This is a genomic window from Thauera sp. SWB20 (assembly GCF_000831325.1).
Taxonomy (GTDB): Bacteria; Pseudomonadota; Gammaproteobacteria; order Burkholderiales; family Rhodocyclaceae; genus Thauera; species Thauera aminoaromatica.
In genome coordinates this window covers 1-54421 of record NZ_JTDM01000021.1, presented here as the reverse complement: position 1 = coordinate 54421, position 54421 = coordinate 1, and the positions used below count along the sequence as shown (strand labels likewise).

Genomic DNA, 54421 nt, shown 5'->3' with positions numbered 1-54421 from the left:
GCCACCGCGGTGCGGCCGTTGGAGAGGAAATCGTCGACGATGACGACGCGGTCGGTGGGCACGATGTAGCGCTGCGACAGCACGAGCTTGGTCTCGCCGCCCTTGGTGGGCGAGGGGATCACGCGCGCGATCGCGGGGGATTCGACCTCGGGCGCGTACTTCTTCGCATACACCAGCGGCACGTCGAGGGCCTGGGCGACCACCAGTCCGGGGGCGATGCCGCTGGCCTCGGCGGTAAGCACCACGCTGGGTTCGAAGCGTGCCAGGCGCTTCGCGAGCTCCTGGCCCATCTCGGTGATGAAGCTGGGTTCGATGCGGTGGTTGAGGAAGTGGTCGATCTTGAGGATCTGGTCGCCGATGACGGTGGCTTCGGCTTCGATACGGCGCACGAGCGGGCCGTAGGGGCGGATGAGGTCGGGATCGGGAAGCATGCGCGGGTCCGTAAACGGGAACGCCCCCGGGCCGGGGGCAGGACGGGCGGATTCTAGCCGAAGGCAGCGTGCTTGACCTCCAAGCCTCGCGCCCGATCGTGACCGCGGCTTCGATCCGGTGGCGGCGCCGGGCGGCCGCTCGCGGCCCGTCGCCGGCTCGCGCTCCCGCGGCGAGGGGCTTGGGTGCACGGCACGCGTGCTCGGGCCAGGTCGACGGCGCGTGCGGCTCGGCCCGCGGCCTTTCGGGCTAGAATCGCCCCCGTTCCCGATCTGCGAAAACCATGAACGACGAAGACTACATGCGCGCTGCGCTCGAGCAGGCGCGCGCGGCCGGGGCCGCGGACGAGGTGCCGGTGGGCGCGGTGGTGGTGTGCGGGGGCGAGATCGTCGGCCGCGGCTTCAACCAACCGATCGGGCGCCACGACCCTACCGCGCACGCCGAGATCATGGCGCTGCGCGACGCCGCGGCGCACCTCGGCAACTACCGCCTGCCCGGCTGCGAGCTCTACGTCACCCTGGAGCCCTGCGCGATGTGCTCGGGTGCGATCATGCACGCCCGCATCGCGCGCGTGGTGTTCGGTGCGCGCGACCCCAAGACCGGTGTCGCCGGCAGCGTGCTCGATCTCTTCGCCGAGCCGCGCCTCAACCATCACGCCACCATCGAGGGCGGACTGCTCGCCGACGAGTGCGGGCGCATGTTGTCGAGCTTCTTCGCCGCCCGCCGCGGGCGCACGCTGGTGGCCTGAATGCACCTCCGCGTGGACCTCGGTCGGCAGTGCCTGGAGCTCTTCGGCGCCGACGGCGCCTGCATCCGCCGCTACGCGGTGTCGACCGGCGAACGCGGTGCGGGCGAGCGCAGCGGCAGCCTGTGCACGCCGCGCGGCCGCCACCGTATCCGTGCGCGCATCGGCGCGGGCGCACCGGCGGGTGCGGTGTTCCGCGGGCGCAGGCCGACCGGCGAGGTGTGGACGGCGGAGTTCGCGGCCGCCCACCCGGGGCGCGACTGGATCCTGTCGCGCATCCTGTGGCTGTGCGGCGAGGAGCCTGGGCGCAACCGCGGTGGCGAGGTCGACACCATGCGGCGCTACATCTACCTGCACGGCACCGGCGACGACCAGCCCATGGGCGTTGCGCGCTCGCACGGCTGCGTGCGCATGCGCAACCACGACATCATCGAGCTGTTCGAGCTCGTGCCGGCGGGCACGGTGGTGGAGATCGTCGAATGAAGGGCGTGCGGATCGAGGTGGTGGGCTGGGACGAGGCCGAGGCGCGGGTGATGCCGGTGCGTACCGGGGTCTTCGTGGTGGAGCAGGGCGTGCCCGAGGAGATCGAGCGTGACGCCTTCGACGCGGTGTGCCGGCACGCGATCGCGCACGATGCCGAGGGACGGGTGATCGCCACCGGGCGCCTGCTGCCCGACGGTCACATCGGCCGCATGGCGGTGCTGCGTGAGGCGCGCGGCGCCGGGGTGGGCGGTGCGGTGCTGCAGGCGCTGATCGCCGAGGCGGCGCGGCGCGGGCTGAACGAAGTCGCGCTCAATGCGCAGACCCACGCGCTCGACTTCTACCTGCGCCACGGCTTCGAGCCGGTGGGCGAGGTCTTCATGGAAGCGGGCATTCCCCACCGCGCGATGCGGCGGCCGGTGTAGCGGCCGCGCACGCGAGCGCATTGCGCGCGGCGTTCAGGTCGTGCCGGCGCCGAACGCGTGCTCGACCCGGCTGCGCAGTTCCCCATCGGCGTCCCAGGTCCATTCGACGAGGCGGGTACGGCCCTTGCGATCGCGCAGCACCACGCTGCTGCAGCGCGTGCCGTAGCCGGGTGCGCGGATGAAGGCGGGCGACAGCCAGCGCTCCCACTCCAGGCTTACGCCGGTCGCGGGCAGGTGCGGGTCGGGCGCGGGCGCGGGGTCGCGCAGCAGGCCGAGGAGGCCGGCGACGAGCGCATCCTCCGTCGCCGCGGCCGGGCCTGACGTCGGCAGCGCCTCGAGCTTGCCGGCGAGTGCTGCGCGCGTCTTCACCAGCTTGGGCCAGGGGCTGTCGAGCAAGTGGTTGGACAGGCCGTAGTATCCCGGCTCCAGCATGCGCAGCCCGCCGGTGGTGCTCTCGAGCACGCCGAGCCGGTCGGCGTCGCCCACCAGCAGGTTGAAGGCGGCGTAGTTGCCCGCGCTCGCCTGCACGGCCTGCAGCGTGGCGGGCGCCGGGCGGACATCCTCGAGCGCCTCGCGCACCAGGGCGCCGCGCGAGGGCGCGCCGGCGATGTGGCGGCTGGGGTCGCGGTAGTTGGTCAACGCGGCGAAGCGGCCGCCGCGCGTAAGGCCCATCCAGGTGCCGCCGGCCTCGAGGTCGCGGCCGGCGAGCAGCTCGGGTGCGTCCACCCACCAATGCGCGGGCGCGGCGGGGCGCGCAAGATATTCGTCGCGGTTGGCCGCGACCACCAGCGGATAGTCGGGATGCGCCTGCCAGGCGAAGACGATCAGGCACATGGCTACGCGCCTCGGCGAGTACGACCAGGCCCCCGGGCCCGGTCGCGGTGCCCGTCAGGCGAGCGCATACGGCAGGTCGAGCAGGTCTGCGCGCGGCCCGTCGGGCGCGCCGACACGGATCTCGCCGGCTTCCGCGCTGCTCGACTGGATCACCGCGAGCGCCTCGACGCCACCGTCGGCGGTCGGTGCGACGTTGACCAGCTTGCCGGCGGACTGCTCGCCGAAGTCGGGCGCATAGACGTCGGTGCCGGGCGCGGCCGTGCTGCCGGCGGGCAGGGCGAGGCGGTAGGTGCGCTTCTTGAGCTTGCCGAGGTACTGGGTGCGCGCGACGATCTCCTGGCCCGGATAGCAGCCCTTGTGGAAGTCCACCCCGCCGATGAGCTCGTAGTTGAGCATCTGGGCGACGAACTCTTCCTGGGTGGGCGCGGTGACCAGCGCCAGGCCGGCGCGGATCATGCCGAGCTGCCAGGCCGCGGTGCCGGCACGCAGCGCGCCGGCGGCGACGAGCGCGTCGAACAGCGCCGGGGCGGCGTCGGTGGCGACGGCGAGCACCAGGCGCTGCGCGCCGAGGCGGATGCAGCGCACGCCCGCGGCCGATACCGCCTGGCGCATGTCCTCGGCGGGCAGCGCGGCGCCTGCCGCCTGCGCGATCGCCACGGCCTGCGGACCGGCGAGGCCGATCAGCGCGACCTCGGCGCTGGCGTCGGCGAGCTTGACCTTGCTGCGCAGCACGTACATCGAGAACTTCTTCAGGAACGCGGGCAGGATGTCTGCCGAGAGCGCGAGCGCATGGCCGCCCTCCTCGGTCCACACCAGGAAGCTGGCGATCATCCGCCCCTTGGGCGAATTGAAGCTGTTCCACGCCGCGGTGTCGGCTTCCATGTGCTTGACGTCGTTCGACACCAGGTTGTGCAGGAAGGCGGCGGAGTCCGGGCCCTGCGAGCGGATCGTGCCCAGGTGCAGCAGCGGCACCGCGATGGTGGCGGTCTCGGTCGCGCGCGCTTCGTCGGCGGGCGAGGCGAAGGCGATGGAGCGGGCGGTTTCGTCGAGCGTGGCGCCCATGCGGGCGAGGTGTTCGGTCCAGGCAGTCATGGTCTCGGTTCGGGCAGTCTCGGAAGGGATTCGGGGGCGCGCCGCAGGAGGGGGAGGGCACGTGCTGCGGTATTATAGGCGCCCTCCCCGTGGCGGTCGCCCCTCGCGCCGACAGGGATTTAGCCGGCTCCTCCCCCTCCGATGAAGCGTTTTCTCCCCCGCCTGCTCCTGCTGCTCGCCGTGCTTGCCATCCTTGCCGCGATGATCGCGGCGACGGGCTGGTGGTATGCGCACCGGCCGCTCGCGCTCGCCGCCGAGCGGGTGGATTTCACCGTGGCGCGCGGCATGGGCATGCGCCAGGCCGCCGCAGCCATCGAGCGCGCCGGCGTGGGCGTGGATGCGCGCCTGCTCGCGCTGCTCGCGCGTCTGACGAAGCGCGACGCCCGCATCAAGGCCGGCAGCTACGAGGTGCACGCCGGCATCACGCCCTGGCAGCTCATCCTCAAGCTCTCCGACGGCGACGTCACGCAGGGCGAGCTGTTGCTGGTCGAGGGCTGGACCTTCCGCCAGGTGCGCCAGGCGCTGGAGTCCCATCCCGATCTGGAAGCCGACACCGCCGGGCTGGGCGAGGCGGAGATCCTCGCGCGCATCGGCGCGAGCGCGCAGAACGCCGAGGGCCTCTTCTTCCCCGATACCTATCTGTTCGACAAGCGCTCGGGCGCGCTCGCCGTGCTGCGACGCGCGCACGAGGCCATGCAGGCCCGCCTCGACAAGGCCTGGGCCGAGCGCGACCCGGCCACGCCGCTGGCCTCGCCCTACGAGGCGCTGATCCTTGCCTCGATCGTCGAGAAGGAGACCGGCCGCCCCGAGGACCGTGCCCTGGTCGCCTCGGTGTTCGCCAACCGGCTGCGCATCGGCATGCGTCTGCAGACCGACCCCACGGTGATCTACGGCCTCGGCCCCGAGTTCGACGGCCGCCTGCGCCGGGCGCATCTCGATGCCGACCACCCGTGGAACACCTACACCCGTGCCGGCCTGCCGCCGACGCCGATCGCGATGCCGGGCGAGGCCGCGCTGCGCGCTGCGCTCAAACCCGAGAAGAGCGACTTCCTTTATTTCGTCGCGCGCGGCGACGGCAGCAGCGAGTTTTCGCGCGACCTCGCGGCGCACAATCGCGCCGTCGATAAATACATCCGCAACGGAGGTGGGGGATGAGCCGGATGCCGCCGCGCCTGCCCGAAACCGACATGATCGAGAACGCACCCTCCGCCGTGCCCGCGAGCGCAGCCGCGCCCGCCCGCGGCCGCTTCATCACCTTCGAAGGCATCGACGGTGCCGGCAAGAGCAGCCAGATCGCCGCCGTGGTGGCGTTGCTGCAGGCCGCAGGCCGCGACGTCGACCAGACGCGCGAGCCCGGCGGCACGGCGCTCGGAGAACGCCTGCGCGAGCTGCTGCTGCATGAGCCGATGCACCTCGAGACCGAGGCCATGCTGATGTTCGCCGCGCGCCGCGAGCACCTCGCCGCGCGCATCGAGCCCGCGCTCGCCGCCGGGCGCTGGGTGGTGTGCGACCGCTTCTCCGACGCCACCTTCGCCTATCAGGTGGGGGGGCGCGGGCTCGACCGCGCCAAGTTCGACGCGCTCGAGGCCTGGGTGCATCCCGGCCTGCAGCCCGACCTCACCCTGGTGTTCGACCTCGATCCGGCGCTCGCCGCCGCGCGCGTCGCCTCCACCGGGGTCGACCCCGACCGCTTCGAGCGCGAGCAGCGCGACTTCTTCGAGCGCGTGCGCGCCGCCTACCTCGAACGCGCCCGCCTGGCGCCGCTGCGCATTTGCGTGATCGATGCCGCGCGCTCGCCGGAGGCGATCCGCGCCGACATCGAGCGCGTCGTGCGCGAGCGCTTCTTCTCATGATCCACCCCTGGCTGCAATCGACGTGGACGCGGCTCGTCGAGCTGGGCGAACGCCTGCCGCACGCGCTGCTCTTCGTCGGCCCCGCAGGCCTGGGCAAGCGCGCGCTCGCCGAGGCGCTGGCGGCGCGCCTGCTGTGCGACGCCCCCGGCGCCGACGGCCACGCCTGCGGGCAATGCGAGCCCTGCCTGTGGCGGCTCTCGGGCAACCACCCCGACCTCCACAGAGTCGTGCCCGAGGCCGAGACCGCCGCGGCGGAGGGCGAGGGCGACGGCGAGGCGCCCGGCAAGGCGGCCTCCACGCAGATCCGCATCGACCAGATCCGCGCGCTGCAGGGCGCGCTCGCCGTCACCGGCCACCATGGTTCGCGCCGCGTCGTGCTGCTCGATCCGGCCGAGGCGATGAACGGCGTCACCGCCAACGCGCTGCTCAAGCTGCTTGAGGAGCCACCAGAGGGCTGCATCTTCGTGCTCGTGTCCTCCGCGCCGCGCATCCTGCTGCCCACCATCCGCAGCCGCTGCCAGCAGTGGCATTTCAGCCGTCCCGACGCAGCTGCGCTGGCGCGCTGGGGCGCGCATGCCGCCGCCGATGCGCGTGCGCTGCTGGCGCTGGGCGGCGGCATGCCGCTCGCCGCCGAGCGCCTCGCGCAGGGTGGCGGCGCGGCGATGCACGCGCGCTTCGTGCGCGATATCGCCGGCCTGCAAGGCGCCGACGCGCTGCGCCTGGCCGGGCAGTGGGAGGCCTGGCTGCGCTCGAAGGATGCGCTCGCCGCCGGCTTCGGCCTGCCCGAGCTCACCGACTGGATGCAGCGCTGGGTGAGCGACCTCGCCGCGCTGCGCCTGGGTGGCCGGGTGCGCTTCTTCCCCGCGCAGGAGGGCGTGCTCGCCGCGCTGGCCAGCCGCATGAGCGTGGCCGCGGCGAGCGCCTGCTACAATGAAGTCGCCCAGATCCGCAAGGTGTCGCGCCATCCGCTGAGCCTGCGGCTGGTGCTGGAGGACATGCTGATGCGCTACGCCCGTGCCGTCGCCGGAGCCCGAGGATGACCCAAGCCGTTCGACCAGCGGTCAGCCGCCCGAGCGTGCTGTCGCTCAACATCAGCTCCAAGTCGGCGCTCTACGCGGCCTACATGCCCTTCCTGGCCAACGGCGGGATCTTCGTGCCCACGCCCAAGAGCTACAAGCTGGGCGACGAGGTCTTCATGCTGCTGCAGCTCATGGACGACGCCACCCGCCATCCGGTCGCGGGCACCGTGGTGTGGATCACGCCGGACGGCGCGCAGGGCGGCAAGACCCAGGGCATCGGCGTGCAGTTCTCGCCCGACGAGTCCAGTCGGGTGCTGCGCGACCGCATCGAGAAGGTGCTCGCCGGCCATCTCGGCTCGAGCCGGCCCACGCACACGCTCTGAGCGCGCCGGCAAGGGCAGGGCCCGCTTCGCGTCGCGCGCTGCCGAGTTCAACAACGCCGACTTCATCAAACCATTCCAGGACCCGGATGTTCGTCGATTCACACTGTCATCTCGATTTTCCCGGCCTCGCCGAGCGCGAGGACGAGATCCTCGCCACCATGGCGGCCAACGGCGTCGGCACCGCGCTGTGCATCGGCGTACGGCTGGAGGAATTCCCGCGTGTGCGTGAGCTCGCCGAGCGCCACGCCCACCTGTGGGCCTCGGTCGGCGTGCATCCGGACAATGCCGATTGCGAGGAGCCGGACGTCGCCCGCCTCGTCGCGCTCGCGGACCACCCGCGCGTGGTGGCGATCGGCGAGACCGGGCTGGACTACCACTGGCACAAGGACGCGCCCGAGTGGCAGCGTGAGCGCTTTCGGGTGCACATCCGCGCGGCGCGTGCGACGGGCAAGCCGCTGGTCGTCCACACCCGCAACGCCGCCGCGGACACCCTGCGCCTGATGCGCGAGGAGGGGGCCGGCGAGGCCGGCGGAGTGATGCACTGCTTCACCGAGAGCTGGGAGGTGGCCGAGGCCGCGCTCGAGCTCGGCTTCTACATCTCGTTTTCCGGCATCGTGAGCTTCCGCAACGCGAAGGAGCTCAAGGAGGTCGCCCGCCGCGTGCCGCTCGAGCGCCTGCTGATCGAGACCGATTCCCCCTATCTCGCCCCGGTGCCGCACCGCGGCAAGACCAACGAGCCCGGCTGGGTCGTGCATGTCGCCGAGGAGATCGCCCGCCTGCGCGAGCTCCCGCTGGCGCAGGTCGAGCAAGCCACCACCGACAACTTCTTCCGTCTCTTCCGCCATGCACAAAGACCTGCCTGATCTCCGCACGCCCTCCCGCACTCCGGTACATGGGCTGCGCCGCCTCGTTCTCGCCGCGGCCTTCGTCGCCGGCGGCCTGGCTTCGCATGCCGCGCTCGCCGCCACCCTCGACGACGCGCTCTCCGCCGCCAGCATGGGCGACGCGAAGGAACTCGTCAGCCTGATCCAGCGCGGCCTCGACCCCGATACCGTCGACGCGCAGGGCAACACCTTGCTCATCCTCGCCGCGCGCGAGGGCCACACCGCGGCCGTGGAGGCGCTGGCGAAGAACCGCGCCCGCCTCGACTACCGCAACCCGGCGGGCGACTCCGCGCTGATGCTGGCCGTGCTGCGCGGCCACGAGGACGCCGCACGCGCGCTCATCAAGGCCGGCGCCGTGGTTGCGCACGACGGCTGGGCGCCGCTGCACTACGCCGCCTTCGAGGGCCGCGACGAGCTGATCGCGGACATCCTCGCCGCCGGCGCCGACGTCAATGCACCCGCGCCCAACAAGGCCACGCCGCTGATGCTGGCGGCGCGCAACGGCCACATCGACGTGGTCCGCCGCCTGCTCGCGCTGCCACAGACCGATCTCAACGCGCTCAACGACGCCGGCCTTTCGGCCGACGCCTGGGCGCTGCAGAACAACAACACCGACATCGCCGAACTGATCCAGGCCGAGCGCAAGCGCCGCGGCATCCGTCCGCCGGCGATGAAGATCACGATCGAATGATTCCCCATCCGGGCGGCCGTCGCGCCGCCTGCGGTCCAATCCATCAGGAAACGAAATGAGCAGCCTGCCCAGGTGCCCCGCCTGCAATTCCGAATACACCTACGAGGACGGCGACAACTTCGTCTGCCCCGAATGCGCCCACGAATGGCCGAAGCTCGCAGCAGCCGAGGCCACCGAGGCGCACAAGGTGTGGAAGGACGCCAACGGAAACGTGCTTCAGGACGGCGACAGCGTCACCGTGATCAAGGACCTCAAGGTCAAGGGCTCGTCCCTGGTCGTCAAGGTCGGCACCAAGGTGAAGAACATCCGCCTGGTCGAGGGCGACCACGACATCGACTGCAAGATCGACGGCATTGGCGCGATGAAGCTGAAGTCGGAGTTCGTGAAGAAGAATTGAGCGGTCGTCAGGAAACGCTCCGCAACCGCGCCGGTTCTGTAGGAGCGACGCAAGTCGCGATCGCACGGCACGGTGGTGAGGGGCGTGGGCGAGCGCGGAGACGTCGCAATCGCGACTTGCGTCGCTCCTACTGCGCTTGCCCGGGTGCGCATCACCGAGCCGCTCGAGATGCTCCGCGGCGCACCCCGGGGCACGGTCGGCAAGCACGCCGGTTTTGTAGGAGCGACGCGAGTCGCGATCGCACGGCGCGGCTGCGATGGGCGTGGGTGAGAGGCGTGGGTGAGGGCGGAGACGCTGCAATCGCGATTTGCGTCGCTCCTGCAGCGCGCCACGGACACAACGCGCATGCGCCCATGCCCTCAGACCGCGCTCAGTCGCGGAACTTCGGCGGCTGCTTGGTCAGGCCGGCGCGGATCGCCGCCTGCAGGTCCTCCGACAGCAGCATCGCGGCGTTCCAGGTGGCGACGCGGTCGAGACCGTCGGCGACGCTGTGGTCGCGGGCGTGGTTGAGCATGTCCTTGGTGCCGCGGATCGCCAGCGGCGACTTGGCGGCGATGGCTTGCGCGAGCTGCATCACCCCCTCCATCAGGGCCTCGGGCGTGTCGAAGACCCGATTCACCAGGCCGATCCGCCCGGCCTCCGCGCCGTCCACCCGGCGCCCGGTGTAGGCGAGCTCGCGCACCATGCCTTCGCCGATCAGGCGTGGCAGGCGCTGCAGGCTGCCGACGTCGGCGACCATGCCGAGGTCGACCTCCTTGACCGAGAAATACGTCCCCGCCGCGCAGTAGCGCATGTCGGCGCAGGCCACCAGGTCCACGCCGCCGCCCACGCAGGCGCCGTGGATGGCGGCGAGCACCGGCTTGCGGCAGCGCTCCAGGCTGGTGAGCGTGTCCTGCAGGTCGAGGATCAGGTTGCGCAGGTTCTCGCGCGTGCGCGCCTCGCAGGCGTCCTTCACCATGGGCAGGATGCCCATCATCATCTGCAGGTCGATGCCGGCGCAGAAGTTGGCGCCGGCGCCGTGCAGCACCGCCACGCGCACCGCGGGCGTGCGATCCACCCACTGCATCGCGGCGCGCAGGTCCTGCCACATCTGCAGGTTCATCGCGTTGGCCTTGTCGGGGCGGTTCAGCGTCACCAGCGCGACCTGGCCATCGAGGCCGATGCGCAGGGTGTCGAACTGCGGCAGGGGGATGCCGGCGCTGCCGGGAGAGGCGGGGAGCTGGCCGGCGAGCAGTGCAGGGGCGGATGCCGCCTTCTCGATCCTGGCCGCCAGCTCGATGCCCTGCTTGATCGCGCGCTTGGCGTCGAGCTCGGCGGCCACGTCCGCGCCGCCGATCAGATGCACCCGCATGCCGGCCTCGACCAGCGCGGCCTGCAGCTCGCGCTGCGGCTCCTGGCCGGTGCACAGGATCACGTTGTCGACCGCCAGCACCTCGTCCTTGCCGCCGATGCTCACGTGCAGGCCGGCGTCATCGATGCGGCGGTAGGTGACGCCCGCGATCATCCGCACGCCGCGGTTCTTCAGCGCGGTGCGGTGGATCCAGCCGGTGGTCTTGCCCAGGCCCTCTCCGACCTTGCTCGCCTTGCGCTGCAGCAGCACGATCTCGCGCGGCGCGGTTTCGAGCTGGGGGCGGGTGAGCCCGCCGCGGTTCGCATAGCGCGCGTCGATGCCCCATTCGGCGTAGAACTTCGCCGGCGCGAGGCTGGGGCTGATCCCCTCGTGGCTCAGGTACTCCGCGACGTCGAAGCCGATGCCGCCCGCGCCCAGGATGGCGACGCGACGGCCGACGGGCTTGCTGTCCCGCAGCACGTCGAGGTAGCCGAGCACCTTGGGATGATCCACGCCCTCGATCTCCGGCACGCGCGGCACGATGCCGGTGGCGAGCACGACCTCGTCGAACTTCCCGGCCAGCTCGGCGGCCGAGACGCGGGTGTTCAGCTTCAGCGCGACCCCGGTCTGTTCGATGCGGCGCCCGAAGTAGCGCAGGGTCTCGGCGAATTCCTCCTTGCCCGGGATCTGCATCGCGATGTTGAACTGTCCGCCGATGCGCGCGCCGGCCTCGAACAGCGTGACCCTGTGGCCACGCTCGGCGGCGGTCGTCGCGAAGGCCAGACCTGCCGGGCCGGCGCCGACCACCGCGATCGTGCGCGGCGTGGTGGTGGGTTCGATCACGAGTTCGGTCTCGTGACAGGCGCGCGGATTGACCAGGCACGAGGTGATCTTGCCGGCGAAGGTGTGGTCCAGGCAGGCCTGGTTGCAGGCGATGCAGGTGTTGATGTCGGCGCCGCGGCCCTCTGCGGCCTTGTTCACGAAATCGGGGTCGGCGAGGAAGGGCCGCGCCATCGACACCATGTCGGCCTTGCCCTCGGCGAGGATGGCCTCGGCGATCTCGGGCGTATTGATGCGGTTGGTGGCGATCAGCGGGATGCCGACGTGGTCCTTCAGCTTTTGCGTCACCCACGCGAAGCCGGCGCGCGGCACGCAGGTGGCGATGGTGGGGATGCGCGCCTCGTGCCAGCCGATGCCGCTGTTGATCAGCGTGGCGCCGGCGGCCTCGATGGCCTGCGCGAGCTGCACCACCTCCTCGAAGGTCGAGCCGTTCTCGACCAGGTCGAGCATCGACAGCCGGAAGACGATGATGAACTCGCGCCCGAGCCGTTCGCGCGTGCGGCGCACGATCTCGGTGGCGAAGCGGATGCGCTTCTCGTAAGCGCCGCCCCATTCGTCGGTGCGCTTGTTGGTGTGGGCGACGATGAACTCGTTGATCAGGTAGCCCTCGGAGCCCATGATCTCGACCCCGTCGTAGCCGCCGGCGCGGGCGAGCTCGGCGCAGCGCACGAAGTCCTCGATCGTGCGCTCGACATCGGCGGTGGACAGCTCCCGCGGTGCGAAGGGCGCGATCGGGGCCTGGATCGGGCTGGGCGCGACCAGTTCCGGGTGATAGGCGTAGCGCCCGAAGTGCAGGATCTGCATCGCGATCTTGCCGCCCTCGCGATGCACCGCGTCGGTGATCACGCGGTGGTGCGTGGCTTCTTCCTGCGTGGTCAGCGTGGCGCCGCCGCTCCACGGCCGGCCCTCGGCATTGGGCGCGATGCCGCCGGTGACGATGAGCCCGACGCCGCCGCGCACGCGCTCGGCGTAAAACGCCGCCATGCGCTCGAAGCCGCCTTCGGCCTCTTCCAGGCCGACGTGCATCGAGCCCATCAGGAAGCGGTTGGGCAGGGTGGTGAAGCCGAGGTCCAGGGGGCGGAATAGGTTCGGGTAGGTGGGCATCGTGTCGCTCGCAAATCGTCTTGGGGCCGGGGTCTTGGGCCCGGGGTCTCGAGTCCGGATTTTGGGTGGTGCCGGGTGATTCTGAGTGCGTTTGTCCGGGGCTGGCCGCATGGCCGGACGAGGACGCGAGGGAGGCCGACGCGCGTGCCAGAGGGGAGGGAGGAGCGCGCGCTGGCAAGCAGTCCTCATCCGACTATGCAACCAGTTGTAGAACTGTAGAAGATCGACGCCAACTATGCAACGCGTTGCACGATCGCGCGGCGCACGGCTAGACTCCGACCATGTCGCTCGCCCACGCCCTGCTCACCTCGCTGCTCGAACAACCCTCGTCCGGCTACGACCTGGCGCGGCGCTTCGACAAGTCCATCGGCCACTTCTGGCAGGCCACGCACCAGCAGATCTACCGTGAGCTCGGCCGCATGGAAAAGGCCGGGTGGATCCGCTCCGAGCCCGACCCCGACGCTGGCCGCACGCGCAAGCGCAGCTACGCCGTGCTGCCCGCCGGGCGTGAGGAGCTGATGCGCTGGGTGGCGGAGGCTGCGCCGCTGGCCGAGCTGCGTGATGAGTTCATGGTCCGCCTGCGCGCGGACGCCGTCATCGGGCCGCTCGACATGGTGCCCGAACTCCGGCGCCGCCGCGCGCTGCACGCCGACAAGCTGCGCGCCTACCGCGCCATCGAGGCGCGCGACTTCTCCCCCGAGGCCGAGCCCACGCGCAAGCGCCGCATTCACCACCTGATCCTTAAGGCCGGCATCCAGTACGAGCAGGGCTGGATCGCCTGGCACGACGAGGCGCTCGCGCTGCTCGGCGAGGAAGGCGCCGCGGCGCCCGCAGCCAGCACGCTATCCGCCCCTCCCGGCGCGCCCGAGGCGCGCTGACCGTCACCGCAATCACGCCCCCGGAGCGCTCATGATCCACGGCAAATCCCTCGAGGCCTGGTGCGCCAGCCATCCCCTCATCCGCGACCTGGTCGCCTTGCGCGAGACGAGCTGGTTCAACCCCGGCATCGCGCCGGCAGCGACGGCGCTCGCCGATGTCGGCCTGGGCGCAGACGACGTCGCCGACGCCAGCGCGCGCCTGCAGCGCTTCGCGCCCTACATCGCCAAGGTGTTTCCCGAGACCGCGGCCGCAGGCGGGATCATCGAGTCGGACATCGTGCCGCTGCCGAAGCTGCAACGTCGCCTGCTCGAAGAGGCGGGGAAGACAGGCGAGGCGCAACTGCCCGCAGCCGGCGCGCTGTGGCTCAAGACCGACAACGCGCTGCCGATCTCCGGCTCGATCAAGGCCCGCGGCGGCATCCACGAGGTGCTGTGGCACGCCGAGCGGCTGGCGTTGCAGGCCGGGCTGATCCGCGAAGGTGACGACTACGCCGCGCTCGCCAGCGATTCGGCGCACGCGTTCTTCGGGCGTCACCGCATCGCGGTCGGCTCCACCGGCAACCTCGGCCTGTCGATCGGCATCATGAGCGCCAAGCTGGGCTTCCAGGCCACGGTGCACATGTCGGCCGACGCGCGGCAGTGGAAGAAGGACCGCCTGCGCGCGAGCGGCGTCACGGTGGTCGAACACGCCTCGGACTACAGCGTGGCGGTGGAGCAGGGCCGGCGCGAGGCGGCCTCCGACCCGGCCTGCCATTTCGTCGATGACGAGAACTCGCCCCAGCTCTTCCTCGGCTACGCGGTCGCGGCCGAGCGCCTGGCCGGGCAACTGCAGCGTGCCGGCGTGCGTGTCGATGCGGAGCATCCGCTGTTCGTGTATCTGCCCTGCGGCGTCGGGGGTGGGCCGGGCGGCGTGGCCTTCGGGCTCAAACGCGTGTTCGGTGATGCGGTGCATTGCATCTTTGCCGAGCCGACGCATTCGCCCTGCATGTTGTTGGGTGTGTACACCGGGCTGCACGACCAGGTCAGCGTGCAGGACTTCGGCATCGACAATGTCACCGCGGCCGACGGCCTGGCGGTGGGCCGTCCGTCCGGCTTCGTCGGCAAGGCCATGCAGCGCCTCATCGACGGCTACTACACGGTGAGCGACGAGGCGCTGTTCCGGCTGCTGGCGCTCGCCCACGACGACGAAGGATTGCGCCTGGAGCCTTCGGCGCTCGCGGGCGTGCCGGGGATGGTGTGCGTGCTGCGCGATGCGGCCTATCTCGATCGCATCGGGGTCACCCCGGCGCGGTTCGCCCGGGCCACGCATCTGGTGTGGGGCACGGGCGGCAGCATGGTGCCGGATAGCGAGTTTGCCGCCCATGTCGACAAAGGTCGCGCGCTGCAGCGCCCGTCGTCCTGACGGGCGCCGCGCTGGTCACGCGCTTCTGTAGCGCTCGAGCCAGTGCGCGTAGGGCGCGGGCAGCACCCAGGTCGGGCGCTCCACGTTCAGCGCGCGCGCCGCCTGCATCGGCCAGTGCGGGTTGGCCAGATGGGCGCGCCCGACCATCACCAGGTCGAGCTGGCCGTCGCGCACGGTGGCGTCGGCGGTGGCGGGGTTGTCGATGCCCCAGGCCGAGGCCACCGGCAGTCCCGCTTCGCGACGCACGCGTTCGGCGATCGGCGCGAGGAAGGCCGGTGCCCAGGGGATGTTTGCGCTCGGCGTCGAGAAGCCCACGCTCACGCTCAGCAGGTCGAGGCCCTCGCGCTTGAACTGGCGGGTGAGCTCGATCGATTCGGCCAGCGTCTCTTCGTCGCGGCCGTCGTATTCGAGGACGCCGAAGCGCGCGGTCAGCGGCAGGTGTTCCGGCCACACCTTGCGCACCGCCTGCAGGGTCTCGAGCAGGAAGCGGCTGCGGTTCTCAAAGCTGCCGCCGTAAGCGTCGTCGCGCTGGTTGGCATGCACCGAGTAGAAGCTCTGGGCGAGATAGCCGTGGGCGAAGTGCAGCTCCAGCCACTCGAAGCCGGCCTCGAGCGCACGCCGGGCGGCAGCGACGAAGTCCTCGCGCACGCGGGCGATGTCGTCCACCGTCATCGCGCGCGGTACCTTGGGCAGGTTTGCGCCGAAGGCGGTCGCCGAGGGCGAGATCGTTGCCCAGCCGCGCGCATCATTGGCGGCGATGTGGTCGTCGCCGTCCCACGGCCGGTTGGCGCTGGCCTTGCGGCCGGCGTGGCCGATCTGGATGCCGGGCACGGCGCCCGCGGCCTTGATCGAGGCGGCGATCGGCGCCAGCGCGGCGGCTTGCGCGTTGTTCCACAAGCCGGTGCAGTTGGGCGAGATGCGGCCTTCGGGCGACACCGCGGTGGCTTCGACGATGACCAGGCCGGCGCCGCCGCGCGCGATCGCGGGGTAATGCACGCTGTGCCAGTCATTGACCACGCCGTCGGTGGCCATGTACTGGCACATCGGCGGCACGGCGATGCGGTTGCGCAGGGTGACGTCCTTGAGCTTGAAGGGCTGGAAGAGGGCTGACATGGGATTGGTCCTTTGGGGGGATTGGGAAAGAGGGGATCGATCAATGTGCGGCGACCGCGGGCGGACGCGACAGGGTTGAAGTTGAGGCAGGGCTTGAGGCGATTCGACCAACCGGAACGCTGTCATCCGCCGCGTGGGTGCTTATTCGGCCAGCAGTCGCAGGCTTGCCGACCAGGCCTGCTCGAGCGGTTCGGCGTTGCGGTGGAGCTTGGCGAGCAGGTTCGCGCCCAGCCACAGCGCGTAGAGGGTGCGCGCCGTCGGCAAGGGTTCGACCGCTGCGAGCGAGCCGTCCTCGACCGCGTCCGCAATGCACTGCCCAAGCCGCGCAATCACATGCTCGGTGCCGTCGCGCAGGGTCAGCCGCATCGCCTCGGACAGGTCCGACACCTCGGCGCTGAGCTTGACCACCAGGCATTTCTGCTCGCAGCAATCGTCCGCCTGGGTCGTGCGCCACTGCTCGAAATAGCGCAGCAAGCGATCCCGCCCGGACAGCCCCGGCGCCTGCAGCAGCGTGTCGAGCTGGGCGAGGTAGTCGGTGAAGTAGTCCTCGAGCAGCGCCTGGCCGAAGAGCTCCTTCGACTTGAAGTAGTGATAGAACGAGCCCTTCGGCACTTCGGATGCCTGCAGCAGCTCGGCAAGACCGACGCTGGAAAAGCCCTTGGCCGCGATGATGTGCTTGCCGGTGCACAGGATGTGCTGGCGGGTGTCGGTGTGGCGGGTGGTCATGGGGGAGGCAGTGTACGCACGAATAGACCGGTCGTCTAGAAGCGCATCAGAATTCCGCCGTGCATCGCACTGCTGGTCATCGGCGCCATAATCGCGCCATGCCCGAAACGCTCTTCCTCTTCGACCACCCCGAGTCGGTCGCCGCCTGGTCCGCCATCGATGATCGCGTCATGGGCGGCATCTCACGCAGCGCGCTGCGCTTCGATCCGGCCGGCCATGCCGTGTTCGGTGGGCAGGTCTCGCCGGACAACAACGGTGGCTTCGCCTCGGTGCGCGCGCCGGTTTCACCGCCGCCGGGCGCGGACATCGACGCGATCGAACTCGTCGTGCGCGGCGACGGCCACCGCTACAAGCTCAACCTGCGCACCGACCGCGGCTTTGACGGCGTCAATTACCAGGCCCCCTTCGAGCCACCCGCCGGGCAGTGGGCCACGCTGCGGCTGACGATCGATGCTTTCCAGCCGAGCTGGCGCGGTCGTGCGGTACCCGACGCACCACCCTTGCGCGGCGCGCGCATCGAACAGGTCGGGCTGATGATCGCCGACCGCCAGTTCGGTGCCTTCGTGCTTGCAATTGGCGCGATTCGTGCGAGGAGGGCAGGCGAGGGCGGTGACGCCCCTCGATGAGTCGGCGCCGCGCCACGCCCGATGGCGCGCGATCGCTCCAGCAGGCGCCGGCCTCTCAAGAAAATGTTTCACAAGCCCTTGTTTTCTTTGCGAACGCCTTTCACCGCTGGCGGGGGATGGGATGCTCAGATCGCCCGGCGCACCGTCTCCAGCGTCTGCGCCCCATACGGCGACAGCAGCCAGCCGAGCGCCGCGCAGTTGAGCACCACGGTGATCCAGTAGGTGGTCTGGAACGAAGCCTTCGAGGACTTGTGGCGGAACAGCCGCTGCGCCGCCAGCGCCCCCGGCCAGCCACCGAGCAGCGAGAACAGGTGCAGCGTGCGCTCCTGCACCCGCCAGGCGTTGCGCACCGCGGCCGACTTGTCGTGCCCATAAGCGAGAAAGGCGATCACGCTCGCGACGACATAGAGCCCGAGCACCGCCACCGGCAGCCTGCCGTAAAACGCCATCGCGGCGACGAACACCAGAAAGCCAGCGGCAAACACAGTCGGCAGCGCGCTGCGCTGGGAAGAAGCGGGCGCCACCGCCCGCTCGCCGACGAAGGCAACGCCTTTCGCCTGCGCACGTCCCTTGTTGTCGGTGTTGCACTCGTAGGTCACCAGCTCGTTCCCCTGCGGCCGGCGTTGTCGGTTGGAGAACTCGCTGACATGCAGGAAGACGCGCTCGCCGCCGCCGTTGGGCGTGATGAAGCCGAAGCCTTTGTCGTCGTTCCAGGTGGTGATTCGTCCTTGATGGCGCATGGGGGCGGAGGATGGGTAAGGGGCGGGGAAGGGGAATCCACGACGAGTGTCGTGAGCGGTGCGGAGGATAAACCAGGCGGTGACGGGCCGTCTGCTTGGGGCGGTGCTCCGTGCTTATGCCGGGCGGGCTATGGTTTTTTACCGGTTGCCTATGACGGTTCGTCGGCCAGTTCCTGCATTCGATTCTGCTCGGCTGCATGCGGAGGGGATGACCGCTTGCCCGAATTCCCAATTCACCCTACCGACCCAATCCAGTCTGTCGAGGAGTTGAGAAGCAGTCGCTGCCGACGGCGGCGACCGATGAAGATGCCCTGCGTTTCGGTGCCAGTCAGCGTCTTGCGGCCCGCGCGGACGAGCCTTTATCGGTGGGGATGCACCACAGATTCCACCCACCTGAAGTTTCACTTGGCACCCCCGCTGGCCTTCGACACGTAGAGCGCCAGCGCCGCAATCTCTGCTTCGGTGAGCTTGTCCTTGTACGAGGGCATCTGGCCCAGCCCGTTGCGCAGCGCCTTCGCCACGCGCGCAGCGTCGGGCTTCAACTCGTCGAGGACCGGGCCGACGGCGCCCTCGGCACCTGCGGCCTGCAAGGTGTGGCACACGGCGCACGACGGGACGACGCCCTGCAGGAAGAGCTTCTTCCCCAGGGCGAGTTGCGCGCTTTCGTCGGCCGCCAGCGCGGGCAGAGCGGGCAGTGCCAGGCCTGCGACGAGCACCGACGCGACTTTCAAGGCATGCACCACGAAGTGCTGGTGGATGGTGTTGCGCATGTTCAGGCCACCGTCACTTTCACGGCGTGGTCGGCCCAGCTCGTGTTGTTGTAGCCGCCGGCGTTTTCCATCCGCTGTTCGGGCTGCACGTTGCCGGCCGTGTCGGTGGCGCGGCTGGCCAGCGTGTGGCTGCCAGCGGGCAGCTTCGCGGCCAGCACGAACTGTCGCCAGGCATAGCGGCCCAGGTCGGGCCCGGTGAGCCGCGCGTCGTTCCAGGTCTTGCCGCCGTCCAGCGACACCTCGACGCGCTTGATGCCGTTCAGCCCGCCGAAGGCCACGCCTTGCACCTGCACCAGGCCGGCCTTGACGCTGGATGCATCAGGCGCCGGCGAGTTGATCCACGACTTGACCGACATCTCCTGCACCGACGGCTGGCTCGGGTCGCCCTTGCCGCCCGGCGGCGAGATGCGGTAGCCGTGCGACATGATCTTCGCCTCGGTTTCCTTGGCCGTGAAGGCCAGGCGCTTGATGTACTTGATGTTGTTCACGCCGGTGTAGCCGGGCACGATCAGGCGCAGCGGCCCGCCGTGGGCCAGCGAGATCGGCACGCCGTTCATCTCCCAGGCCAGCAGCGCGTCGGCCATCGCGGCGGCCGGCACCGAGCGCTCGACGATGATGCTCAGCGGGTCCAGGCCTTCGGGCAGCTTCTCGCCGCCGGTGCCGGTCAGGTAACCGGCGCCCGGCACGACGCCGCCCAGCGCTTCGGCCACCACGCGCACCGGAACGCCGGTCCACATCACGCAACCCGCCGCGCCCACCTGCCAGGGTGTGCCACTGGGCTTGCTGGGGAAGTAGCCGCGACCATTGCCCGAGCACTGCAGCACCATCGCGGTCGTCTCCACGCCCATCGTCTTCAGCTCGCGCAGCGTCAGCGTGCGCGGCGCCTTCACGCCTTCGATGGCCACCTGCCAGGCGTCGCGGTCGGCGACGATGGACGCGTCGGGCGCCGGCAGGTTGTTGCGGATGTAGAGCTGCTCGCCCGGCGTGATGACCCCGCTGCCGAAGGCTGCGCGCTTGGTCTCGATGGTGGTGCTGCTGTGCACGATGACGCTGGCCGGGTCTTTCCACGCCACGTAGGCGGGCAGCGGCTTGGGCGTGGCGCTGGCCACTGGGGTTTCGCCAGCCGCGGCGGCACCGCGCGTGAAAGTGGCCAGGCCGGCCGCGGCCAGGGCGCTGGCGCTGCCGGCCAGCATCTGGCGCCGCGGCAGCGAGTTCAAGGTCTTGTTCATCGGGTCTCCTTGGGGGTCGGTGTGGAATTCGGTGGGGACATGTCGGTGGCTGGACCGAACTGGCTTTGCGCCACGGCCAGGGCCTGCTTCTTCTGCGCCACCAGCACCAGCGGCTTGCCGTCGCGCGAGGTGATGACTTTCCAGTGCACGTTGCCCCACCAGCCGCTGCCCTCCGTCAGTGCCACCGCCTTGTCGAAGGCGAACACGGTGACCATGCCGCCCTTCTCGAAGAAGGTGGTGAGGTGGTAGACGAGGTGGCCGTCGATGTCGCAAGGCCGCATCAGCTGCGGGAAGCCGGGCACCACCTGTTGGCCGGCCAGCCCCAGGTGCTGCAGCAAGGGCGCGCTGGCCATGAAGGTGCCGCGCAGCGTGCGCTCGAAGTATTCGTGTTCGATGGCGCCGCGCACGAGTTCTGGCGGGCGCATGGCCAGCACGGCGCCGGTGCCGCTGCCTGCCAGCAGCAGGCCCAGCACGGCGCGCTGGAAGCTGCGCCGCGCCATTAGCGGCTGCGCCTTGCGGTACAAGTGCGGCGGGGCGTCGATGGGCTCGAAGGCCAGCGCCAGTTCGGCGCGCGTGCGCAAGTCGAACGCGCTGTCGGGCAACTCGGGCGGCCGGAGTTCGCGCTTCATGACGGGGTCTTCCGCAAGGGCGTGACCTGGGCGCCGCCGGGTGCCCGCACTGGCACGCCCATCACCTGCTTCAGCGCGTCGCGCGCGCGAGCCAGGCGCGACAGCACGGTGCCGGGCGCAATCTCCAGCGCCTCGGCCATCTGCGCGGTGGGCATGTCGTCGAAATAGAACAGCACCAGCACCTCGCGGTGGATGGGCGCCAGCCGCGCGAGCGCCTTGACCACGTCCAGCTTGTCGTCCAGCCCGGCGTCGGGGGCGGCCTGCTCGGGCTGCTCGTCGTCGTCCAGCGACTGCATGCCCGGCGCGGCCTGGCGGAAGGCGGCGCGCCGCATGATCTGGAACAGCCAGGCCCGCGCCAAGGCCGCATCGCGCAACTGCTCGCGGTGCTTCCAGGCGTTGGCAAAACAGTCCTGCACCACGTCTTCGGCGATGGCACGCGAGCCTGTCAGCGCCCAGGCGCTGCGCAGCAGGAAGCGGTAATGGTCCCGCACCCATTGGTTGTAGCGGGACTCGGCAGACTGGAACAGCATGGTGATCAAGAGCGGACAGCGCTGCGGTTCATTCCATCGCCATCGTCAGTGCTTACCCTCAGGCTGGGCATCACGGCCCGCGCGTGCCACCCAGCGATGGAAATTCGGCTGCCGAACCCGCGCTAGAGCGCTGCTGCAAGGCCGCCAGCCGCCGCGTCATGCTCTCGATCTCGATGGTCTGGCCGGCGATGATCTCCTCCGCCAGTTGCCGCGTGGCCGGGTCGCGGCCGTGCTGCAGCACCAGCCGCGCCATGTCGACGGCGCCGGCGTGGTGCGGAATCATCATCGCCAGGAAGTCGATGTCGGCCTGGCCCACGAAGCCCGGGCCGTGCATGTCTTGCATCATGCGGGCCATCGAAGCGTCCATCTCGCGCTCGAAGGCACTGACTCCATGTTGGGCGTGTCCGCCCCTCATGCCCTTCATGCCCTTCATGCAGTCTGCCCCTTGGCACCCACGCGCACGTAGACCAGGTTGATGCTCTTCTTGTTGCGCAGCGCTCCGGAAGGCAGGGTCAGGTTGCCCAGCGGAATCTGCGCGATGAAGACCGGCTTCAGCGGGTCGCTGACGTCGAAGGCGCTGCACACTGTCTGGCCGGCGTTGGGCGTGCCGGGCAGTTCGTCCTGCTCGTGGGCGATGTAGAGCAGCGTGTTTTCGGGGTTGGTCCACAGCCCGTGGGCTTCGCGGCCGTGGCTGAAGAAGCTGCCCACCACCTTGCGCTGCCCGCCGGCGGCGCTGCGGTCGATGATGGCGATGGGGCTGGAGGCCACGCCGCCGGGGCCGCCGTCGTCGATGCGCGCCAGGCTGGCGTAAACCACGCTGCCGCGCGCGTTGCTGACGAACTCGACGTGGTTGGGCCGCGCGCCCATGCCCAGCGGCACGCTGTCAATGAGGTCGAAACCGCCCCGCGTCGAGCGAGAAGACAGCGCATCGGCCAGCTTGTGCGAGAACCACACCTCGGCGCCGTCGGGCGTGGTCTTCATGAAGGGCGTGAAGCCGGGCTTGTCCTGCGCACTGATGTCCAGTGTCGTCACGCGCTGCGGCTGGCTGTGGCCATCGGCGCCCGGGTTGACACGGAACACGTCGACCTGCGACACCTTCTGGCTGGCCACGAAGGCCAGCGTGCCTTCGCGGTTGAACCATACCTGGGCCGGGCCGTTGATCGTCGGCAGGAACTGGCGGATGGCCGTCGAACCTGTGTTGTCGGTGCCCTTCAACTGACGCAGGGCGAGTTCGACGTTGACGATGGCGATGCGGTCTTCCCCGCGCAGCGTCACCCAAAGCTCCTTGCCGTTGCGCGTGAAGGTGGGCTCGTGCGGTTCTCGGCCCAGCAGCAGGCCGCTGCTCAGGCGTTCGGGGTTGGTGGTGGGGCCGGCAGCCGGGTTCGGCGTGTTGCCGATGACGCGGCGCTGCTCGGCGTCGATGAGGTAGATGTTGCTCGAGCCGCGCCCGCTGGTGGCCAGCAGGCGGCCGTCGGGAGACGGCACCGCGCCGTGGGCGTCGATGCAGCCGTGGTACAGCGGCTTGTGGATCATCGCCGCGTGCGTGGGCGCCACGCCGGCGGTGACGTAGCGGAACGGCGGCCGCGGGTCTTCGTCGAAGCTGGTCAGGTTGATCGTGCTCTCGACGGTGTTGGTCTTGGGATCGATGACGACGAGCGTGTTGGAGTCTTCGTTGGTGATGAAGACGCGGTCGCGCGGGTCGATGCCGGGGCCAGGCGCTGTCGTGCTGGTGCTTGTGCTGGCGGCCGGTGCCTGGGCTTGTGCTGCGGGCAGCGCGCTGGCTGCCGCGGCGGCCAGCGAGTATTTGAGGATGTCGCGACGTTGGGTGGTCATGGGTGCTTTCTTTGTTCAGTGCAAAGGTGGACTGGGGCCCGTGACGCGCGACCTTGCACCCAACGAAGGGCTGTGTCGGTGCGTCAGGCGCTCGCAGCAAAGAGCGCGCTTCAGGCCAATTCATTCCATGGCGGTGCAAACCGCCTGCGCTGCGGGACTTGCCGTGGCCTTCAGCGCGGTGCGCCCAGCTGTTGGTAGACCTCGGCCGACACCCGCGCCAGCACGCTGCGGTCGGCGTCGGACGACAGCGCATAGCCGAAGGGCCCGTCGACCCAATAGAACACGTTGACGGCGCCTTCCTGCGCGAAGCGGAAGGCGGTGTCAGCGTTCTTCGCACCCGGTTTCGCATCCGGTTTCGCGGCCCCGCCCGAGCCCGCGGCGCTGCCGACGTCGGCCACGTCATTGGACACGTACAGCGTCAGCTTGCTGCCCTGCTGGTTGCGGTACATGAACTGAGCCACCGGCCCCTGGCCACCTGGCAGCAGGCGCCCACCTTCCAGCGTGTAGCCCTGCGCCTGCAGGTGCGGCGGTTTCATCGGCGCGCCCATGCGCTTGGACAGCCAGGCCACGAGCTGGTCTTCGTGCGCGGCGTCCACTTCCACGGGCCGGCGCACATCGGGGCTGTAGACCGCGTGCGCGACGGCGGCACGCTGCGCGAAGCCACCCGCAGACACCAAAGTCAAACCACCTGGGGCCGGTTGCACAGCCGCCATGCGGGCGGCATCGTCACCGGCTGTTCCAGGTCCGACGCCGCGCAGCCCCCAGCCCGTGGCGCCGCTGATGACGGCGATAGCCAGCCCGGCGGCCAAGCGCTGCAGGTACCAAGGCGTCGGCGATACGGCGCGCGGGCGCGCCGACTTCAGCAGGCGTTGCGGCGGCTGCTCGTCCAGCACGGGGTCGAACAGGGCGTGCAGCTCGCGCTTCTGCGCACGGTAGGCCTCGACGCGCTGCGCATCGTCGGGGCGCGCGGCCAGGTAGGCGGCGATCTCGGCCTCACGCTCTGCGGGCAGACGGCCATCGACAAACGCATGCAGCTCGGCCTCGGTGACCGGGGGGGTGGGCGGGAGGGTGGGCGGCGATGGGCGATCGGTACTCATAGGGTGCTTCGCAATGCATTCATTTGACGACCTTCAGCCGCACGGGTTCGGCACGACCTTCCATCAGGCCGCGCAGGCGCTCACGGCCGCGCGACAAGCGCGACATCACCGTGCCGATGGGAATGCCCAGGGCCTGCGCCACGTCGGCATAGGCCATGTCTTCCAGCGCCACCAGCAGCAGCACTTCCTTCTGCTCGACGGGCAGCAGGTCCAGCGCGGCCTGCAGGTCCAGCACCGCCAACCTGTCGCCTTGCGTCGGCATCACCGGCACCTCGGGGGTGTCATCGTCCATGGTCACGGTGTGCAGCCTGGGCCGGCGCACGCCATCGACGTGCAGGTTGTGCATGATGCTGAAGAGCCAGGCGCGCATGTCCGCCACGCTGCCCCACAGGCCCGACTTGGCCCAGGCCCGCTCCAGCGTGTCCTGCACCAGGTCGTCGGCGTCGTCACGGTTGTTCACCAGCGCCCGGGAATAGCGGCGCAAACGCGGCACCCAGCTCAGCAGTTGATGGTCGTCGTTCATCAAGATGTTGACGATGGGGTGAGCCCGCGCGAAGCTGGGTGTGCAGGCGGGTGTACAGGCGTCATTCCTTGATGATGTGCCAGACCTGTTTGAAGTTGTCGCCGCTGCGGTCGCCGGCCTTCTGGTCGGCCTTGTAGGTGTACACCGGCTTGCCCTTGTAGGCCCACTGGCGTGACCCATCGTCGCGAGTGACGATGCTGTAGGCACCCGTGGTCTGGTCGGTGGCGGTGGCCATCATCGGCGGCCACAGCGCGGCGCAGCCGCCGTTGCAGGCGCTCTTGCCGCTGTTCGCCACGTCCTGGTCGAAGGTGTAGAGGGTCATGCCGCCGGGTGTGACGAGTGCGCCGCCAGACAACATGGCGGGCGCCTTGGCAGGCGGCTCGACCATGTTGGCACAGCCGGCAGTGACCAGAAACGTTGCCGCAGATGCGGCGATGGCGAGGGTTTTGAACATGGGAAGCTCCGTGGAGGTGGTGGCGGATTGGGCAGCGTGGGTGAGATGTTGCTCACATCGGGGCAGACGGCACGCTCAGGCCTTTTATTCCGCAGGCGTGAAAAAAAGATGGGGTGTTGGTTGTGCAGGGTGGCGGGCTGCCCCTGCCCTGTGCGTCGAGCGCGGCTCCATGGTCGGAGCCGCGCGGCCTCGTTCTCAGGGTTCGGGCGTCAGGTTTTGGCCGTTCTCGACTGGGCTGATGCCCACGACGTGGCTGACGCTGCGGGTGCGATTGGCGTTGTCGGTGACCCGGGCGGTGATCGTGACCGAACGCTTGCCCGCGGGCATCAGGAGCGATCCGCCCACCACCCAATCGGCCGTCGTCACGACATAGCCGTCAGCGTCCAGCTCGCTGCCGGCAACGTTGAAGATCGGCGCCAGGTTCGAGCCCGCCGGCACCACGTTGCCGTTGGGCTGGCGCAAGGGCACGTCGAAGGTCACGTTCAGACCCGGGAAATTGCGGTTCGTGCCGTTGCTGGGATGCGTGATCGGGTTCTGGATCTGGCTGCCATCCAGGATGGTTCCCAACACCGAGCGGGCCGCCGTGCCTTGGCCGTTTTCGCTGACGCCGATGCCGTGACGCGAGCGGTCCAGCGCCGCCACTTGAATGAAGAACAGCGATGCATTCGCAGGCGGCGTCGGATTGCCGGTTTGCGGCCCGGGTGACACACGCGACGGCACGCGGGGCGCGATCATCGTCACCTCCGGTCCGTCCGCGTCGTCGATGCCGTCATCGAACACATCGATCGGAAGGGGCGTCAGTGCCTGCCCCGATGTGATACCGCCGCGCAGCACCGCCATCGAGACCCTGTCGAAGCCGATGCGACCGGCGGTGTCGACCACGGCGGTGGTGATGTTGAAGCGGCTCGTGTCGAGCGGCAGCGATTCAAGCACGTGCCAGCCCAGCCACAGCGTCACGCCCGCGCCGGGCGTGTCGTCGGTGCCCAGGATGTTGAAGAGGTTCGCCAGGTTGGTGTTCTTCGGGATCACGCCACCGTCGGGCTTGACGAGGTCGGTGTCGAGGAAGACATAGAGGCCCGGAATGTTCGGGTTGACCTGGCCGAGAAGCGCGGTGTTTCTGATGTTGAGCGATTCTTTCGCGGCGATCGGTGTCGCGTCGCGCGTGACGACCTCGATGTTCAACACGAAGCCGGTGCCATTCACGCTGCCTGCGCCAATGCGGCCTTCGCCCGGCACGATCTGCGAATCCGCCAGCGGCGAGACGATGCGTGCGATCGGTGCGAGGTCGCCGCGTGCGCCCATGCCGTCCCGTATCTTGATGATGTTCGGATACGTCAGCGATTCAGCGCCGTCTGCAGCGTGGCCGGGCAGTGAAGCAAGGCCTGCCGCGGCCGCGAGGGCAGCATGCATCAGCACGGCCGAAAGTTTGGAAAGCGGGTGTCGCATGGGGAGCTCCTGGGTGGATGGGTGAGCAGTGCGTCAACCACTTCAATCAGGTCGACGCACGGGCGCTTGCGGGTATTCCGTTGTCAACTGCGGGGAATGAACCCGAACGACGCAGGTGCGCACCGCCCCCGGTCTGGCCCGGTGCGGCGCGGCGCTGGTGGATCAGTAGGTCGCGGTCTTGCCGGCGGTTTCGGCCGTGGCTGCCAGGGCGACGTTCAACTTGGGGTCGATCTGCCACGTTTCGCTGACGATCTTGCCTTCGCGGTAGGTCAGCACGTAGCGCACCTTGATGGGCATCTTGCCTTCGAAGACGACGTTGGCGGAGACCGTCGAGCCCTTGGGGTTGGCCGATTCTTCGATGGAGCCGATGGTGAGCTTCAGCGGGCCGACGGCCTTGCCGAACTTTTCCCAGGTGCCGCGGATGGCGTCGGTGGTGGCGTAGGTGCCGTCCAGCGGGCCGCCGACCCAGTTCAGCTGGGCCTGGTCGGCGTAGGCGCGCATCACGATCTGGGTGTCGCCCGAAGCGATGGCCTGGAAGTGCGTGCGGGCGTCGTCGGAAGGGGCGGCGAAGGCGCTGCCAGCGGCAAGCGTCAGGGCAGTGGCAGCAAAGGCGAATGTCTTGAACATGGAGGGCTCCGTTGAAGGCTTGATGTGAAGTGAGGGGTGGTCGGTGGTGGATGAAGGGTCCATGAGGTCCCGACACAAGGGCAGACGGCGCCGGCAGGCGGTCTATTCCGGCCCACGCAAAAACTTTTTCTGTCACGCCATCGGCAGTTGACCCGCCCGACACGCTCCACCAATTGCTCCGATGAAGCGAACCCTGACCTTCCTGCTGCTGGCCAGCTTGTTCACCGCCGCGACCGGTGCGCTGGCGCAAGGCATCACCGACCCCATTGGCGACCTACTGCCCACGTACATCGGTCCGCAGAACGGCGACGTGGATGTGGCGAGCGCGTTCGCCGGCTACGACCCGGCCAGCGACACCTTCAGCTTCTCGGGCACCTTTGCCGACGCCCTCGGCACCACGGCGGGCGCCTTCTAGTTGCGGGGCCTGGACCGCGGTGTCGGCACCGAAGGTTTCGTGAGCGGCAGCCCATCGGTCGGCCAGCGCATGAAGTTCGACGCCGCCGTGTTCCTGTGGCCCGACGGCATGGCTCGCGTGATCACCTTCGTGGGGTTGGTAGGCACGGGCGTCGAACTCGGGGCTGGTACTGCCACTATTGCCGGCGGCTGCGCGCCTCAGGGCGCCAGCCGCTGACCGTCTTGCGCGAACACCACCCCGCCGGCGTAGTGCGCGGTGATCGACGCCTTCACAGCGTCACGCTGCGCGTCGAGCGCGGGCGACAAGTGGCTCAGCAGCAGCTGGCCGGCGCGCACCGCATCGGCCACTTCGCCGATTGCCTTGGGCGGCGTGTGCAACGTGTACAGCACGTCGGGGGAGCCGGGTGGGTCGAGCACCACGCTGTTGAAGACCAGCAGGCTGGTGCCTTGGGCGATTCGCCGCAGACCCGCCAGCCCGCTGGCGTCGATGTCGCCGCTGAAGGTGATGCTCTTGCCGGCGTGGTCGATGCGGTAGACGACGGCCGGCGCGTCGCGGTGGTGGCCGGCCACGGCGCTGATGCGCAGGCCGCCTTCATCAAACAAGGTGCGCACCTCGGGCAGCGCCGCCGCCGTGGCGGGTGCGTCGATGTCGGTCACTTGAAAGCGCAGCGGCGTTGAGAAGTCCTTCAGGTAGCCGAAGGCGCCCTGCTTGCCGAACAAGAGGTCAATGAAGCGGCTGGTGGCCGGGAAGTCGGCATCGTCGGCATCGAGCGCACGCCGCCCGGCCGGCCCGAAGATCTTGAAATCGACCGGCCCGCGGTTGGACACCGCACGGGCCTTAAAGAGGCCTGGCAGTCCACCGGCATGGTCCACATGAAGGTGCGTCAGCAGCACGATGTCGGCCCGACCCAGCGCCAGCTTGGCTTCACCCAGGCGCACGAAAGATCCCGGGCCGGCGTCGACGAAAACACGCGCCACGCCATCCACCAACACCACGAAGGCCGAGCCCGCGCGGCCGGTGGCACCCGGGCCGCCCGAGCCCAGCACCACGAGTTCCAGCGCCGGCGGGGCGGCCGTCTGGGCCTGAGCTGCGAACGCGGCGGGCAGCGTGCACATGGCCAGACAAAGTGCCGCCAAGCGGCGCCGGCAGGGGTTGGCCAGAGTTTTCATTCGATCCTTTGTGCGGGCGGGGCGACAACGGGGCGAACCGGAAGCGGCAAGCCCCCGGCTCGGTCGTGCGGTGCGCCGGTTCTCTGACAGTTCCCGGTTTTCAGTACGCCGCCACCGCCTGCGCAGCGGCCACCGTGGCGACGATTCGCTGCCCGGCACGCTCGACCTTGGAGATGCTCAGGTCCTCGTTCAGCACGTAGGCCGTCTTGGCGTCGCGCGTGAACACGATGGCCTGGCGCGGCTGCTTGAAGCCGGCGATGGTGGCCACCACCTTCAGCGTGGCCACGTCGATCACCGACACCGTGTTATCGGCCAGATTGCCCGAGTAGATGAAGCGGCCGTCCGGCGTGAGCGCAGCGCCGTAGGGGTCGCGGCCCACCGGCACGGTACTGGTGACGCGGCGCGCGGCGATGTCCACCACCGCGATGTCGTTGCTGCCGCTGTTGGCCGCAAACAGGGTCTTGCCGTCGGCGGTGACCGAGATGGCGCGGATCTTGTTGAAGCCCGCGATCTCGCCCTCGATCTTGTCGGTCTGCGTGTCGACGATGGTGACCTTATCGCCCAGGAAGTTGGTGACGTAGAGCTTTGCGCCGTCCGGGCTCAGGCGCACGCCCTGGCGCGGCTGCGCAAAGCCGGTGATCACGGCCTTGGCCTGCCCGCTGGCGGTGTCCAGTCGCGTCACGGTGCTGCTGGCCTGGTTGTTGACGTACAGCGCGCTGCCGTCCTTGCTGAGCGCGGTGCCGAAGGCGCCGGGGCCGGCCGCCAGCGTCGACGCGGTGGCCAGCGGCTTGAGCGTGGTGGTGTCCAGGCGCGTCACCGTGCCCAGGCTGCTGTCGGAGACATAGAAGCTCTTGCCGTCGGGCGCGAAGACGATGTTGCGCGGCGTGACGTAGCCGCGCAGCACACCGCGCACGGCGCCGGTGACCAGGTCGTAGACGATGACATCGGGCCGTTCGCTGTAGGACACGACGGCCGTGGCCTCGTCGGGGCTCAGGGCCAGCGAGTTGTTGCGGATCTGGCCGTCGAAGGTGACGCGGGCCGGGGTTGCTTCGGCGGCGCCTGCGGGCAGGGTGGCCGTCACGAGGACGAAGGTGCTGCACAAGGCCAGCGCGGTGGTGCGGAAGAAGGTATTCATGGGATGTCTTTCGGAGAGTGTTGAGAAAAGAGGGAAAGGCTTGCTGTCGTGGACGAGGAGAGCCCGTGGTTTATTCCGTCGGGCCGTGAATTCGAGGCTTCAGCCGAGCAGGGCCGGTACCCAGCGGTTGATCAAGGCACCGCCGACGATGAGCCAGCCGAACAGGATCAGCGCCAGCAACAGCGGCTTGGCACCGGCCTTGCGGATGGCGCCGATGTGCGTGGACAGGCCGAGTGCGGCCATGGCCATGGCCAGCAGCGCGGTGTCGATCTCGGTGGTCACCGCCACCACCGAGGCCGGCAGCCACTGCAGCGAATTGAACAACACCACCGCGACGAAGCCGAAGGCGAACCAGGGCACGGCGAGCTTGCCTGGGGCCTGGCCCGTGGCGGCGGAAGTGTGGGCGTGGCGTTTGTCGTCACGTGCCAGCCAGGCCGACAACATCACCAGGAACGGCGCCAGCATCATCACCCGCACCATCTTCGCGATGACGGCCGAGTTGGCCGCGTCCGGGCCCACCGAACGCGCCGCGGCCACCACCTGGGCTACCTCGTGGATGGTCGAGCCGGCGTAGACGCCGAAGCCGTTGGCGCCACCCGGAATCAGCGCCCAGTGCTGGTTCAGCTCGAACAGCGCCGGGTACAGAAAGATCGCCAGCGTGCCGAACACCACCACCGTGGCCACCGCCACCGTGACCTGCTCGGCTCGCGCCTTGACCACCGGTTCGGCAGCCATCACCGCGGCGGCGCCGCAGATGGAGCTGCCGGCGCCGATCAGCATCGCCGTCTTGCGGTCCAGGCCCAACCAGCGCGTGCCGATGAAGCAGGCCAGCGCGAAGGTCGAGCCCAGCACCAGCGCGTCGATGGCGACGCCGGCGATGCCGACGTGGCCGATGTCCTGCACCGTCAGCCGCAGGCCGTACAGCACGACCCCCAGGCGCAGCAGGTTCTGCTTGGACACGTTGACGCCGGCACCGCTGGCCGCGGCCAGGCGCGGCACCAGCGGATAGACCGTGTTGCCCACCAGCATGCCCAACACGATGGCCAGCGTCAGCGCACTGAAGCCGTGGTCCTGCAGCCAGCCGATGTGGCCCAGCGCGATGCCGGTCGCGGCCAGGGCGCCGCTCAAGGCGAGGCCGGGCAGCAGGGCTGCCAACTGCAAGCGCAACCGCGCTGCCCGGTGGCCGGCTGACGGGCCAGGGCTGGCTTGTGAGGTCGACCGCGCGTGCATCACGCCAGCACCCAGATCAAGGCGATGCCGGCGCACAGCAGCACGGCCGCCATCGGCACTGCGACCGGCATCCAGCGCAGCACCTGCGGGTCGATGCTGCTGTCGGCGGCCAAGGTGGTCGAGACGGCATGGGCCACGTCGCGGGTCGGCCCCATGAAGCCCGCCACTGGCCGCCGGGCAGCAACCCATTGAAGGGCATGCAGTGCCTGTGGGGCCAGCGGGCCGGGTGCTGCGGGGCGTGGGGTTGTTCGTTCAAGGGTCAGCATGTCGGGCTCCAGATGCCGGTGGTGGCGCGGCGGGCCGCCGCCCCGTGATCGAGCGGCCAGGCAAATTTAGAGCTTGGCAATCAACCCGTCCAACGGGTTGTATGACTAAGATGTACCTGCGAAATCGATAACAACGGCAATCACCGTGGACGTGCTTCGACTCACCCTGCGTCAGCTGCAGATTTTTGTCGCCGTGGCGCGCAGCGGCAGCACCACGGCGGCCAGCGCTGAGATAGCGCTGTCGCAATCGGCCACCAGTTCGGCCGTCAACGAGCTGGAACGCCTGCTGTCGCTGCGCCTGTTCGACCGCGCCGGCAAACGCCTGCTGTTGAACGACAACGGCCGCGCGCTGTTGCCGCGGGCTTTGGCTTTGCTCGACGGCGCCGCAGGCATCGAGCAGATGTCGCGCGACGGCAGCGCGCAGGCGCAGTCGCTGCGCATCGGCGCCAGCACGACGATTGGCAACTACGTGTTGCCCAAGCTGCTCGCTGGCTTCATGGGGGCACAGCAGCCCGGCAGCGCCGCCGCCTGGCGGTCGAAGGTCGTTATCGGGAACACCGCCGCCATCTGCGATGCCGTGACCGCTTTCGAACTCGACGTGGGGCTGATCGAGGGGCCCAGCCACCAGCCGGAGCTGGTGGTCACCCCCTGGCTGCAAGACGAGATGGTGGTCGTGGCTGCGCCCGACAGTGCGCTGGCCCGGTCGAGTACGGCAGGCGAGCGCATTCCCCTGCGCACGCTGCGTGAGGCGGTCTGGCTGGTTCGCGAAACGGGCTCTGGCACGCGCGAGGCCACCGACCAGAGCTTGCTGCCCCACCTGCGTTCTTACCGGCGCAGCATCGAGCTAGGCAGTTCGGAAGCCATCCAGCGTGCCGCTCAGGAAGGGTTGGGGGTGGCTTGCCTGTCCGCCTGGGTAGTGAACGATGCGCTGGAAGCTGGACGTCTGTGCCGCGTCTCCACGACATTGCCGCGGCAGCTTCGGCAATGTCATCTGGTTGTGCATCGTGAGAAGCAGTCGACGCCCGCGTTGCTGGCGTTCATCGCCCAGGCAGATGCGACCGCTGGGGCTGCCCGCTAACGTCCCGGCCCCGCTTCGCATGTCGAAGGTTCAGCCCTCGGCGACACGCGATTACCCTTCAGCTAGCTAGGCGCCGACGCCCGCTCCGCCCACCTGCCCATTGATCGAAGCTTTGATGCAATGAGCTGGTCTGGGTAATCGACGTCCGCTTCCGGACGCACCACCCAACGGCTGCTTGTGGCCGATTGTGCCCTCTCGGCATCGCCACCGTAAGCGGCCGCCCGCTGGTCATAGACGCTCGGCGGGCGGCTACTCCAGCGTCAGATCTCGATCTGCTCAGAGATCTCCAGCGCGTCATCCACCTCAATGCCCAAGTACCGCACTGTCGACTCGAGCTTGGAATGCCCCAGCAGGAGCTGAACAGCCCGCAGGTTCTTCGTGCGCTTGTAGATCAATGTCGCCTTCGTGCGCCGCATCGAGTGCGTACCGTAGGCGGACGGATCGAGGCCGGCCACCACCACCCAGTGCTCGACGATCCGCGCGTACTGCCGGGTGGAGACGTGCGGGGAGTCGTGCAGCCGGCTCGGAAAGAGGAAGTCTTCCGACCTCAGCCGGGCCTTCGCGATCCAGGCGGCCACGGCCGTGCGCGTCGGCTCGGTCAGTTCGAACTGCACGGGCCGCTGAGTCTTCCGCTGCAAGACCATGGCGCGTGAGAGCACCTGGTTTCCATGCGTCACGTCACGCACCCGCAGGCTGACGAGGTCACAGCCTCTGAGCTTGCTGTCGATCGCGAGGTTGAACATGGCGAGGTCGCGCACTGCGTGCGCGTTTTGCAGATGGATACGGATGGCCCAGATGTCTTTGGGCTTGAGCGGCGCCTTCTGGCCAACCAGCTTTCCCTTGTTCCATGCTTCCCGATGTTCGCGGGTTTCCATGATCGGCTCCTTGCTGTTGATCGGAGCCTGATTCTTGAACTCGTGGCGTTCGGTTGCCATCGGGGAAGATGCCCACCGCGTACCACTCGGCCCGAGGGCTGGTGATCTTGACCAGCTGCGGCCAGATGAGCGCCTGCGCTACATCGGCGGATTGCAACGCATGGCGCTGACCGCGCGTCCTCAGTGGCTTGGCCAGTTCCAGATCGCGGGTACATCCCGGGCGTGGTGGAGGACGCGCGCAACGGTGATCCCATCGTCCTCGACGAAATAAAACAGGATGTAGGGCGTCGACGTCGGCCAACTGCGCAGGCCGACCGCCAGTTCGTCCCGAGCCCGGCCCATTTTCGGCTGCAGGAGTAACGTTCGCGACTCGGCTTGGATCTGATCGAGCAAGCGGTCGGCGGCCTCGACGCTGTCCTCGGCGATGAACAGCCAAGCCTCGAGCAAATCGTTTTCCGCACTGGCGGAATGTCGAACCTTGCTCACGCCGTCGCTACGCCGGCCGCCGAGCTGCCAGTGTTGCCCGGCCGCGTTGCTTGATTTCGTTGATGTCGAGTTCGCGCACCCGGCCCGCCTCGATGTCGGCGACGCCTTGGGCGATGTCGGCTTTCAGGCTGGCCAGGTTCGCCGCCTGCACGCCCTGGTAGGCCTCGAACAATCGCAATGCTTCGCGGATGACTTCACTCGCAGAGCTATAGAGGCCAGATTCGACGTGCTGGCGCACCCGGTTTTCCAGCTCTGGTGGTAAGGAGACGTTGAGGGACATGGCGTACTCCAGGCGATGTCAAGTAATGGCATAGTTTGCCACTAAACCGACTGCCTGTGCGCTTGTCAGCGCGTTCGCGCCGCCTCGACGATCCACGCTTTGTTGGGCTAGCCGGTGCGGGAATCTACCCTGTGCGTACGAACATGTACCGAAGCCCTTCCAGGGCAGAAGTCCTGGTTCGCGGGATGGCAAGTGAGCGACAGATTTCTGCCGCATTGCGGCTGCACTGGCAGCGGCTGGCGAATGGCGGCACCGGCCGAGATTCAGCCTTACGCCGCGCCACCCCCATCTCCCGCTTCCCCCTTCGCCAGCGCATACACATACGCCTCTACCACCTCGCCACTTCGTGCGCCGTGGGGATCCTGAGGCGGCGCTCAGTGCGCGAGCGCGGCGCGGTTGTGGCGGATCGAGCTCCACAGCGACGCGGCGATCAGCACCGCGCCGATCAGGCCGGTGATGGTCTCGGGGATGTGCACATGCACGCCGATGAACATGATCGCCGCCAGCGCGCCGATCGCCCAGAACGCGCCGTGTTCGAGGTAGCGGTAGGCCTCGAGCGTGCCGCGATAGACCAGCATCAGCGTGAACGAGCGCACGAACATGGCGCCGACGCCGAGGCCGATGGCGATGATCGGCAGGCTGTTGGTGAGCGCAAAGGCGCCGATGACGCCGTCGAAGCTGAACGAGGCGTCGAGCAGCTCCAGGTACATGAAGCCGGCGAAACCGGTCTTGGCGACCACCTGGCCGCCTTCGCCTTCCTCGCCGCCCATGATGGCGCCGATGCCGTCGGCGAGGATATAGACGATCAGCCCCCACACGCCGGCGACGATGAATTCCATGCGCTGCTCGGCGCCGTCTAGCCAGGCCGAACTCGACAGGATGGCGAGCAGCGTGAACATGATCTGCGCCGCCTCCAGGCGGCCGAGGTGGGTGAGCGGGGCCTCGATCGGCGCCAGCCAGTGGGTGTCCTTGTTCACGTCGATGAAGAACTTGAGGAACACCATCATCAGGAACGCGCCGCCGAAGGCCGCGATCTCGTGATGCGCCGAGGTGAGGATGCGCGCGTAGTCGTCCGGCTTGAAGAGCGCGAGGTCGATGACCGCCATCGGCCCCATGTTGGCGACCACGCCGACGATGGCGAGCGGGAACACGATGCGCATGCCGAACACCGCGATCAGGATGCCCCACAGCAGGAAGCGCTGGCGCCACTTCTCGTCCATGTGGCGGAGCACGGTGGCGTTGACCACCGCGTTATCGAAGGACAGCGAGGTCTCCAGCACCGCCAGCACGGCGACGATGAAGACGGCCGACCAGCCGCCGACCAGGTAGCCGCCGATGAGGCCGAACACGGTGAAGCCGATCGACCAGGTGAAGTACTTGAGGTTCTGCATGGCGAGGGCGTGCGAAAAAGGTGCGCAATGTTAGCGCTTTCGCTCCTCGTGTGCTCCCCGAGCGTTTCCGGCCTGCAGGCCCGCTTTCCCCCGGGTCGCCTACGCTTCCTCACCCAGATAAGCCGCGCGCACTTTCGGGTTCGCCAGCAGGTCACTGCCGCTGCCGGTGAGCGTGATCTTGCCCGACTCCATCACGTAGCCGCGCTGGGCGAACTCGAGCGCGAGGTTGGCGTTCTGCTCGACGAGCAGGATGGTCACGCCCTCGCGCGCCACCGACTGCACGACCTCGAAGATCTTCTCCACCACCAGTGGCGCCAGGCCCATGGACGGCTCGTCGAGCAGCAGCAGGCGCGGGCGCGACAGCAGGGCGCGGCCGATCGCCACCATCTGCTGTTCGCCGCCCGACAGCGTGCCGGCGACCTGCGGCAGACGTTCCTTGATGCGCGGCAGCATGGTGTAGACGCGCTCGAGGTCGGCCTCGATGGCGGCGCTGTCGTTGCGGCTGTAGGCGCCCATGCGCAGGTTCTCTTCCACCGTCAGGCGGGTGAAGATGCCACGGCCCTCGGGCACCAGCGCGATGCCGGCGCGCAGGCGGCGGTGGGCGGGCAGGGCGTTGATGCGCTCGCCCTTGTAGTGGATGTCGCCGCTGGCGATCGGTAGCACGCCGGCGATGGCGTTCAAGGTGGTGGTCTTGCCGGCGCCGTTGGCGCCGATGAGGCACACGGTCTCGCCGGCGTGAAGCTCGAAGCCGATGCCCTTGACGGCCTGGATGCCGCCGTAGGCGATCTTCAGGTCGTGCACGCGCAGCAGCGGGGAGGTCTGATCAGTGTGCATGCTTGCCTCCGCCCAGATAGGCGGCGATCACCGCGTCGTCCTTCTGCACCACGGCCGGCACGTCCTCGGCGATCTTCTTGCCGAAGTCGAGCACGGCGACGCGGTCGCACAGGCCCATCACCAGCTTCACGTCGTGCTCGATCAGCATCACGGTGATGCCGTCATTGCGGATCTGCTGGATCAGTTGCTTGAGCTGGCCGGTCTCGGTGGCGTTCATGCCGGCGGCGGGTTCGTCGAGCGCCAGCAGTTGCGGTTCGGTGGCGAGCGCGCGCGCGATCTCGAGCCGGCGCTGGTCGCCGTAGGAGAGGTTCTTCGACACCACATCGGCGAAGCGCTGGATGCCGACGTAGCGCAGCAGTTCGTAGGCGCGCTCGGTGGTCAGGCGCTCCTCCTCGCGGGTGAAGCGGCTTTGCAGCAGCACGCCCCACACGCCGGCCCTGGTGCGGATGTGGTGGCCGGCCATGACGTTCTCGAGCGCGGTGAGGTCGCGGAACAGGCGGATGTTCTGGAAGGTGCGGGCGATGCCGCGGCCGACGACCCTGTGCGGCTTGCCGGTGGGCAGCAGGCTGCCGTTGAACACGAACTCGCCGCCGTCGGGCGTGTAGGCGCCGGTGAGCACGTTGAAGAAGGTGGTCTTGCCGGCGCCGTTGGGGCCGATGAGGCCATAGACCTCGCCCTTGCGGATGGTCAGCGACACGTCCGACAGCGCCTGCAGGCCGCCGAAGCGCTTGCCGATGTTGCGGGCCTCGAGCAGCGTGATCACTTCGCGGCCTCCTGCTTCAGCGCGTTGTTCAGGTGCTGGGTCAGGTGCTTGTCGTGGCAGTAGCGCGCGCGCGCCGGGATCATGCCGGCCGGGCGCAGCAGCATCATCAGGATCATCGCCAGCGACAGCAGCAGCATGCGCAGCACCTCGGGGTCGAGCAGGACGTGGCCGAACAGCGTCTGCTGCAGCGGCACGGCGACGTCGCGCAGGATCTCGGGCAGCAGGGCGAGCACGAAGGCGCCGACCACCGCGCCGGCGATGTTGCCCATGCCGCCGAACACCACCATCGTCAGCACCGCGATCGACTCCATCAGGCTGAAGCTCTCCGGGCTGACGAAGCCCTGGAAGGCGCCGAACAGGCAGCCTGCCACGCCGCCGAAGGTGGCGCCGAGGGCGAAGGCGAGCAGCTTCATGTTGCGGGTGTTGATGCCGATCGCCTTGGCGGCGAGCTCGTCGTCGCGCATCGCCGCCCACGCCCGCCCGATGCGCGAGATCTGCAGGCGCTGGATGAACAGGATCGAGGCGGCCACCGCGGCGAGGAAGAAGTAGTAGTAGAGGAAAAGCGAGTTGACGGTGAAGTCCTCGCCGATGCGGATGTTGCGCGACAGGTCCCAGCCGAACAGGTTGATCGGGTCGATCATGTTGATGCCCTGCGGGCCGTTGGTGATGTTCACCGGGTAGTTCAGGTTGAGCATGAAGATGCGCACGATCTCGCCGAAGCCGAGGGTGACGATGGCGAGGTAATCCCCGCGTAATCGCAACACTGGAAAGCCGAGCATGATGCCGGCGAGCGCGGCGAACGCGGCGCCCAGCGGCAGGATCAGCCAGAACGGCAGGTGGATGTCGAAGTGCGGCGAGGCGAGCAGCGCGAAAGTGTAGGCGCCCACCGCATAGAAGGCGATGTAGCCGAGGTCGAGCAGGCCGGCGAAGCCGACGACCAGGTTGAGGCCGAGCGCCAGCATCATGTACAGCAACGCGAAGTCGAGGATGCGCACCCAGCTGCGGCCGAACTGCCAGGCGATGAAGGGCGCGGCGATGGCGATGATGATGATCAGCCAGCGCGCGGCGGTGGGGTTGCGCTTGCCCAGCCAGGGGACGGCGGCGACGAGTTCGTTCATGTTGCGTGCTCGCTCAGGCCCGGTCCGACACGCGTTCGCCGAGCAGGCCGGTGGGCCGGAAGATCAGCACCAGGCCGAGGATGATGAAGGCGAAGATGTCCTGGTAGGACGAGTTGAGGAAGCCGAAGGTGAAGTGCTCGATGTAGCCCGCGCCGAAGGATTCGACCAGGCCGAGCACGACGCCGCCGAGCATGGCGCCGCCCAGGTTGCCGATTCCGCCCAGCACCGCGGCGGTGAAGGCCTTGAGCCCCGGCATGAAGCCCATGCCGTAGTGGGCGATGCCGTAGTTGCTGGCGAACATCACCCCGGCCACGGCGGCGAGCGCGGCACCGATGACGAAGGTGAGCGCGATCACCGCGTTGGTGTCGACCCCCATCAGGCTGGCGACGCGGTGGTTCTCGGCGGTCGCGCGCATCGCGCGGCCGATGCGGGTGCGATTGACGAGCAGCAGCAGGCCGATCATCAGCAGCGCCGACACCACCACGATGGCGATCTGCACCGGGGTGACGAACACGCCGGGAATCGGCTGCAGCGGCGTGGTCGAGATGAGCTGCGGGAAGGTGTGGTAGTTGCGCCCCCAGATGATCATCGCCACGGTCTGCAGCAGGAAGGACACGCCGATCGCGGTGATCAGCGGCGCCAGGCGCGGCGCGTTGCGCAATCGCCGGTAGGCGAGCCGCTCCATGGTGAAGCCGAGCAGCATGCAGATCACCATCGCCACCGCGAGCGCGATCGCCAGCATCACCAGCGGCGACATGCCGGGTGCCATGCCCATCAGGAACAGCATGGTCTGCAGCGCGACCAGCGCGCCCACCATCAGCACGTCGCCGTGGGCGAAATTGATCAGGCCCAGGATGCCGTACACCATGGTGTAGCCGAGCGCGATCAGCGCGTAGACGCTGCCGATCACCAGCCCGTTGATGAATTGCTGGATCAGGGTTTCCATGCTGCCTTCTTGAAGTCTGCGGAGTCGCGCGCCACGCCCCGGCGGACGCGCAGGGTCTCCGGGGCGGGCAAATCGGAACGGGGATGTCGCGCGCCGCCGGCGCGCCGCAAGCGGGTGCGCCGGCGGCGGTTCAGGCGCTTACAGCGGCACCCAGGCGCCGTCCTTGAAGTTGTAGATCGTCACCGCGCCTTCCTTGATGTCGCCGTTGGCGTCGAAGGAGACGTTGCCGATCACGCCCGGGAAGTTGCTCTTCTTGAGCTCGGGCAGGTACTTGGACGGCTCGACCGAGTCGGCTTTCTGCATCGCGGTGATGATGGCCATCGCGGCGTCGTAGGCGTAGGGGGCATACACCTGCACGTCGGCGTTGAAGCGCTTCTTGTAACGCTCGCGGAAGTCGGCGCCGCCCGGCATCTTCTCCAGCGGCAGGCCCGGCATCGAGCAGTAGGCGCTGGACGACATGCCGTCGCCGGCGAGCTTGATCATCTCGGGGCTGCAGCCGCCGTCGCCGGTGAGGAACTTGGCGGTGATGCCGAGCTGCTTCATCTGCCGCACCATCGGGCCGGCCTGGGCGTCCATGCCGCCGTAGAAGACGACCTCGGGGTTGGTGGCGCGGATCTTGGTGAGGATGGCGTTGAAGTCGGTAGCCTTGTCGGTGGTGAATTCGCGCGCGACGACCTCGCCGCCGGACTCCTTCACCGCCTTCGCGGTCTCGTCGGCCAGGCCCTGGCCGTAGGCGGTGCGGTCGTCGATGATCGCGACGCGCTTGGCGCCGAGCGCGCCGGTGGCGTACTTGCCGAGCCCGGTACCTTGCTGCACGTCGTTGGCGATGGTGCGGAACACGCCGCTGAAGTTCTGCAGCGTCAGCTTCGGGTTGGTCGAGGCCGGCGACACCTGCGGAATGCCCGCCTGGTCGTAGATGCGCGAGGCCGGAATCGAGGTGCCCGAGTTCAGATGCCCGATCACCCCCTTCACCCCGGCATCGACCAGGCGCTGCGCCACCGTGGTGCCGGTGCGCGGGTCGGCCTGGTCGTCCTCGCCGACCAGCTCGAACTTGACCTTCTTGCCGCCGATCGTCACGCCCTTGGCGTTGGCCTCCTCGATGGCGAGGCGGGTGCCGTTCTCGAGATCCTTGCCAAGGTGCGACTGGTTACCGGTGAGCGGGGCGGCCCCGCCCAGCTTGACGACCACTTCCTGCGCTTGGGCGGCACTGAGGCCGATGCTCATCAGGGCGACTGCGACGACGGTTCTCTTCATGCTCTGGATCTCCGGGGTGATCGGGGGAGGGGTTTGGGTGAAGCCGAAACGCGTCCGTATTGTGCCCAAAAAAACGCGTTGCGAATGGGCGAATTAACTGCGCGAATGACTTGTCCTGCCCTGAGGCTGAGGCAAGCGCCATGCCAAGCAAGCGACCGTATTGGGCAGGCATGCCCGGGTCATGCGACGTCGTCGATGGTGCGAAGCCGGTGGTCGCCGAGTGCTAAGCGTTGCTTGTCCCGCAACCGGCGATCCACCCCTCCAGCGGATCCATCCCGGCGGGCAGGCCGAAGTGCGGCGGGCCAAGGCGCGCAGCCGCGGCCGCCTGCAGCAGCGCGAGCGCGGCGTCCAGAAGATCGCCGCTGGCGTCGTCGAGCATGGCCTGGTGTTGTTCGCGTGTGGCGGCCAACACCAGCGGTCGGGACGCGCCCTGCGACGAGACCGGTCCGACGGTGAGCGTGTCGATGATCTGCTTGCGTGCCGCATGGCGTTCCGCGTTCTGCTTGCGGCGCTCGTCGCTCTTGTACGAAGCGGGGGTGATGCGGCGGGCGAGCAGCCCGGGATAAGCCTCGATGGCCACGCGGCTCGGGTCACCGTCGTGCATGCCCGGCACACGCACGCCAGCGGCAAGCAGACGCGGCGCCCCTTCCAGGAACATCAGCCCGACCGGCGGATTCACCAGCTTCAGCGGACTGTGCGAGCGTGCGGGGAGGTCGGTGGCGCGATGGGCATAGCGGCGACCGACCGGGCGAGATTCGCGGTAGGCATCGAGCGCGGCGCGAAAGGCGGGCTTGCCGAGCGTGGCGCAATGGCGCACGAGGGCTGGCCAGGTCTGCGGCCAGTCCAGGTCGGCGATCGCCTCGCGCGGCAGTCCGAACGGGAAGTCAAAGGCGCCTAGCCAGGGGCCGGGGCGAGCGAGCAGGGCCTCGAAGCCGGGCCAGTCAACGCAGTGCTCGAAACGGACGAGCTCCACGCGCGCGCCGTCGAGGTGGCCATGGGCCACGGTGATCGGCTTGGCGCGGCGGGGTGAGGAGGTGAAGTCCACGCCGTACAGTCGGGTCGTCATCGCTGCATGTCTCCAGCGACGCAATGCGTCGTGATCGGTGCTTCGGCGCTGCAGGCCGCACCGCGTCGGGACGGACGCGATGCCCGGTGCAACGCGGGCCGATCCGGGGCACGTACTCGCGTTCCGGCACCATCGCAGTGCGCGCCGCGGATTTGAACCCGGCCGTCAGCGCGCATTGGCCACCCGCGCCGCCGTGCAGAGGGTGTTGAAGTGGATCGTCACCGTGTCGTCGATCGGCTGCGCGTAGCCACCGGCCATGGCCACGGCGACCGGCACGTCGGCGGCGCGGCACCGGCCGAGCACGCGTTCGTCGCGCCGGCGCAGGCCGTCGATGCTGAGCGCGAGCCGGCCGAGGCGGTCGCCGGCGTAGGGGTCGGCGCCGGCGAGGTAGATCACCAGCTCGGGGCGGCCGCGGGTGAAGACGGTGTCGAGCGCCGCATCGAGCGCGGCGAGGTAGGCCTCGTCGCCGGTGTCGTCGGGCAGTTCGACGTCGAGGTCGCTCGCCTGCTTGCGGAAGGGGAAGTTCTTCGCACCGTGCAGGCTGCAGGTGAAGACCTCGGGCGTGTCGGCGAGGATGGTCGCGGTGCCGTCGCCCTGGTGCACGTCGCAATCGACGATGGCGATGCGGCCGGCGCGGCCCTCGGCCCGCATCGCCAGCGCGGCGATGGCGGCGTCGTTGAACACGCAGAAGCCCGAGCCGAAGTCGCGATGTGCGTGGTGCGTGCCGCCGGCGAGGTTGGCGGCACAGGCTGCGCCGCCCTCGCGATCGAGCGCGCTGCGGCAGGCGGCCAGCGTGGCGCCCGCCGAGCGGCGCGAGCGCTCGACCATCGCCGCGCTCCATGGAAAGCCGATGCGGCGTACCTCGGCCGCGTCCAGCGTGCCGCCGGCGACGCGCTGCAGGTAGCCGGCGTCGTGGGCGCGCAGGATCTCGGCGTCGCTGGCGGCGGCAGGGACGCGCAAGTCGTCGTCGGCGAACAGGCCGCTGTCGCGCAGGCGCGCGCGCAGCCGCGAGTATTTTTCCATCGGAAAGCGGTGGCCCGCGGGCAGCGGGAGGACGAAATGGTCGGCGTAGTAGAGCTTCAAGGTGGACGGGTTCCGGTTGAACTCGGGCGCGGCAAGGGCGGGCGTTCTGTTCCCGCACGGCTTGGGACCGTGTGCGCCGCAATTGGTGCGCAAAGCATAAGCCGCCGCGCAGCCGCGGCGGCGCCATCGACGCCCGCCTCGGACGCGTATCTCGAACGCGCACGGCCGCAGCTGGGCGGGGACGTGAATCCGCGCCTTCGAGGGGCGGTCAGGATGCTGGCGGACACGAGCCGGACGCGCTGCAACAGGGATGGATTGTCCTGCTCCGTGGAGCGTTCCTGTTGTCAGGCGTTTATGGTGCAGTGCAATATGTCGAATGTCGATTCCATGTCCACTCCAAATCGAGGCTGAAATTGGGTTTCCGCCTGTTCCTGGCAAGCATCCGTGCGGCCATCCTGCGCTTCTGCGCCGGCAAGACCGCCGCCCGCGCGCGTCTGCCGGGGACGCGCGTCGCCTCCACGGCCGTGCCGCCAGTGCCGGCAGATGCGCCGGAAGTTGCACCCGCGTCGATATCCGAGCCTGGGCCCGCACACGCGGAGTCCCCGTCGATGCCTGAGCGTCGCGATCCACTCGGCGCCGAATCCGCGCCCGACGAGCATGTCGAGCCTGCCGCCATCGTCGCCGCGCCCGATCCGGACGCCGAACGATTGCTCGCGCGCTGTGCCCGTCTGCAGGCCCAGATGCTCGACTTCACCGGCCGTCTCGCCGACATGGAGCAGCAGGTGCGCAGCTACGAGCAGCAGCAGTTCCTTGCCCTCGGCGACGTGGTGGGTGAATGCCTGCGCCTGCGCCGGGAATACCTCGACCTGAAGGCCGAGCGCTCGGGTGCGGCGGCCGATCGGGAGCAGGCGCGCCAGGCCGAAGCGGACTTCGACGCCTACCGCCGCAGCACCGCGCACACGCCCGCGCCGCGGCCCGAACTCGATGACGACGAGCAGGACGAACTGCGCCGGCTGTATCGCGCGGCGGCCATGCGCTGCCATCCGGACCGTGCGGAGGAGGCCGAGCGCGCCGAGGCGCACGACGTCTTCCTGCGCGTGCAGGCTGCCTACCAGGCGCGCGACCTCGCGGGGCTGCGCGCCATCACCGCCGAGCTGGCGGGGTGGGCGCGCAAGCGCGACGACGCGAGCCCTGTGCAGGGGAGCGCGGCGCCCGCGAGCAGCGCCGTCCGGCGTCGGGTTGCCGAACTGCAGACCCGGGTCGCCGACCTGATCCTTGCCGTGCAGACCCTGCAACTGGATCCCGCGTACCGCCGGGCCGCTCAGGTCGAGCGCTGGGAAACGCACTTTGCCGAAGCGCGCGCCGGCTTCGAGGCCGAATGCGAGAGCTTGCGCGAGCAGATCGCCGGACTGGCGTCGCGTCGAAGTTGAGACCGGCGCGGGGCGCCCGCGGCTCAAAGCGCCAAGCACCCACCGCGAGCCTCACCCCCGCATCACACTTCCAGCGCGCGCACCTTCACCTTCTTGCCCTTGAGCGTGCCCGCCGACAGCCGGCGCACCGCCTCGCGCGCGATCGCGCGCTCGACCGCGACGTAGGTGGTCTGGTCGGTGACGGTGATCTTGCCGACCTGCTCGCGGGTGAAGCCGGCCTCGCCGGTCAGCGCGCCGAGCACGTCCGCAGGGCGGATCTTGTCCTTGCGTCCGCCCAGGATCAGCAGCGTCGTCATCGGCGCCTGCAGGGGCTCGTTCGCGTCTTCCACCAGTTCGTCGAGGGCGTGCCACTCGGGCTCGAAGCCCATCCTCTGCGCGATGCTCGCGACGCGGCGCTTGTCCGCGCTGCTGCACAGGTTCAGCGCCCAGCCCTCTTCGTCGCCGCGGCCGGTGCGGCCGATGCGGTGGATGTGGATCTCCGGGTCGGGGGTGACGTCGACGTTGATCACCGCCTCGAGACGTGCGATGTCCAGCCCGCGCGCGGCGACGTCGGTGGCGACGAGCACCGAGCAGCTGCGGTTGGCGAACTGGATCAGCACCTGGTCACGCTCGCGCTGCTCCATCTCGCCGTTGAGGGCGAGCGCCGCGAAGCCCCGCGCGCGCAGCAGCTCGACGAGGTCGCGGCACTGCTGGCGGGTGTTGCAGAAGGCCAGCGTGCTGACCGGGCGGAAGTGGCGCAGCAGCGTCGCGACCGCCTCCAGCCGCGCCGGGTGGGCGACCTCGTAGAAACGCTGGCGGATCTTGCCGTGCGCGTGTTGCTCGAGCAGCTTCACCTCCTGCGGCTTGCGCAGGAAACGCGCGGCCAGGCGGGCGATGCCCTCGGGGTAGGTGGCGGAGAACAGCAGGGTCTGGCGCTCGGAGGGGCAGCGGCTGGCCACGAAGGCGATGTCGTCGTGGAAACCCATGTCCAGCATGCGGTCGGCTTCGTCCAGCACCAGCGTGTTCAGGGCCTCGAGCGCCAGGCTGCCGCGTTCGAGGTGGTCCATGATGCGCCCGGGCGTGCCGACCACGACGTGGGCGCCGTGCTCGAGGCTGTCGCGCTGCGGGCGCATCGGCGTGCCGCCGCACAGCGCCAGCACCTTGATGTTGGCCTCGAAGCGCGCCAGGCGGCGGATCTCCTGGGTGACCTGGTCGGCCAGTTCGCGGGTCGGGCACAGCACCATGGCCTGGACGGCGAGCTTGCGCACGTCGAGCCGGGCCAGCAGGGGCAGGGCGAAGGCCGCGGTCTTGCCGCTGCCGGTCTTGGCCTGGGCGATGAGGTCGTGCCCGGCGAGGGCAAGCGGCAGGCTGGCCGCCTGGATCGGGGTCATGGCCCGGTAGTCGAGCTGGCGCAGGGTGTCCAGCATGGCGGGCGAGAGCGGCAGGCCGTCGAAAGGCAGGCCGGGGGTTGCGGGCGGGGGTGACCCGGGCGGGGCGTCCGGGGGACTCGCGAGGATGGGGGAGGAGGGGGGCGTCGATTCGGTCATGCGCGATTATCGCGGCGGATTCGACATCTTCCCTAGAGAACTTTGTGCGATCGGCCGGAATCGCCGTGTCCGAGGGGGCGGGAACTTCACGCCGCGTTTTGTTTCAGACCCCGGCGACGTCGACGTGCTCCATGACGGGAAACACATTCTGCGCTGCCCGATCGCGACTTGCGTCGCTCCTACGGTGCGGCCCGCGCGTAGGAGCGACGCAAGTCGCGATCCATGCGATCCCTGCGGTCGAGACGCCACGACGCCTGGAATGCATGCCGACCATCGTGATCCCGCGTCGCGCCAGCCGTCTCCCTTGCCCCCGCCGCAACCGGATTGAGGACGCCGAAGGATCCACCCGCGTCCGCCTGTACTACACTCGGACACCCGCGACAAACCACGACAACACGGTGCAGCCATGAGCCTCATCGAAAGCGTCCGCCCCCTGCAGAGCAAGCTGACCGCGATCCGCCGCGACATCCACGCCCACCCCGAGCTCGCCTTCGAGGAGCGCCGCACCGCCGAGCTGGTGGCGCGCCATCTGGAGGCGCTCGGTATCGAGACCCATCGCGGCATCGGCGGCACCGGCGTGGTCGGTGTGGTGCGCGGCCGCCGCGGGCTGCGTGCGATCGGGCTGCGCGCCGACATGGATGCGTTGCCGATCACCGAGCGCAACGAGTTCGCGCACAAGTCCACCATCCAGGGCTGCATGCACGCCTGCGGTCACGACGGTCACACCACCATGCTGCTCGGCGCGGCCGAGGCGCTGGCCGCACGGCGCGACTTCGACGGCACGGTGTACCTGATCTTCCAGCCCGCCGAGGAAGGCGAGGGTGGCGCGCCGGCGATGATCGCCGACGGACTCTTCGAGCGCTTTCCCATGGAGGCGGTGTTCGGCATGCACAACTGGCCGGGCATGGAGGCGGGGAGCTTCGCCGTCCACGCCGGCCCGGTGATGGCGAGCGCCGACCGCTTCGACATCCGCTTCACCGGCGTCGGCGCGCATGCGGCGATGCCGCACCTCGGCGTGGACCCGGTGGTGGCGGGCGCGGCCTTCGTGCAGGCGGCGCAGACCCTGGTGAGCCGCGTGCTCGATCCGATCGACGCCGGCGTGGTGTCGGTGACCCAGTTCCATGCCGGCGAGGCCTACAACGTGATCCCCGACCGCGCCGAGCTGTGCGGCACGGTGCGCACCTTCTCCGCCGAGGTGCGCGACCGCCTCGAGCGCGGCCTGCGCCAGGTGGCCGAGGGGATCGCGCAGAGCCATGGTGTGCAGGTGGATTTCGAGTTCCGCCGCGGCTATCCCCCGACCGTCAACACTGTCGCCGAGGCCACGCTGTGCGCCGAGGCGGCGCGCGCGGTGGCGGGACCGGAGCGGGTATTCACCGACCGCCGCCCGAGCATGGGTGCGGAGGATTTCGCTTATTTCCTGCAGGAGAAGCCGGGCGCCTACGTGTGGGTCGGCAACGGCCCGGGCGAGGGCGGCTGCATGCTGCACAACCCCAACTACGACTTCAACGACGAGGTGCTGCCGGCCGGCGTGGCCTACTGGTGCGCGCTGGTGCAGCGCCTGCTCGGCGGCGTGAAGTGAGCGCCGCCCGATGATGCGCACGCTTCGACTCGCCCTGCGCATGATGCTGCGCGACTTGCGCGCGGGCGAGCTGCACCTGCTCGGGCTGGCGATCATGATCGCGGTGGCGAGCCTGACCAGCGTGGGCTTCCTCGCCGACCGTGTCGGGCGCGCGCTCGATCGCGAGGCCAACCAGCTCCTCGGTGGCGACCTGCTGCTGCGCGCCGACAAGCCGTGGCCCGACGCCTTCATCGACGAGGCGCACAGCCGCGGCCTGCAGACCGCCAGGACGGTGCTGTTCACCAGCATGGCGAGTACCGCCGAGGGCGCGGCGCTCGGCGGCGTCAAGGTGGTGGAGGACGGCTACCCGCTGCGCGGCACCATCCGTCTGGCGCCCGGTCCCAACCAGGCCGACGCCCCCGCAGGTCGCGCGCCCGAAGCGGGCGAGGTGTGGCTGGACGAGCGCCTGTTCGCCGAGCTGGGCGTGAACACCGGCGACAAGGTGGGCCTCGGCGAGCTCGAGTTCCGCGTCGGCGCCATGGTCAGCTTCGAGGCCGACCGCGGCGCCAACTTCTTCAGCCTGCTGCCGCGCGCGATCTTCAACCTCAAGGATCTGGAGGCCACCGGCCTGATCGCCGAGGGCAGCCGCGCCACCTGGCGCTTGCACGTGGCCGGCGCGCCGCAGGCGGTGGAGGCTTACGAGAAGTGGGCGCGCGCGAACCTCGGCCGCGGCCAGCGCGTCGAGACCGTGGACAACGCCCGCCCCGAGGTGCGTGCCGCGCTCGACCAGGCGCAGCGCTTCCTGCGCCTGGCGGCGCTGCTCGCGGTGATCCTCGCCGCGGTGGCGGTGGGCCTGTCCGCGCGCCGCTTCATGGCACGCCACCTCGACGGTTGCGCGGTGATGCGCGTGCTTGGTGCGCGTCAGGCGCAGGTGCTGGGCATTGTGGTGGGCGAGTTCCTGCTCTTCGGGCTGGCCGCCGCACTCGCCGGTACCGCGCTGGGCTGGGCGGTGCAGTGGGGGCTGGCGGGCGGGCTGCGCGAGCTGCTCGCCACCGACTTGCCCGCGCCCTCGCCGCTGCCGCTCGCGCATGGCATGGTGGTGGGCATGGCGCTGCTCGCCGGCTTCGTGCTGCCGCAACTGCTGCGCCTGGGCAAGGTCAGCACCCTGCGCGTGCTGCGCCGCGAGTTCGAGTTCGCCGAGCCGGTCTCGGGTGCCGCCTGGGCGCTCGGGCTGGCGGCGCTGCTCGGGCTGATCTTCTGGATCGCCGCCGACGCGCGCCTCGGCGCCATGGTGGCGGCCGGCTTCGCGGTGGCGCTCGGCGTGTTCGCGCTTGCCGCCTGGGGTGTGCTCAGGCTCGCCGGCCGCCTCAAGGGACAGGGCAGCCTGCGCGGTGGTGGCTGGCGCTACGGCATCGCCGCCCTCGGCCGCCGCATGGGCAGCAGCGTGATCCAGGCCGCCGCGCTCGGACTGGGCATGACCGCGCTGCTGCTGCTCACCCTGGTGCGCGCCGACCTGCTCGACAACTGGCGGCGCATGGCGCCGCCCGATGCGCCCAACCGCTTCGTGATCAACATCCAGCCCGACCAGCGCGCCGGCATCGCCGCGCTGTTCGCCGCCGAGGGCCTGCCGGTGCCGCCCATCCAGCCGATGATTCGCGGCCGCATGGTGGCGATCGAGGGCAAGCCGGTCGACCCCTCGGCGTACGAGGACGAGCGCACGCGGCGCCTGGCCGAGCGCGAGTTCAATCTGTCGTACGGCGCCGAGCTGCCGCCGGGCAACGTCGTCGAGGCGGGGCGCTGGCACGGGGCGGCGGCGCAGCCGCAGTTTTCCGCGCAGTTTTCCGCGCAGTTTTCCGTCGAGGCCGGGCTGGCGAAGACCTTCGGGCTGGCGGTGGGCGACCGTGTGGCGTTCGAGATCGGCGGCCGCCGCGTCGAGGCGCCGATCACCAGCGTGCGCAAGCTCGACTGGGACTCGATGCGGGTGAACTTCTTCTTCATCGCCTCGCCGGGCGTGCTGGAGGATTTCCCCGCGACCCTGATCACCAGTTTCCACCTGCCGCCCGCGCGCCACGACTTCACCACGAAGCTGGTCGGCGAGTTCCCCAACCTCACCGTGATCGACACCGCGGCGGTGATCGCGCAGGTACAGTCGATGACCGACAAGCTGATCGTGATCGTGCAGTTCGTGTTCGGCTTCGCGGTGCTCGCCGGGCTGGTCGTGCTGTATGCCGCGCTGCAGTCCACTCACGACGAGCGCGACTACGAGCTCGCCATGCTGCGTACCCTGGGCGCGCGCAACCGCCAGGTGCGCCAGGCCTTGTTCGCCGAGTTCCTGGTGCTGGGCGGGGTCGCCGGCGTGCTCGCGGGCGTGGGCGCGAGCGCGATCGGCTGGGTGCTGGCCGAGCAGGTCTTCCGCATGCCCTACGTGCCGGCGCTGGCGCCGGTGCTGGTGGGCGTGGTGCTGGGCGCGGCCGGCGTGGTCGCCGGCGGCTGGCTGGGCACGCGTGCGCTGCTGAGCCGGCCGCCGCTCGCCAGCCTGCGTGCACTGGGCTGAACGCATGACGTCCTTGCAACTGACGCCGGTCGAGTGGCTGCTCGCCGGCCTGCTGGTGGCGGTGCTGGTGCTGCAGGCCTGGGGGCTGCTGCGCGGCGGCGGCGCCGAGCGCCGCCTGCGCGAAGGCCTCGGCGACGACCTCACCGACTTCATGGAGCAGCGCCTGGCCGCGCGCCACCGCGAGCTGCTGCTCGACCTGCACGACGGGCTCGCGCGCCAGACCGACCGCATCGGCGAGCACGCGCGCGCCGACCGCGAGCTGCTGCAGCGCGGCCTCACCGCCGCCTCGCTGCAGCTGTCGCGCGGCATGCAGGCGCTCACGCAGAGCGTGGACGGCCGTCTCGACACCCTCTCGGGTCAGGTCAACCAGCGCCTCGACGAGGGCTTCCGCAAGACCAACGAGACCTTCGCCAGCGTGATGGCGCGGCTGGCGACGATCGACGAGGCGCAGAAGAAGATCGACGGCCTCACCACCAACGTGGTCAGCCTGCAGGAGCTGCTCGGCGACAAGCGCGCACGCGGCGCCTTCGGCGAGGTCCAGCTCGAGAACCTCGTGCGCAACATGCTGCCGCCCGAGGCCTTCGCCTTCCAGCAGGTGCTGCCCAACGGCACCCGGGTGGACTGCCTGCTCACCCTGCCGGCGCCCACCGGCAACGTCGCGGTCGATGCCAAGTTCCCGCTCGAGAACTACCACCGCATGTTCGACGACACGCTCGCCGAGCTCGACCGCCGCGCCGCGCAGCAGGCCTTCCGCGCCGACGTGAAGCGCCACGTGGACGCGATCTCCGCCAAGTACATCCTGCCCGGCAGCACGGCCGATGGCGCGGTGATGTTCCTGCCCGCCGAGGCGGTGTTCGCCGAGCTGCACGCCTACCACCCGGAGATCGTGGCCTACGCGCAGCAGAAACGCGTGTGGATCGTGTCCCCGACCACGCTGATGGCGGTGCTCAACACCGCGCGCGCGGTGATGAAGGACGTCGAGACGCGCAAGCAGATCCACGTCATTCAGGACGCCCTCGGCAAGCTCGCGAAGGACTTCCAGCGCTTCGACGAGCGCATGGCCGCGCTCGCCCGCCACATCGAGCAGGCCAGTCGCGACGTGCAGGACGTGCACACCTCGAGCCGCAAGATCAGCGCGCACTTCCGCCGCATCGAGTCGGTGCAGCTGGACGAGGAGGACGAAGAGGCGGGCGAGGGCGCGCCGGCGGCGCTGGCTGCCGGGACCGTGGGAAGCGGATCCGTGGGGGGGCGGGATTGAATTCTGCGAACCTGGGGAATTCTTCCGGGGCCGCTGCGGTCGGACCACCCGTCACGGGCGCGCACGGATGATCGTCCGCCCGATTTGATGCGGGACAGGGACGGGGCGCGCCGCCGCCCGTATCTTCAGGCCCGACTCGCCGCAAGGCCTGCATCGCTTCTCCGATTCACCCGTCCGGGAACCCCGCACCGATGTCCGATTTTCCCCTGCCGATCCTTTTCATCATGGCGGTCTTCTTCACGATGTGGCTCATCCTGAGGAAGTTCCACCGCATCGAGCAGCGCAAGCGCGCGCTCCCCGAGCTCAACGCCTACTTGTACGCCAACAACCAGACCGAACCGCGCTGCTCGGCCTGCGAATCGACCGAATTCAAGGACGAGGGCCTCAGCCACGGCAAGGACGAGCGTCGCATCGTGTCGTGCGCCAAGTGCGACACCCTGCTGTACCGCATCGTGCCGCCGGAAAGGGCGGAGTAGTCGCTCCGCCAATCGCGACTTGCGTCGCTCCCACAGCCCTGCCCGGGCGCCGGCAACAAAGCGCGCGTGCCGGTTTTCGTAGCAGCGACGCAAGTCGCGATTGCGCGGTCTGGAGGGGCGGTCATGCGGGCTGCGCACTCACCGCGGGCCCGAGAAGGCATCCACCAGCACCTGGGCAAGCTCATGCATCGGGCCGAGGGGTTGCTGTGGCGGCGTCAGGCCGGCGACGAAGCCGGCGGCCGCGAAGCGGGTGAGCAGCGCGGGGTCGGAGGCGATCACATGCACCGGCACGTCGTGCGGCTGGTCCGGCCCGCTCACCGTGCCGATCGGCTGGTGGTCGCCGATCACGATCAGGACCAGCTCCCGCGCGGCGTGATGGGCGAGGTAGTCGGCGAGCCAGCCGAGCTGGTAACGCATCGAGGCCAGATAAGCGGGGAGCGGCTCGGTCCAGGACACCCGCACGGCCGCCGCGGCTTCGACCTCCTCCTGGCTGAAGGCGTCCGCGCGCAGCAGCCGCGACCAGTCCTCGCGCAAGGGTGGGATCGCTGCGAAGGGGGCGTGCGTGGAGACGGTGGCGAAAACGACCAGCCGTGGCGCGCGACGCGCGGCAGCGGTCTCCGCGCGTGCGCCCGGACGGGAAGTGGGCGCGCTGGCGGAGGTGTCGCCCGCAGAAGCCGGGGAGGAGCCCGGGCTGGAGCGGGCCTGCTGCGTACCGACGGCCTCGCCGAAGCTGCCGCCCAGCTCGTCCACGTGGATGCGCGCCATCGAGGCCTGGTCGGGGATGCGCCAGAAGCCGAAGGGCAGGCCGGCGTAGCCCGCGCTGTCGGCATCGGCGATGCGGTCGAAGCCGTAGAAGCGGCCCTCCGGCCAGGGGCGCTGCAGCCCTGGCATCCAGCCCACGGTACGGTAGCCGTGGGTGGCGAAGTGGCGGACCAGGGTGGGGCGATCGGTGGTCAGCAAGAGTGCGTGGTCGGCCGGGTCGCGGGTATCGACCCCCGCGAGCACGGCGGCGTGCGCCAGCCAGGAGGCGCCGCCGAAGGTCGGCGAGACCACGCGGGCGGAGACGGCCTGGCGGCCGCTGGCCGCGATCGCGGCACCCAGCTCGGTGCGTGCGTCGGCGAGCGCCGCGGTGATCGGCGGTCGATCGAAGCTGACCGCGCCGTAGGCCTCGGCGAACACGATCAGCACGTCTGCGCCCCGCAGCGCCGCGAGGTCGCCGCGGAAGTCGGGGCCGGGGCCGAGCCGCTCGCCGCCGTCGGCGGCGAGCGCCGAGTGCAGGAAGCGGATCTGATCGGAGACCAGCGCGGCGACCGGCCGCGCGAAGGCCGACGCGGCGAGCGGGCCGGGCCACGGCGCCAGCGCCCACAGCAGGATTGCCGCGCCCGCGACACCGCCGAGCAGCGCACGCGCGCCCGGTGCCGCCGCGCTGCGTGCGAGGGCACGCACGCAGGCCGACACCACGCGATGCAGTACCAGCACGACGAGGATACCGAGCGCGAGCGCGAGCAGGACCTTCGCGCCCGGACCGTCGCCGCCCATGTCGAGCACGGCGCCGAGGTGGGGCAGGTCCCAGTAGAGGGTGAGCGGGCGGCCGAACAGCGCGGGGACGGTCACCTGCACGTAGCGCAGCACGATCCACAGCGTGGCCAGCCCCGCGAGCACGCGCACGAGGCCGTGCGCTGCGTGTTTCCGCCAGGCGGCGAAGAGCACCAGTGCGGCGACGGCGAAGGCGAGCTCGATCGAGACGGCCGGCGTCGGCCGCGGCCACAGCGTCGGCCAGGCGTTGTCGAACACCAGCAAGGCGTCGAGCGCGAGCAGCGGCAGGAGCGTGCCGAGCACAAGATCACGCGCCCGTGCGCTCATGCGACCCCTCCGCCGCGTGCGGCAAAGCGCGGGCGCGCGGGTCGGCACCAGGGCGCGGGACACGGCGACGTCGGGCCGTGGCCGAGTGCGGCTATGATCCGGGACAGCCGATGCCCCCCGGGAGACCGACCGAAATGAACGCCAAGCCCGCGCTGCCCTGGTGGCAGGACCTGACCCCGAGCCGCATTGCCGGGCTCGCCCGCGCCGATGCGGTCGCGTTGCTGCCGCTCGCCGCGATCGAGCAGCACGGAGAGCACCTGCCGCTGTCGACCGACCTCGACATCGCCCTCGGCCTGCTCGAGGCGGCCGTGCCGAAGCTGCGCGCGGGCCTGCCGCTGTGCGTGCTGCCGCCGGTCGCGGTGGGGTGCAGCCTGGAACACACGGGCTTTGCCGGTACGCTCGCGCTCGACGCGAAGACCGCGCTGGCGAGCGTGGTGGAGATCGGTGCCTGCGTCGCGCGCGCCGGCTTGCGCCGCCTTGTGCTGTTCAACACCCATGGCGGCAACAAGGCGCTGGTGGACCTGGCCGCGCTCGAGCTGCGCGCCGCGCAGCGCATGCTGGTGGTGCGCGCGCATTCCTTCCGCTTCCCGCCGCCACCCGCCGCGCTGCCGGCGGACGAACTGCGCCACGGCCTGCATGGTGGCGCGCTGGAGACCGCGCTGATGATGCATCTGGCGCCGCACAAGGTGAGGCGCGATGCGGTCGATCGATTCGAGTCGCTGGGGGCGCGCATGGCGGCGGCGGGGCGACTGCTCGGCCCCGAGGGCGAGGCCGGCTTCGCCTGGATGGCGCAGGACCTTCATCCTTCGGGGGCCTGCGGCGATCCTCGCCTGGCGGACGCCGCGCTCGGGGCGCGCCTGGTGGAACACTTCGCGAGCCGTCTCGCGCGCATCGTCGAAGAGGCACACGACTTCGACCTCGAAGCGCTGGTGACGCGCGCACCGGCGCCGGAGCAGCGCTGAGCGGGCCGCATGGCCGGCCTGGAGGCCGCGCCTCAGGCGCGGTGCGCGGCGTCCGCGGCGGGCAGGCATGCGGGCTCGTCGTCGCCCGGCTCGCCCTGCTCGTTCAGCAGATCGTTGAGCCAGTGGCCGTGACGGCTGGCCTTGGTCCTGAGGTAGCGCTGGTTCTGCGCGGTGACCTCGCCGTAGATCGCGCGCCGGCCGACGACGTGGATGCCGGCTTTCTGCAGCGCGGCGACCTTGCTCGGGTTGTTGGTGAGCAGCAGGATGCGGTCGATGCCGAGCTCGTCGAGCATCTCGTGGGCGATGCGGAAGTCGCGCTCGTCCTTGGAGAAGCCG

Annotated in this window: 57 protein-coding genes and 1 pseudogene (1 of these 58 cut by a window edge); 22 read left to right on the top strand and 36 right to left on the bottom strand. The window is 69.7% G+C overall.

The genetic code is table 11. The annotated features are described in order from the left end of the window. Positions 1-431, bottom strand: partial view of a xanthine phosphoribosyltransferase gene (gene xpt, locus PO78_RS17695; protein ID WP_004323003.1) — the 5' portion only. 172 nt of this gene lie to the left of the window's left edge; the window shows 431 of its 603 coding nt (coding positions 1-431); its start codon is at positions 429-431; its stop codon lies beyond the left edge, outside the window. Positions 432-712: 281 nt separating this feature from the next. On the opposite strand from xpt, the gene tadA reads away from it, so the two are divergent. The 3 genes from tadA to PO78_RS17680 are packed head-to-tail and all read left to right on the top strand — an operon-like array spanning position 713 to position 2079. Continuing rightward, positions 713-1177: a tRNA adenosine(34) deaminase TadA gene (gene tadA, locus PO78_RS17690; RefSeq protein WP_004327619.1), complete on the top strand. Its 465-nt coding sequence runs from the start codon at positions 713-715 to the stop codon at positions 1175-1177. Further along, positions 1178-1657 (top strand): L,D-transpeptidase, encoded by a 480-nt coding sequence (locus PO78_RS17685; RefSeq protein ID WP_004327621.1) that lies wholly within the window; start codon positions 1178-1180, stop codon positions 1655-1657. Next, on the top strand, positions 1654-2079 hold the full coding sequence (locus PO78_RS17680) for a GNAT family N-acetyltransferase (RefSeq protein WP_004327623.1): 426 nt from the start codon (positions 1654-1656) through the stop codon (positions 2077-2079). The genes PO78_RS17685 and PO78_RS17680 overlap by 4 nt, the downstream gene beginning before the upstream one ends. 33 nt (positions 2080-2112) lie before the next feature. Here the strand turns inward: PO78_RS17680 and PO78_RS17675 are convergent, their stop codons facing one another. Next, positions 2113-2913, bottom strand: coding sequence for an NRDE family protein (locus PO78_RS17675; protein WP_004327625.1), 801 nt, complete (start codon positions 2911-2913; stop codon positions 2113-2115). 54 nt (positions 2914-2967) lie between these two features. Then, complete coding sequence (gene ygfZ / locus PO78_RS17670; RefSeq protein ID WP_012585536.1) at positions 2968-4005, bottom strand: CAF17-like 4Fe-4S cluster assembly/insertion protein YgfZ; 1038 nt, start codon at positions 4003-4005, stop codon at positions 2968-2970. A 141-nt stretch (positions 4006-4146) separates the two neighbouring features. Between ygfZ and mltG the strand changes: the two genes are divergently transcribed. The 7 genes from mltG to PO78_RS17635 all read left to right on the top strand — a co-directional run bounded on the left by mltG (position 4147) and on the right by PO78_RS17635 (position 9232). Continuing rightward, positions 4147-5160 (top strand): endolytic transglycosylase MltG, encoded by a 1014-nt coding sequence (gene mltG, locus PO78_RS17665; RefSeq protein ID WP_004327765.1) that lies wholly within the window; start codon positions 4147-4149, stop codon positions 5158-5160. Beyond that, positions 5157-5858, top strand: a complete 702-nt coding sequence (tmk, locus tag PO78_RS17660; RefSeq protein ID WP_004327763.1) for a dTMP kinase — start codon at positions 5157-5159, stop codon at positions 5856-5858. Before mltG ends, tmk begins: the two co-directional genes overlap by 4 nt. Further along, positions 5855-6898, top strand: coding sequence for a DNA polymerase III subunit delta' (gene holB, locus PO78_RS17655; RefSeq protein ID WP_043745704.1), 1044 nt, complete (start codon positions 5855-5857; stop codon positions 6896-6898). Before tmk ends, holB begins: the two co-directional genes overlap by 4 nt. Then, positions 6895-7260 carry a PilZ domain-containing protein gene (locus PO78_RS17650; RefSeq protein WP_004306137.1) on the top strand — a complete coding sequence of 122 codons (366 nt, stop codon included), beginning with the start codon at positions 6895-6897 and terminating at the stop codon, positions 7258-7260. Before holB ends, PO78_RS17650 begins: the two co-directional genes overlap by 4 nt. An 86-nt stretch (positions 7261-7346) precedes the next feature. Continuing rightward, a complete protein-coding gene (locus PO78_RS17645) occupies positions 7347-8123 on the top strand; it encodes a TatD family hydrolase (RefSeq protein WP_004306138.1) in 777 nt (258 codons plus the stop codon). Continuing rightward, the gene (locus PO78_RS17640) at positions 8104-8835 is read left to right on the top strand and encodes an ankyrin repeat domain-containing protein (RefSeq protein ID WP_004306140.1); all 732 of its coding nucleotides are present in this window, start codon (positions 8104-8106) and stop codon (positions 8833-8835) included. The genes PO78_RS17645 and PO78_RS17640 overlap by 20 nt, the downstream gene beginning before the upstream one ends. Before the next feature lie 55 nt (positions 8836-8890). Beyond that, positions 8891-9232 (top strand): zinc ribbon domain-containing protein YjdM, encoded by a 342-nt coding sequence (locus tag PO78_RS17635; RefSeq protein WP_004306142.1) that lies wholly within the window; start codon positions 8891-8893, stop codon positions 9230-9232. 370 nt (positions 9233-9602) lie between these two features. Here the strand turns inward: PO78_RS17635 and PO78_RS17630 are convergent, their stop codons facing one another. Continuing rightward, complete coding sequence (locus PO78_RS17630) at positions 9603-12506, bottom strand: crotonase/enoyl-CoA hydratase family protein (protein ID WP_004306144.1); 2904 nt, start codon at positions 12504-12506, stop codon at positions 9603-9605. Between the two features lie 281 nt (positions 12507-12787). On the opposite strand from PO78_RS17630, the gene PO78_RS17625 reads away from it, so the two are divergent. Both PO78_RS17625 and PO78_RS17620 read left to right on the top strand, forming a co-directional pair. Beyond that, positions 12788-13384, top strand: a complete 597-nt coding sequence (locus PO78_RS17625) for a PadR family transcriptional regulator (RefSeq protein ID WP_004306146.1) — start codon at positions 12788-12790, stop codon at positions 13382-13384. Positions 13385-13415: 31 nt separating this feature from the next. Next, on the top strand, positions 13416-14786 hold the full coding sequence (locus PO78_RS17620; RefSeq protein WP_004306148.1) for a D-serine ammonia-lyase: 1371 nt from the start codon (positions 13416-13418) through the stop codon (positions 14784-14786). 15 nt (positions 14787-14801) lie between these two features. Here the strand turns inward: PO78_RS17620 and PO78_RS17615 are convergent, their stop codons facing one another. Then, positions 14802-15899: an NADH:flavin oxidoreductase/NADH oxidase gene (locus tag PO78_RS17615; RefSeq protein WP_004306150.1), complete on the bottom strand. Its 1098-nt coding sequence runs from the start codon at positions 15897-15899 to the stop codon at positions 14802-14804. Between the two features lie 141 nt (positions 15900-16040). Next, positions 16041-16625, bottom strand: coding sequence for a TetR/AcrR family transcriptional regulator (locus PO78_RS17610; RefSeq protein ID WP_004306152.1), 585 nt, complete (start codon positions 16623-16625; stop codon positions 16041-16043). A 98-nt stretch (positions 16626-16723) separates the two neighbouring features. On the opposite strand from PO78_RS17610, the gene PO78_RS17605 reads away from it, so the two are divergent. Continuing rightward, positions 16724-17251, top strand: a complete 528-nt coding sequence (locus PO78_RS17605; RefSeq protein WP_004306154.1) for a CIA30 family protein — start codon at positions 16724-16726, stop codon at positions 17249-17251. 125 nt (positions 17252-17376) lie between these two features. Here the strand turns inward: PO78_RS17605 and PO78_RS17600 are convergent, their stop codons facing one another. The 12 genes from PO78_RS17600 to PO78_RS17545 all read right to left on the bottom strand — a co-directional run bounded on the left by PO78_RS17600 (position 17377) and on the right by PO78_RS17545 (position 27129). Next, positions 17377-17991 (bottom strand): DUF1294 domain-containing protein, encoded by a 615-nt coding sequence (locus tag PO78_RS17600; RefSeq protein WP_004306156.1) that lies wholly within the window; start codon positions 17989-17991, stop codon positions 17377-17379. Between the two features lie 401 nt (positions 17992-18392). Next, complete coding sequence (gene sorU, locus PO78_RS17595; RefSeq protein ID WP_004306453.1) at positions 18393-18761, bottom strand: SorU family sulfite dehydrogenase c-type cytochrome subunit; 369 nt, start codon at positions 18759-18761, stop codon at positions 18393-18395. Between the two features lie 2 nt (positions 18762-18763). Beyond that, positions 18764-19990 (bottom strand): SorT family sulfite dehydrogenase catalytic subunit, encoded by a 1227-nt coding sequence (gene sorT / locus PO78_RS17590; protein ID WP_004306455.1) that lies wholly within the window; start codon positions 19988-19990, stop codon positions 18764-18766. Then, positions 19987-20619, bottom strand: a complete 633-nt coding sequence (locus PO78_RS17585; protein ID WP_004306457.1) for a hypothetical protein — start codon at positions 20617-20619, stop codon at positions 19987-19989. Before PO78_RS17585 ends, sorT begins: the two co-directional genes overlap by 4 nt. Next, entirely contained in the window at positions 20616-21149 is a 534-nt protein-coding gene (locus PO78_RS17580) for an RNA polymerase sigma factor (protein WP_031943585.1), read from the bottom strand. The genes PO78_RS17585 and PO78_RS17580 overlap by 4 nt, the downstream gene beginning before the upstream one ends. 70 nt (positions 21150-21219) lie before the next feature. Next, entirely contained in the window at positions 21220-21582 is a 363-nt protein-coding gene (locus tag PO78_RS17575; protein ID WP_004306461.1) for a DUF305 domain-containing protein, read from the bottom strand. Continuing rightward, positions 21579-22982 carry a YncE family protein gene (locus PO78_RS17570; RefSeq protein ID WP_004306463.1) on the bottom strand — a complete coding sequence of 468 codons (1404 nt, stop codon included), beginning with the start codon at positions 22980-22982 and terminating at the stop codon, positions 21579-21581. Before PO78_RS17570 ends, PO78_RS17575 begins: the two co-directional genes overlap by 4 nt. 170 nt (positions 22983-23152) lie before the next feature. Next, a complete protein-coding gene (locus PO78_RS17565; protein ID WP_004306465.1) occupies positions 23153-24079 on the bottom strand; it encodes an anti-sigma factor family protein in 927 nt (308 codons plus the stop codon). 19 nt (positions 24080-24098) lie between these two features. Then, positions 24099-24602 carry an RNA polymerase sigma factor gene (locus PO78_RS17560; protein WP_004306467.1) on the bottom strand — a complete coding sequence of 168 codons (504 nt, stop codon included), beginning with the start codon at positions 24600-24602 and terminating at the stop codon, positions 24099-24101. A gap of 61 nt (positions 24603-24663) precedes the next feature. Next, complete coding sequence (locus PO78_RS17555) at positions 24664-25056, bottom strand: COG4315 family predicted lipoprotein (RefSeq protein WP_004306469.1); 393 nt, start codon at positions 25054-25056, stop codon at positions 24664-24666. Positions 25057-25251: 195 nt separating this feature from the next. Continuing rightward, positions 25252-26502: a hypothetical protein gene (locus PO78_RS17550; RefSeq protein ID WP_004306471.1), complete on the bottom strand. Its 1251-nt coding sequence runs from the start codon at positions 26500-26502 to the stop codon at positions 25252-25254. Between the two features lie 162 nt (positions 26503-26664). Then, a complete protein-coding gene (locus PO78_RS17545; protein ID WP_004306473.1) occupies positions 26665-27129 on the bottom strand; it encodes a nuclear transport factor 2 family protein in 465 nt (154 codons plus the stop codon). Between the two features lie 181 nt (positions 27130-27310). On the opposite strand from PO78_RS17545, the gene PO78_RS17540 reads away from it, so the two are divergent. Both PO78_RS17540 and PO78_RS17535 read left to right on the top strand, forming a co-directional pair. Continuing rightward, entirely contained in the window at positions 27311-27544 is a 234-nt protein-coding gene (locus PO78_RS17540; RefSeq protein ID WP_004306475.1) for a hypothetical protein, read from the top strand. Between the two features lie 69 nt (positions 27545-27613). Then, positions 27614-27760: a hypothetical protein gene (locus PO78_RS17535; protein ID WP_156147847.1), complete on the top strand. Its 147-nt coding sequence runs from the start codon at positions 27614-27616 to the stop codon at positions 27758-27760. Here PO78_RS17535 and PO78_RS17530 read toward each other — a convergent pair. The 4 genes from PO78_RS17530 to PO78_RS22985 form a co-directional block, all read right to left on the bottom strand. Then, positions 27742-28713, bottom strand: a complete 972-nt coding sequence (locus PO78_RS17530; RefSeq protein ID WP_040828892.1) for an MBL fold metallo-hydrolase — start codon at positions 28711-28713, stop codon at positions 27742-27744. The genes PO78_RS17535 and PO78_RS17530 overlap by 19 nt on opposite strands. 100 nt (positions 28714-28813) lie before the next feature. Further along, positions 28814-29848 (bottom strand): beta-propeller fold lactonase family protein, encoded by a 1035-nt coding sequence (locus tag PO78_RS17525; RefSeq protein ID WP_004306481.1) that lies wholly within the window; start codon positions 29846-29848, stop codon positions 28814-28816. Positions 29849-29947: 99 nt separating this feature from the next. Beyond that, entirely contained in the window at positions 29948-31009 is a 1062-nt protein-coding gene (locus tag PO78_RS17520; protein ID WP_231570754.1) for a YeiH family putative sulfate export transporter, read from the bottom strand. Between the two features lie 68 nt (positions 31010-31077). Then, positions 31078-31233, bottom strand: a complete 156-nt coding sequence (locus tag PO78_RS22985) for a hypothetical protein (RefSeq protein ID WP_156147846.1) — start codon at positions 31231-31233, stop codon at positions 31078-31080. A gap of 256 nt (positions 31234-31489) precedes the next feature. Here PO78_RS22985 and PO78_RS17515 point away from each other — a divergent pair, with 256 nt between their 5' ends. Next, positions 31490-32422 carry a LysR family transcriptional regulator gene (locus PO78_RS17515; RefSeq protein ID WP_004306488.1) on the top strand — a complete coding sequence of 311 codons (933 nt, stop codon included), beginning with the start codon at positions 31490-31492 and terminating at the stop codon, positions 32420-32422. 260 nt (positions 32423-32682) lie between these two features. Here PO78_RS17515 and PO78_RS17510 read toward each other — a convergent pair whose 3' ends face one another. The 11 genes from PO78_RS17510 to PO78_RS17460 all read right to left on the bottom strand — a co-directional run bounded on the left by PO78_RS17510 (position 32683) and on the right by PO78_RS17460 (position 42518). Next, on the bottom strand, positions 32683-33297 hold the full coding sequence (locus PO78_RS17510; protein ID WP_040828875.1) for a tyrosine-type recombinase/integrase: 615 nt from the start codon (positions 33295-33297) through the stop codon (positions 32683-32685). A 180-nt stretch (positions 33298-33477) separates the two neighbouring features. Then, entirely contained in the window at positions 33478-33783 is a 306-nt protein-coding gene (locus PO78_RS17505) for a type II toxin-antitoxin system RelE/ParE family toxin (protein WP_040828869.1), read from the bottom strand. A gap of 7 nt (positions 33784-33790) precedes the next feature. After that, positions 33791-34063 (bottom strand): type II toxin-antitoxin system ParD family antitoxin, encoded by a 273-nt coding sequence (locus tag PO78_RS17500; protein ID WP_040828871.1) that lies wholly within the window; start codon positions 34061-34063, stop codon positions 33791-33793. A 374-nt stretch (positions 34064-34437) separates the two neighbouring features. Next, entirely contained in the window at positions 34438-35454 is a 1017-nt protein-coding gene (locus PO78_RS17495; protein ID WP_004306164.1) for a DUF475 domain-containing protein, read from the bottom strand. A gap of 99 nt (positions 35455-35553) precedes the next feature. Continuing rightward, positions 35554-36288, bottom strand: coding sequence for an ABC transporter ATP-binding protein (locus PO78_RS17490; RefSeq protein WP_004306166.1), 735 nt, complete (start codon positions 36286-36288; stop codon positions 35554-35556). Next, the gene (locus PO78_RS17485) at positions 36278-37051 is read right to left on the bottom strand and encodes an ABC transporter ATP-binding protein (RefSeq protein WP_043745699.1); all 774 of its coding nucleotides are present in this window, start codon (positions 37049-37051) and stop codon (positions 36278-36280) included. Before PO78_RS17485 ends, PO78_RS17490 begins: the two co-directional genes overlap by 11 nt. Next, on the bottom strand, positions 37048-38169 hold the full coding sequence (locus PO78_RS17480) for an ABC transporter permease subunit (protein WP_043745697.1): 1122 nt from the start codon (positions 38167-38169) through the stop codon (positions 37048-37050). The genes PO78_RS17485 and PO78_RS17480 overlap by 4 nt, the downstream gene beginning before the upstream one ends. A 13-nt stretch (positions 38170-38182) precedes the next feature. Next, a complete protein-coding gene (locus tag PO78_RS17475; protein ID WP_043745695.1) occupies positions 38183-39115 on the bottom strand; it encodes a branched-chain amino acid ABC transporter permease in 933 nt (310 codons plus the stop codon). A gap of 138 nt (positions 39116-39253) precedes the next feature. After that, the gene (locus PO78_RS17470) at positions 39254-40369 is read right to left on the bottom strand and encodes a branched-chain amino acid ABC transporter substrate-binding protein (RefSeq protein WP_004306173.1); all 1116 of its coding nucleotides are present in this window, start codon (positions 40367-40369) and stop codon (positions 39254-39256) included. A 223-nt stretch (positions 40370-40592) separates the two neighbouring features. Further along, complete coding sequence (locus PO78_RS17465; RefSeq protein WP_004306175.1) at positions 40593-41435, bottom strand: DUF429 domain-containing protein; 843 nt, start codon at positions 41433-41435, stop codon at positions 40593-40595. Positions 41436-41600: 165 nt separating this feature from the next. Beyond that, entirely contained in the window at positions 41601-42518 is a 918-nt protein-coding gene (locus tag PO78_RS17460) for a histone deacetylase family protein (RefSeq protein WP_012585508.1), read from the bottom strand. Between the two features lie 548 nt (positions 42519-43066). On the opposite strand from PO78_RS17460, the gene PO78_RS17455 reads away from it, so the two are divergent. Further along, on the top strand, positions 43067-43888 hold the full coding sequence (locus PO78_RS17455; RefSeq protein WP_004321807.1) for a DnaJ domain-containing protein: 822 nt from the start codon (positions 43067-43069) through the stop codon (positions 43886-43888). Between the two features lie 62 nt (positions 43889-43950). Here PO78_RS17455 and dbpA read toward each other — a convergent pair whose 3' ends face one another. After that, positions 43951-45414 (bottom strand): ATP-dependent RNA helicase DbpA, encoded by a 1464-nt coding sequence (dbpA, locus tag PO78_RS17450; RefSeq protein ID WP_040829436.1) that lies wholly within the window; start codon positions 45412-45414, stop codon positions 43951-43953. Positions 45415-45820: 406 nt separating this feature from the next. Between dbpA and PO78_RS17445 the strand changes: the two genes are divergently transcribed. From PO78_RS17445 to PO78_RS17430, 4 genes are all read left to right on the top strand, one after another. Continuing rightward, complete coding sequence (locus PO78_RS17445) at positions 45821-46993, top strand: M20 aminoacylase family protein (RefSeq protein WP_004321811.1); 1173 nt, start codon at positions 45821-45823, stop codon at positions 46991-46993. 10 nt (positions 46994-47003) lie between these two features. Beyond that, positions 47004-49526, top strand: coding sequence for an ABC transporter permease (locus tag PO78_RS17440; RefSeq protein ID WP_043743513.1), 2523 nt, complete (start codon positions 47004-47006; stop codon positions 49524-49526). A gap of 4 nt (positions 49527-49530) precedes the next feature. Next, positions 49531-50784, top strand: a complete 1254-nt coding sequence (locus tag PO78_RS17435; protein WP_012585504.1) for a DNA recombination protein RmuC — start codon at positions 49531-49533, stop codon at positions 50782-50784. A gap of 191 nt (positions 50785-50975) precedes the next feature. Continuing rightward, a complete protein-coding gene (locus PO78_RS17430) occupies positions 50976-51260 on the top strand; it encodes a hypothetical protein (protein ID WP_004321819.1) in 285 nt (94 codons plus the stop codon). A gap of 138 nt (positions 51261-51398) precedes the next feature. Here the strand turns inward: PO78_RS17430 and PO78_RS17425 are convergent, their stop codons facing one another. Then, positions 51399-53123 (bottom strand): hypothetical protein, encoded by a 1725-nt coding sequence (locus PO78_RS17425; protein WP_043743509.1) that lies wholly within the window; start codon positions 53121-53123, stop codon positions 51399-51401. 134 nt (positions 53124-53257) lie between these two features. On the opposite strand from PO78_RS17425, the gene PO78_RS17420 reads away from it, so the two are divergent. Further along, positions 53258-54085, top strand: coding sequence for a creatininase family protein (locus PO78_RS17420; protein ID WP_043743504.1), 828 nt, complete (start codon positions 53258-53260; stop codon positions 54083-54085). Between the two features lie 32 nt (positions 54086-54117). Here PO78_RS17420 and PO78_RS17415 read toward each other — a convergent pair. Next, positions 54118-54421, bottom strand: a pseudogene (locus tag PO78_RS17415) (GTP cyclohydrolase); the annotation flags it as partial.

Bases quoted from the DNA above. Each gene is read 5' to 3' on its own strand.
- tadA (WP_004327619.1), top strand. From the start codon at position 713: ATGAACGACGAAGACTACATGCGCGCTGCGCTCGAGCAGGCGCGCGCG.
- PO78_RS17685 (WP_004327621.1), top strand. From the start codon at position 1,178: ATGCACCTCCGCGTGGACCTCGGTCGGCAGTGCCTGGAGCTCTTCGGC.
- PO78_RS17680 (WP_004327623.1), top strand. From the start codon at position 1,654: ATGAAGGGCGTGCGGATCGAGGTGGTGGGCTGGGACGAGGCCGAGGCG.
- PO78_RS17675 (WP_004327625.1), bottom strand. From the start codon at position 2,913: ATGTGCCTGATCGTCTTCGCCTGGCAGGCGCATCCCGACTATCCGCTG.
- ygfZ (WP_012585536.1), bottom strand. From the start codon at position 4,005: ATGACTGCCTGGACCGAACACCTCGCCCGCATGGGCGCCACGCTCGAC.
- mltG (WP_004327765.1), top strand. From the start codon at position 4,147: ATGAAGCGTTTTCTCCCCCGCCTGCTCCTGCTGCTCGCCGTGCTTGCC.
- tmk (WP_004327763.1), top strand. From the start codon at position 5,157: ATGAGCCGGATGCCGCCGCGCCTGCCCGAAACCGACATGATCGAGAAC.
- holB (WP_043745704.1), top strand. From the start codon at position 5,855: ATGATCCACCCCTGGCTGCAATCGACGTGGACGCGGCTCGTCGAGCTG.
- PO78_RS17650 (WP_004306137.1), top strand. From the start codon at position 6,895: ATGACCCAAGCCGTTCGACCAGCGGTCAGCCGCCCGAGCGTGCTGTCG.
- PO78_RS17645 (WP_004306138.1), top strand. From the start codon at position 7,347: ATGTTCGTCGATTCACACTGTCATCTCGATTTTCCCGGCCTCGCCGAG.
- PO78_RS17640 (WP_004306140.1), top strand. From the start codon at position 8,104: ATGCACAAAGACCTGCCTGATCTCCGCACGCCCTCCCGCACTCCGGTA.
- PO78_RS17635 (WP_004306142.1), top strand. From the start codon at position 8,891: ATGAGCAGCCTGCCCAGGTGCCCCGCCTGCAATTCCGAATACACCTAC.
- PO78_RS17630 (WP_004306144.1), bottom strand. From the start codon at position 12,506: ATGCCCACCTACCCGAACCTATTCCGCCCCCTGGACCTCGGCTTCACC.
- PO78_RS17625 (WP_004306146.1), top strand. From the start codon at position 12,788: ATGTCGCTCGCCCACGCCCTGCTCACCTCGCTGCTCGAACAACCCTCG.
- PO78_RS17620 (WP_004306148.1), top strand. From the start codon at position 13,416: ATGATCCACGGCAAATCCCTCGAGGCCTGGTGCGCCAGCCATCCCCTC.
- PO78_RS17615 (WP_004306150.1), bottom strand. From the start codon at position 15,899: ATGTCAGCCCTCTTCCAGCCCTTCAAGCTCAAGGACGTCACCCTGCGC.
- PO78_RS17610 (WP_004306152.1), bottom strand. From the start codon at position 16,625: ATGACCACCCGCCACACCGACACCCGCCAGCACATCCTGTGCACCGGC.
- PO78_RS17605 (WP_004306154.1), top strand. From the start codon at position 16,724: ATGCCCGAAACGCTCTTCCTCTTCGACCACCCCGAGTCGGTCGCCGCC.
- PO78_RS17600 (WP_004306156.1), bottom strand. From the start codon at position 17,991: ATGCGCCATCAAGGACGAATCACCACCTGGAACGACGACAAAGGCTTC.
- sorU (WP_004306453.1), bottom strand. From the start codon at position 18,761: ATGCGCAACACCATCCACCAGCACTTCGTGGTGCATGCCTTGAAAGTC.
- sorT (WP_004306455.1), bottom strand. From the start codon at position 19,990: ATGAACAAGACCTTGAACTCGCTGCCGCGGCGCCAGATGCTGGCCGGC.
- PO78_RS17585 (WP_004306457.1), bottom strand. From the start codon at position 20,619: ATGAAGCGCGAACTCCGGCCGCCCGAGTTGCCCGACAGCGCGTTCGAC.
- PO78_RS17580 (WP_031943585.1), bottom strand. From the start codon at position 21,149: ATGCTGTTCCAGTCTGCCGAGTCCCGCTACAACCAATGGGTGCGGGAC.
- PO78_RS17575 (WP_004306461.1), bottom strand. From the start codon at position 21,582: ATGAAGGGCATGAAGGGCATGAGGGGCGGACACGCCCAACATGGAGTC.
- PO78_RS17570 (WP_004306463.1), bottom strand. From the start codon at position 22,982: ATGACCACCCAACGTCGCGACATCCTCAAATACTCGCTGGCCGCCGCG.
- PO78_RS17565 (WP_004306465.1), bottom strand. From the start codon at position 24,079: ATGAGTACCGATCGCCCATCGCCGCCCACCCTCCCGCCCACCCCCCCG.
- PO78_RS17560 (WP_004306467.1), bottom strand. From the start codon at position 24,602: ATGAACGACGACCATCAACTGCTGAGCTGGGTGCCGCGTTTGCGCCGC.
- PO78_RS17555 (WP_004306469.1), bottom strand. From the start codon at position 25,056: ATGTTCAAAACCCTCGCCATCGCCGCATCTGCGGCAACGTTTCTGGTC.
- PO78_RS17550 (WP_004306471.1), bottom strand. From the start codon at position 26,502: ATGCGACACCCGCTTTCCAAACTTTCGGCCGTGCTGATGCATGCTGCC.
- PO78_RS17545 (WP_004306473.1), bottom strand. From the start codon at position 27,129: ATGTTCAAGACATTCGCCTTTGCTGCCACTGCCCTGACGCTTGCCGCT.
- PO78_RS17540 (WP_004306475.1), top strand. From the start codon at position 27,311: ATGAAGCGAACCCTGACCTTCCTGCTGCTGGCCAGCTTGTTCACCGCC.
- PO78_RS17535 (WP_156147847.1), top strand. From the start codon at position 27,614: ATGAAGTTCGACGCCGCCGTGTTCCTGTGGCCCGACGGCATGGCTCGC.
- PO78_RS17530 (WP_040828892.1), bottom strand. From the start codon at position 28,713: ATGAAAACTCTGGCCAACCCCTGCCGGCGCCGCTTGGCGGCACTTTGT.
- PO78_RS17525 (WP_004306481.1), bottom strand. From the start codon at position 29,848: ATGAATACCTTCTTCCGCACCACCGCGCTGGCCTTGTGCAGCACCTTC.
- PO78_RS22985 (WP_156147846.1), bottom strand. From the start codon at position 31,233: ATGGGGCCGACCCGCGACGTGGCCCATGCCGTCTCGACCACCTTGGCC.
- PO78_RS17510 (WP_040828875.1), bottom strand. From the start codon at position 33,297: ATGGAAACCCGCGAACATCGGGAAGCATGGAACAAGGGAAAGCTGGTT.
- PO78_RS17500 (WP_040828871.1), bottom strand. From the start codon at position 34,063: ATGTCCCTCAACGTCTCCTTACCACCAGAGCTGGAAAACCGGGTGCGC.
- PO78_RS17495 (WP_004306164.1), bottom strand. From the start codon at position 35,454: ATGCAGAACCTCAAGTACTTCACCTGGTCGATCGGCTTCACCGTGTTC.
- PO78_RS17490 (WP_004306166.1), bottom strand. From the start codon at position 36,288: ATGCACACTGATCAGACCTCCCCGCTGCTGCGCGTGCACGACCTGAAG.
- PO78_RS17480 (WP_043745697.1), bottom strand. From the start codon at position 38,169: ATGAACGAACTCGTCGCCGCCGTCCCCTGGCTGGGCAAGCGCAACCCC.
- PO78_RS17475 (WP_043745695.1), bottom strand. From the start codon at position 39,115: ATGGAAACCCTGATCCAGCAATTCATCAACGGGCTGGTGATCGGCAGC.
- PO78_RS17470 (WP_004306173.1), bottom strand. From the start codon at position 40,369: ATGAAGAGAACCGTCGTCGCAGTCGCCCTGATGAGCATCGGCCTCAGT.
- PO78_RS17465 (WP_004306175.1), bottom strand. From the start codon at position 41,435: ATGACGACCCGACTGTACGGCGTGGACTTCACCTCCTCACCCCGCCGC.
- PO78_RS17455 (WP_004321807.1), top strand. From the start codon at position 43,067: ATGCCTGAGCGTCGCGATCCACTCGGCGCCGAATCCGCGCCCGACGAG.
- dbpA (WP_040829436.1), bottom strand. From the start codon at position 45,414: ATGACCGAATCGACGCCCCCCTCCTCCCCCATCCTCGCGAGTCCCCCG.
- PO78_RS17445 (WP_004321811.1), top strand. From the start codon at position 45,821: ATGAGCCTCATCGAAAGCGTCCGCCCCCTGCAGAGCAAGCTGACCGCG.
- PO78_RS17440 (WP_043743513.1), top strand. From the start codon at position 47,004: ATGATGCGCACGCTTCGACTCGCCCTGCGCATGATGCTGCGCGACTTG.
- PO78_RS17435 (WP_012585504.1), top strand. From the start codon at position 49,531: ATGACGTCCTTGCAACTGACGCCGGTCGAGTGGCTGCTCGCCGGCCTG.
- PO78_RS17430 (WP_004321819.1), top strand. From the start codon at position 50,976: ATGTCCGATTTTCCCCTGCCGATCCTTTTCATCATGGCGGTCTTCTTC.
- PO78_RS17425 (WP_043743509.1), bottom strand. From the start codon at position 53,123: ATGAGCGCACGGGCGCGTGATCTTGTGCTCGGCACGCTCCTGCCGCTG.
- PO78_RS17420 (WP_043743504.1), top strand. From the start codon at position 53,258: ATGAACGCCAAGCCCGCGCTGCCCTGGTGGCAGGACCTGACCCCGAGC.